Source organism: Rhodanobacter lycopersici, assembly GCF_040812335.1.
Classification (GTDB): Bacteria; Pseudomonadota; Gammaproteobacteria; order Xanthomonadales; family Rhodanobacteraceae; genus Rhodanobacter_A; species Rhodanobacter_A lycopersici.
In genome coordinates this window covers 1-55,178 of sequence record NZ_JBFOHK010000006.1, presented here as the reverse complement: position 1 = coordinate 55,178, position 55,178 = coordinate 1, and the positions used below count along the sequence as shown (strand labels likewise).

Here is a 55,178-nt window from a genome sequence, read left to right as displayed (position 1 = left end):
GACCTGCTCGCCGCCGTGGTGGGCACCAGCCAGCTCGGCCACGGCCATGGCGATGCCGACGCGGAAGCACCCATCGTCCAGCGCGCCGACGGCAGCTGGCTGGTCGACGGCAGCCTGGCCACCGACGATCTGCGCGAGCTCCTGCAACTCGACCATCTGCCCGGCGAGAGCGAGCATGACTTCCGCACCGCGGCCGGCATGGTGATGGCCGCGCTGGGCCACATCCCGCAGACCGGCGAGGTGTTCGCCTGGCAGGGCATCCGCTTCGAAGTGGTGGACCTGGACGGCGCGCGCATCGACAAGCTGCTGGTCACCCGCACGCCGAAGCAGGACAACGCGGACGATGCGGAAGGCTGACCTCCGCACGGCCGTAGGAGCGGCTTCAGCCGCGATTGCTGCATGATTATCGCAATGCCGGTCGCGGCTGAAGCCGCTCCTACCGCTTGCCGCCCGCCAGCTGCGCCATCCGTTGCGCATCGGCCAGTATCCCATGCAACACGCGCAGCTCGCGCTGGTCGGGCTGCGCGCGCTGGAACAGCCTGCGCAGCCTCAGCATGATCGTGGTCGGCTCGCGGCCCTTGTGGAAATCGATGTCATCCAGCGTCTGCGCCAGATGCGCATAGAAGCGCTCCATCTGCGCCGCATCGGCCGGCGGCTCGTCGTGTTCCGGCGGCGGCGCGGGCAATTCGTCGCCGAGCAGGGCCAGGCGCAACTCGTAGGCCATCACCTGCACCGCCTGCGCCAGGTTCAGCGAGCTGAAGTCGTCCACGCTGGGGATGCGCACCATCGCGTGGCAGCGCGCCAGCTCCTCGTTCTCCAGCCCGGTGCGCTCGTTGCCGAACACCAGCGCCACCTGCCCGCCGCGCGCGGCGGCGGCCAGCGCCTGCGCCACGCCTTCGCGCGGAGTCAGCTCCGGCAGGTTCACCCCGCGCCGGCGTGCCGACAGGCCCAACGCGAAACTGCAGCCGGCGAGGCTGTCCACCAGTTCCGCATGCACGCCCGCAGCCGCCAGCACATCGTCCGCACCTGCCGCCAGCGCGTTTGCTTCGCGATCGGGAAAGTGGTGCGGCGCCACCAGTTCCATCCGCGTGAGGCCCATCGTGCGGATCGCCCGCGCCGCGCTGCCGATGTTGCCGGGATGCGAGGTGCGCACCAGCACGAAGCGGAAAAGCGGGGCGAGTTCGAGCGGATTCATGGGCACGGCCGGATGCGGGCAGACCGCCTAGGATACGGCAACACCCGCAGTGCACGATCCGCCTCTGCTAGAATCGCCGGCCGCAACCCGTTCTTTCGACAGCCGAAGCCATGACCCGACCCGCCATCACCATCGCGGTGCGCGCCGCGCGCGCCGCCGGCAACGTGATCCTGCGCTACATGAACCGCATCGACGGCCTCACCGTCGTCGAGAAGCAGCGCATGGACTTCGCCTCCGAGGTCGACAAGCTGGCCGAGGCCGAGATCGTCAAGGAACTGCGCCGCGCCTACCCCGACCACGGCATCCTCGCCGAGGAAAGCGGCGCCATCGGCAAGAAGGGGCCGCTCACCTGGGTGATCGACCCGCTGGACGGTACCCACAACTACCTGCGCGGCATCCCGCATTTCAGCGTGTCCATTGCCATGCTCGACAAGGGCGTGCCGGTCTACGGCGTGGTGTTCGACCCGCTGCGCGGCGAGCTGTTCACCGCCAGCAAGGGCGACGGCGCCTACCTCAACGACCGCCGCATCCGCGTCAGCAAGCGCGAGAACCTGGGCGGCGCGATGATCGCCACCGGCTTCCCGTATCGTCAGCGCGCACATCTGGACGCACAGCTGGCGATGACCCGCGCCCTGCTCGGCCAGGCCGAGGACATCCGCCGCTCCGGCTCCGCCGCGCTGGACCTCGCCTATACCGCTGCCGGCCGCTACGACGGCTACTTCGAGATCGGCCTCAAGCCCTGGGACATGGCCGCGGGCGTGCTGCTGGTGCACGAGGCGGGCGGCCGCTACGGCGACTTCGCCGGCCGCGACGGCATCCCCGCAAGCGGCAACCTCATCGCCGGCAACCTCAACGTGGCGAAGGCGATGACCGATGCGATCGGCGCGCATGCCACGCCGGACTTGCTGAAGGCCTGACTCAACGCATGTCCTGCGGGACTGCCCTCGCCCGGCACGCGACACGTCCCAACGCGAACAGTACGGGCATTGCCACCAGCAAGCCGACGACTACCAGCGGTCCTGCCCAGCGGAACATCCGAGGTTCGATGGCGTGCTCCGCCAGCGCCTGCTGCAAGTACAACAGCCCAAGCGGCAGGTTCAGCAGCAGCGCCGTGGCGGTGCCTGGCATATAGCGGCGCAAAGCGACAGTGGCAAGCGCGTGCGGCATCAGGACGTTCAGCAGCATGGCCAACGCATAGCCCGCCATCAGATACGCCGCCACGCCACCCGGCTGCGACATCGTGGCCGACAGGGTCAGAACAACGAAAGCTAGCGACAGCGCACCCGCGGCGAAGCGGAACACCGGCGCCGGCACCCGCACCGGACGATACCAGCGCATCGCCCGCATCGACCACGTCGGCAGCCAGAGCGCCTCTTCGAGGTTGTGCAGCAGTACGCGGCCGGTGAACAACCAAGCCAGCGTGTTCAGTGTCACGGTCAGGACTCAGCGCGACCGGATTCACGCAGCAAGCCGCGCAGGAACGGAATCGTCACCCGCCGCTGTGCCGCCAGCGATGCCTGGTCGAGCTTGTCGAGCAGGTCCAGCAGCGCGCCGAGGTCGCGGGTGTGGCGGGCAAACAGCCAGTCCAGCACGGAGTCGTCCAGCTCGATGCCGCGCAGGCCGGCCTGCGCCTTGAGCACCTCGCGGCGCTCGGCATCGTCCAGCGGCTTCAGCGCGAACTGGGTACAGGCGCCGAGGCGCGAGCGCAGGTCGGGCAGGACCAGGCCAAGCTGCTGGGGCACGGCTTCGGCGGCGAACAGCAGGGCGGTCCCTTCGGCCTTGGCGCGGTTGTAGAGGTCGAACAGCGCGTGTTCGGCCCCGCGCTCGCCAGCGATGGCACCGAGGTCGTCCAGCGCCAGCAGCGCGCCACCGGCCACGCCGCGGATCGCGGCGCCGCAGTCGGCGATCCGCGCCAGCGGCAGGTACTGCACGCCGCGGCCGGCTTCGCCGGCGGCCTGGCAGGCCGCCATCAGCAGGTGGCTCTTGCCGCTGCCCGCGGGACCGTGCAGGTACAGCCACGGCGCGCCGGGCGCACGCGCCAGCGCCTCGACGGCAGCGAGCGCGGCGGCGTTGGCGCCGGCGTGGAAATGTTCGAAGCGCTGGCGCCGTGGCCAACGCAGGGTGAGCGGCAGTTGCGGAATCATGGCTTCGCGGGCGGTTCGTGCGGCGGCGGTTCGATCACCGTCTCGGTCTCCACCGTGCCGGCAGTGGTACTCACCGCGACATCGATTTCGGTGACCGCTTCATGGATGGCGGGATCGGCCTCGCCTTCCTCGGTGTACAGCTCACTGTGACGGTAACGTTCCATCAGGTAGCGCAGCAGCACCACCGCCACCGAAGCGGCCGGCAGCGCCAGCAGCACGCCGATGAAGCCGAACAGCTCGCCGCCGGCCAGCACCGCGAAGATCACCGCCACCGGGTGCAGGCCGATCTTCTCGCCCACCAGCTTGGGCACCAGCACGTAGCCTTCCAGCAGCTGGCCCACCACGAACACGCCGCAGACGGTCAGCGCGTGCTTCCAGTCGCCGTACTGCACCAGCGCGGCGATGATCGCGGCGCCGAAGCCGGTGATGAAACCCAGGTACGGCACGAAGCTCAGCAGGCCCGCGATCATGCCGATCAGCGCGCCCACCGACAGCCCCGCGACCAGCGACAACGTGCCGCCGTAGTACACGCCCAGCGCCAGCATCACCAGCAGCTGGCCGCGCACGAAGGCGCCGAGCACCGCATCCGACTCACGCGCGAGGTGGGCGATGGTGGGTTCGACCGAGCGCGGCAGCATGCGGTCGATCGCCGCCACCAGCCGGCCCCAGTCGCGCAGCAGGTAGAACGCCACCACCGGGATCAGCACCAGGTTGGTGAGCCACAACACCACGCCCAGACCCGAGCGCGAGACCTTGCCCAGCACCTGGCCGGCGATGCCGCCGACCGAGCCGATGTGTTCCTTGAGCGTGGCGATCAACCGGTCGCTGTCGAAGGTGCGCGGATCGAGGTGCAATTTCGCCTGCAGCCACGGCCAGGCGGTGTGCTCGGCCCAGTCCACGTAGCGCGGCACGTTCTGGATCAGGTTCTCGATCTGGTGCGAGATCAGCGGGATCAGCAGCAGCAAGGCGCCGCCCAATGCCAGCATCAGCACCAGGAACACGATGCTCACCGCCAGCGTGCGGCCCATGTGCAGGCGTTCCAGCCGGTCGGCCAGCGGGTCGCCGAGGTAGGCCAGCATCGCGGCCACCACGAACGGCATCAGCATCGGTCCCAGCCGCCACAGCATGAAGGCGATGACCGCGACGATCGCCAGCATCTGCCAGCGACGATGGTTCTCCTGCGTCATCATGGCGACACCCAGTGGAAAGCCGGCTCTTTATGGCAAGTCCGCACACGGATGTGCGGGGTTTTGCGAGGGATTCGCACATGTCCGCACACGGATGTGCGGTCTTGCGCGAGGGGCTCGCATACAGAATACAGATCAGTGCAGCCAGCGCAGGCTCGCATCGGTGCCCGGGTGCGCAGGTGCGCGGATCAACCGCCCGCTGGCGGCGAGGTTCGCGGCCAGCGCATCGGCCGGCATCGCCGACTTGACCTCGAACAGCATGCCGTCGTTCTCCGCGCCCAGCGTGGCGACGCTGCGCACCGAGGGATCGGAGCGCAGCACGTTGAGCAGGCTGGCGTAGTCCATCGCGCTGCCCAGCCCGCTCACCCACAGTTTCTCGTCGCTGACCGTGGCGCCGATCACGTTGAGCTGCTGGCCGATGCGGTCGACCGTGCCGTTGCCGGCATCGGCCAGCAGCGCGTCCTCGGTGGCGGCCTTGTCGGTCCAGCGCTGTGCCTTGCCGCCGGAGACCAGGGTCCAGTCGGCGCTGCCATTGTGCAGGCTGCCCAGCAGCACCAGGCCGGTGCGGTACTGCTGGTTGATCGCCACCAGCGTGGCGGGATCGGCGGCATCCACCTTGGCCGGATCCGGCGCGTTCGCGGGATCGACATAGGCCACGTCGTAGCCACGCGCAGCCGCCGCGCCGGCGAGGCTGGCCAGTGCTGCCTTGTCCAGCAGCTGGCCGTCGCTGCCGCGCACCATCAGCAGCACCGGCGGCCTGCCCACCGAGCTGCCCACCACGCCCAGCGTGGACACCAGGTGGCGCACCGCACCGGGCTCGAAGTCCACGGTGAGGCTCATGCCGGTGGCGGCGCGCGCGTACTGGAAGTGGCGCACCAGTGCGGCGGCATTCTTCAGCGCGTCGTCGTAACCCGCGTTGCCGCGCAGGTCCTGTCCACCAGCCACCCGCGCCAGCACCTGGCTGAGCGCGGTGGCGAACGCGTCGCTGCGCTGGGTGTCGCTGGTGTCGGGTACCGGCACCGTCACCGAATACGGCGAGGTGCCCTGCGCGCGCAATGCCGGCAGCGCGGCAAAGCCAAGCAGCAAGGCGACGGAGAGCAGGCGTAGCAGACGCATCGGGGGCAGGCGCATCGGCGGGACACTAGTCGGGGAATACCGTGGAAGTCTGCCCAATCGCCCTCCCGACGTCCATGCCGCGGGCCACGGAATCGGCCGCCGCCGCACCCGTTCGGCCACCGGCGACGCCCCGCATGCAGTAGAATTGCGCGTTTCCCATCGCCGGTTCCCGCCATGTCCGACGCCCTCACCTACCGTGCCGCCGGGGTCGATATCGACGCCGGCAATGCCCTGGTCGAACGCATCAAGCCGCTGGTGAAGCGTACCAGCCGTCCCGAGGTGATGGGTGGGCTGGGCGGCTTCGGCGGCCTGTTCAACCTCGGCGGCAAGTACCGGGAACCAGTGCTGGTCTCCGGCACCGATGGCGTGGGCACCAAGCTCAAGCTCGCCCAGCAGCTGAATCGCCACGACACCATCGGCATCGACCTGGTGGGCATGTGCGTGAACGACGTGCTGGTACAGGGCGCCGAGCCGCTGTTCTTCCTCGACTACTTCGCCACCGGCAAGCTGGACGTGGATACCGCCGCTGCCGTGGTCGGCGGCATCGCCAGAGGCTGTGAACTGGCCGGTTGCGCCCTGATCGGCGGCGAGACCGCCGAGATGCCCGACATGTATCCGCCCGGCGAATACGACCTCGCCGGCTTCACCGTGGGTGCGGTGGAGAAGTCGCAGCTGCTCTCCGGCGACGGCATCGTGGCCGGCGACGTGGTGCTGGGCGTGGCCTCCAGCGGCCCGCACTCCAACGGCTATTCGCTGGTCCGGAAAATCCTCGAGCGCGCCGGCAGCCCGCTGGATCTCGACGTGGGTGGCGTGAAACTGGTCGATGCGCTGATGGCCCCCACCACGATCTACGTGAAGCCGATGCTGGAATTGATCGCCACGCAGGGCCCTGCCGTCCACGGCATGGCCCACATCACCGGCGGCGGCCTCAAGGAAAACATCATCCGCGTGGTACCCGACGGCCTCGGCCTCGCGCTGGACGCCGCCACGCTCACGCTGCCGCCGGTGTTCGACTGGCTGCAGCGCGAAGGCCAGGTGGCGCGCGAGGAAATGTGGCGCACCTTCAACTGCGGCGTGGGCTTCACCGTGATCCTGCCGCAGGGTGCAGTGGCGGTGGCTTCGGCCTTGCTGGCGAAGCACGGCCTCGCCAGCCGCGTGATCGGCGAAGTGATCGAGGCTGCTGGTGACGAGCGCGTCCAGATCGGCTGATGCCTGCCCACCTGACCACTTCCATCCGCTTGCTGCAACGTCATTCCGGGGAAAGCCGGAGGCGCTTTTCAACAGCCGCAGGCTGGTCATCCAGTCCGGGAATGCGTGCGAAGCACACAAAATCCGTTTCGTGTGCTTCGCACGACGTATCTCACTGGATTCCGGCCTTCGCCGGAATGACGAGCCAACTCCATTGCCCATGACCCCTCCCTTGCGCATCGCCGTACTCGCCTCCGGCCGCGGCAGCAACCTCGCCGCGCTGATTGCCGCGCGTGATGCAGGCAAGCTGCCGGTGGAGTTCGTGCTGGTGGGCAGCGACAAGGCCTCCGCCGGTGCGCTGCGCCTGGCCGAAGAAGCAGGCATTCCCACCCTGGCGCTGAATCCGAAGAGCTATCCCGACCGCACGGCGTTCGACCGCGAACTGTTCGCCCGCATCGCCGCCAGCGGCGCCGAGCTGCTGGTGCTGGCTGGCTTCATGCGCGTGATCGACGGCGCCGTGGTGGCCGGGTGGGAAGGCCGCGCCATCAACATCCATCCCTCGCTGCTGCCCAGGTATCCCGGCCTGCACACGCATCGCCGCTGCCTCGAAGCCGGCGACGCCGAACACGGCGCCAGCGTCCACTACGTCACCGCCGAGCTGGACGGCGGCCCGGTGGTGGCGCAGGCGCGCATCCCGGTCGGCGCAAACGACACCGAAACCTCGCTCGCGGAACGCCTGCTGGCGGAAGAGCACAAATTGCTGCCCGCCGTGGTCGGCGCGATCGCCAGCGGTCGCCTGCGCTGGAACGGCGAGGCGGTGTTCGACGGCCGGCCCGTGACGAAGCCCCTCACGCTGGCGCAGCTGCTGTAGGAGTGCACCCTGTGCGCGAATGCTCTGGCACTTCGACCGGAACCAAAGGCATGCGCACACAGGGTGCGCTCCTTACAGCCCCCAAGGTCGCCCGTCATTCAGGCAAGCGGCATATATTTGGCGGGATGAAGACCCTCCTCCTCCGCACCGGCCTCGCCATGGCCCTCGCCCTGTCCGCCGCCGCGGCTTTCGCCGCGAACGTGCCGCAGTCCTTCACCGCCACCTACCACGTGTTGCAGGGCGGCCAGCCGCTGGGGGACGCCACGCTCACGCTGAAGCCCGCAGGCAATGGCCAGTACGAGTACACCGACAAGATCGTCGGCACCTCCGGCCTGGCCGCGGCGCTGGGCGCCAGCACGTCGGAGGTGTCGCGCTTCGCGTGGGTCGGCAAAGTGCCGCAGGCCATTTCGTACAAGTACGCGATGGCCTCCGCGTTCAAGCCGAAGAACCGCGAACTCGCCGTGCAGGGAAACACCGTCCAGGTGGACGACAACGGCAAGCACCACAGCTATCCCGCGCAGGCAGGCATGGTGGAACGCAACACCTTGCCGCTGGCGCTGGGGGTCGCACTGCGCGACGGCGCGAGGAGCGCCACCTTCCCGGTCGGCGGCAGGCAAAACATCGAAACGCAGACCTTCAAGGTCAGTGCCAACGAAAAGATCAGCGTCCCCGCCGGCTCCTTCGACGCCGTGCGCGTGGACCGCACCGACCAGGATCGCGCATTCAACGCGTGGTACGTGCCCGCGAAGTATCCGGTGCCGGTCAAGATCGCCCAGAAGGACGGCGGCAATCTCACGCTTGAGCTGGTGAGCTATACCCAGCCGTAGGAGCCTGTTCCATGTCTCCACGCAGCCCGCGCCGGGAGCTGTTTGCGCGCAGGCCAAGGAAGAACGAGGGTACGCGGGGAGAGTCCATGGATAGATTCGGCCTTGAGGAGCGGAGGAGTGGACGTGTCCGCCCACGACCGAGTGATGACGCCGGCGTCGGGCAAACAGACCCGGCCCTTCGGGTTGCCTTGCCGTGGCCGCCATCGGCAGGGCGCGGCTTGACCCCTGCCTTCGCGGGGGCAGGCTCTGTCAGCCAGGCAGGTCTGCGCCCTACCACCTGACGACCGCGGCAAGGCAACGCGGGCCATGTGGAGACATGGAACAGGCTCTGAGCATCAAGCCGGCATGTAGCGATCCAGTTCGTGCGCATGCTCGCGCAGCCAGCGGCGTGTGGCGGGCTGCCTGATCCATGCGTCCGATACAAATCCGACCACAGCCACCACCGCCACCCACAAGGACGGGATCGTCGGCAGCAACAACGCGCGGACGCTGTCAAGCAACAGTACGGCGACAAAAACCAGCGCCATCGGACCCAGCATGTGGCGCGGCGTAGTGCTGCGCGTCACCGCCTCGCGCCATAACCTCCGGCCACGGGGATCCCGTACGTCGCGCAGTTCGGGGATGTCCTTGAGCTGCCAGCAGTACGCCATGCGCTGCCCTCCGTTGCACAACGGGGGGCAGTCTGCGGCGAGCCGCTCAGTTGGGCAAGCGCCGGATCCGCGCGCCCAGCGTGCCGAGCTTTTCCTCGATGTTCTCGTAGCCGCGGTCGATGTGGTAGACGCGGTCCACCGTGGTGTCGCCCTGCGCCACCAGGCCGGCCAGCACCAGGCAGGCCGAGGCGCGCAGGTCGGTGGCCATGATCGGCGCGCCGCTCATATGGTCCACGCCCTTGATCACCGCGGTGTTGCCTTCGAGCTGGATGTCGGCACCGAGGCGCTGCAGCTCGTGGGCGTGCATGAAGCGGTTCTCGAACACGGTTTCGGTAATCACGCCGGTGCCCTCGGCCACGCAATTGAGCGCGGTGAACTGGGCCTGCATGTCGGTGGGGAACGCGGGGTACGGCGCGGTGGTGATGTTGACCGCCTTCGGCCGGCGCCCATCCATGTCCAGCTCGATCCAGTCGTCGCCGCTGGAGATCCGCGCACCGGCCTCCTCCAGCTTGGCCAGCACCGCGTCCAGCGTGCTGGCACGGGCGCCGCGGGCACGCACCTTGCCACCGGTCATCGCCGCGCCGACCAGGAAGGTGCCGGTCTCGATGCGGTCGGGCAGCACCTTGTAGTCGGTGCCGTGCAGGCGGTCCACGCCGTGGATCACCAGGGTCGAGGTGCCCGCGCCCTCGATCCGCGCGCCCATCGCGATCAGGCAGTGCGCCAGGTCCACCACCTCGGGTTCCTGCGCGGCATTCTCGATCACCGTGGTGCCCTCGGCGAGGGTGGCCGCCATCATGATGTTCTCGGTGCCGGTGACGGTGACCATGTCCATCACGATGCGCGCGCCCTTGAGCCGCTTGGCGCGCGCCTTGATGTAGCCGTTCTCCACCGTGATCTCGGCGCCCAGCGCCTGCAGGCCGCGGATGTGCTGGTCCACCGGGCGCGAACCGATCGCGCAGCCGCCGGGCAGCGACACCTCGGCCTGGCCGAAGCGCGCCACCAGCGGGCCCAGCACCAGGATCGAGGCACGCATGGTGCGCACCAGGTCGTACGGGGCGATGCAGGTGCTGGTGGTGCGCGGGTCGACGTGGATCTTCATGCGGTCGTCGAGCACCAGCTGAACGCCCATCTGGCCGAGCAGCTCGATGAAGGTGGTGACGTCGTGCAGGTGCGGCACGTTGCCGATGCTCACCGGCGCATCGGCCAGCAGGCAGGCGGCGAGGATCGGCAGCACGGCGTTCTTGGCGCCGGAAATGCCCACCTCGCCCTGGAGCGGCACGCCGCCATTGATCAGGATCTTGGCCATCGATGTTCCTAAACTTGTGCGCTCCGCCATTGAGCGCAAGAAAAAGCCGGCATGGATGCCGGAAATGTCATGGCATCACCCTCGGCGCACCGCGGCTTCCTCGGGGGTCAGCGTCTTCAATGCCAGCGCGTGGATCGCACCGCCCATCAGTTCGCCCAGCGTGGCGTAGACCAGCCGGTGCCGCGCCAGTGGCAGCTTGCCGGCGAACTGGCCGGCGACCACGGTGGCCTCGAAATGCACGCCATCGTCGCCGCTGACCTCGACCTGCGCTCCGGGCAGGCCGGTTTCGATCAGGGTCTGGATGCGTGCTGGGTCCATCGGGTTTCCACGAAAAGGGGGCAGCGGGCGCGGCCGGAATCGGCACCGCGTCGGCTTGTGACGTTAAAATGCGAATATGCCATGGTAATGGAAATCCCCTGTCGCAGAAACGACAGTGCTCCGCAACCTGGCCGCCAGCGCCCCTGCCACGGGCATCCCGACGTCCCGCATCGAGCCGACATGAACCCACGCCCCACTCCGCACGCCGCCATCGAACCGCAGCCCGAAGCCATCGTGCGCAGCGCCCGCGCAGTGATCGCCACCGAGGCAGCCGCGATCGCCGGGCTGGAGCCACGCATCGACGCCGCGTTCGTCGAGGCCTGCCGGCTGATCCTGGCCTGCCGCGGCCGCGTGGTGGTCACCGGCATGGGCAAGTCCGGCCACGTGGCGCACAAGATCGCCGCCACCCTGGCCTCCACCGGCACCCCTGCCTTCTTCGTGCATCCCGGCGAAGCCAGCCATGGCGACCTGGGCATGATCCAGCCCGACGACGTGGTGCTGGCGCTGTCCTACTCCGGCGAAACCGACGAGCTGCTGTTCATCCTGCCGATGATCAAGCGCCAGGGCATCCCGCTGATCGCGCTCACCGGCAGGCCCGGCTCCTCGCTGGCCAGCCAGGCCGACGTGCACCTGGACGGCAGCATCAGCAATGAGGCCTGCCCGCTCGGCCTGGCTCCCACCACCAGCACCACCGCGGCGCTGGTGCTGGGCGATGCGCTGGCGATCGCCCTGCTGGAGGCGCGCGGCTTCACCTCGGACGACTTCGCCCGCTCGCACCCGGCCGGCAGCCTGGGGCGCCGCCTGCTGCTGCGGATCAGCGACGTGATGCACGGCGGCGACAACGTGCCGCGCGTGCCGCCCGAGGCCAGCCTCACCGCCGCACTGGTGGAGATGACCCGCAAGCACCTGGGCATGACCGCGGTGGTCGACGCCGAGGACCGCCTGCTGGGCGTGTTCACCGACGGCGACCTGCGCCGCGCGCTGGACGACGAGGGCGTGAACCTGCGCGGCGCCACCGTGGCCGAACTGATGACCCGCGGCCCCAAGACCATCGGTCCCGACAAGCTGGCCTCCGAAGCGGCCCAGTTGATGGAGAAGCACCAGATCCACGCCCTGCTGGTGGTCGACGCCGAACGCCACGTGATCGGCGCGCTGAACATTCACGATCTGCTCCGTGCACGCGTGGTCTGATCGCGCGTTGCATCTCCCACTCCGACCATCGTCACGAACCGAACCATGAACCCGGCCGACCTGCCCGCTGCACTGCTTGCCCGCGCTGCGAAGATCCGCGTTGCCGCATTCGACGTGGACGGCACGCTCACCGACGGTCGCCTCTGGTACGGCGAAGACGGCCACGAGGCCAAGGTGTTCCATGTGCATGACGGCCTGGGCCTGAAGCGCCTGCAGGCGAATGGCGTGCAGGTGGCCTTCATCACCGCGCGGATCAGCCACCCGGTGGCCCTGCGCGCCGAGGAACTGGACATCGCCCACGTCTACCAGGGCCAGAGCGACAAGCGCGCCTGCCTCGAGGCGCTGCTGGAGGCGCTGAACCTCGCGCCCGAACAGGCCGCCTTCACCGGCGACGACCTGCCCGACCTGCCCCCGATGCACATCGCCGGCCTCGCCGTGGCGGTGGCCAACGCCCACCCCTGGGTGGCCGAGGCCGCGCACTGGCAGACCCGCCTGTCCGGTGGCATGGGCGCGGCGCGCGAGGTCTGCGACCTGATCCTGCACGCGCAGGGCCGGGACGCCGCGGAACGGGAGCGCTGGAAGTGATCCTGCGCCTGCGCCGCTGGTTCCGCGACCGCAAGCTGGCCAGCGCGATCGTGCTGGTCGCGCTGGCCGCCGGCGTCGCCCAGCTGTTGCTGTGGTGGACCGGACCGGCGGCGAAACCGAACGACTTCGTTGGCCCGCCGCGCTCGGGCTATGTCCTCTACAACTCCAGGATGTGGTCCTACAACCCCGAGGGCCAGCTGGCCTTCCGCATGCAGGCACCGCACCTGGACCGCCGCGACGGCGACGAAACGCTGTACATCAACTCGCCGGTGTTCGATATCTCCGCCAGGAAGCCCGACGTACCGGACTGGCACGGCCATTCGCTGTACGGCTGGGTGGACAAGAGCGGCACCCTCATCAAGCTGCAGGGCCCGGTGCACATGCAGCGCCCCGCGTTCACCGACGCCAAGGGCCAGCCGCAGGCCGAGGTGACCATCGACACCTCCGAAGTCACCGCCTGGCCGAAGGAAAACCGCATGGTGACGGCGGAAGCGGCGCACGCCGTGCAGGGCGCACGTACACTGGACGGCATCGGCATGCGAGCCAACCTCAACGACAACCATCTGGAGCTGTTCGATGCAAGCCATGGCACCTTCCCGCCACGCCCGCGTCCGCAACGCAAATCGTGAGGCGCTCGGCGTAGCCTGCGCGGCGGCTCTGCTCGCCCTGGTTCCGCTGGCGGCCAACGCCAAGAAGTCGGATCGACAGCAGCTGATGAACACCTGGTCCGTCAAGACCGACGCCTACAACGCGCCGAACACGGTCACCACGCTCACCGGCAACGTCAAGATCACCCAGGGCACCATGCTGGTCACCGGCAACATCGCCAAGATCTACCTGGACGGCGACCAGCAGGTATCGCGTATCGTGGTCACCGGCACACCCGGCCATCCGGCGCACATCCAGGAACTGGACGAGAACAACAACCTGGTGACCGGCGATGCCGCCACCCTGGATTACGACAACGTCAACAGCATCGCCGTGCTCACCGGCAATGCGGTGGTGGTGCAGCAGTGCCGCGGCGAATTCCATGGCGACAAGCTCACCTACAACCAGAACACCGACTACATCACCGGCGACACCGCCAGCAACGGCCTGGTGCACGGCGTGATCCTGCCCAAGAACACCACGGGCGCGCCGATCGTGTGCGCCAAGCCGCCCACCGCCCTGCCGGTACCCGACAACGAGCCGGTGGCCGGCAAGCTGCCCGCCAAGGCCGTTGCGCCCGCGAAGCCCGCCGCGCCCGCACCGGCAAAACCCGCCGCACCGGCAAAGGGCAACTGATCGATGCTGTCCGCCGAAGGTTTGCAAAAGAGTTTCAAGGCGCGCCAAGTGGTGCGCGATTTCGCCTTCTCCATCCGCGAAGGCGAGGTGGTGGGCCTGCTCGGCCCCAACGGGGCCGGCAAGACCACCTGCTTCTACATGGTGGTGGGCCTGATCGAGGCCGACGCCGGCACGATCAAGCTGGACAAGCAGGACATCACCGGCCTGCCGATGCACCTGCGCGCGCGCCTGGGCATCGGCTACCTGCCGCAGGAGGCCTCGGTGTTCCGCCGGCTCAGCGTGGCGGACAACATCATGGCCGTGCTGGAACTGCGCGAGGGCCTCGGCGCGCAGCAGCGCGATACCGAGCTGGAAAGCCTGCTGGACGAGCTGAAGATCGCCCATATCGCCGGCCAGAAGGGCATCAGCCTGTCCGGCGGCGAACGCCGCCGCGTGGAAATCGCCCGCGCACTGGCCGCCAACCCACGCTACATGCTGCTGGACGAACCCTTCGCCGGCGTCGATCCGATCTCGGTGGGCGAGATCCAGCGCATCGTGCGCCACCTCAAGGAGCGCGGCATCGGCGTGCTGATCACCGACCACAACGTGCGCGAGACACTGGGCATCTGCGACCGCGCCTACATCCTCAGCGACGGCGAGGTGCTGTCGCGCGGCACGCCCGCCCACATCCTCGCCGACGAGAAGGTGCGCGAGGTCTACCTGGGTCGCGAATTCAGGCTGTAATGGCGGCGCAGGCGGCTATGGCCGCCCCCGCCGGCTGCGGTAGGATGGAGCCCAGTCCATCCAACAGGCCGGCATGAAACCCGCACTGCAATTCCGCCTCCATCAACAGCTCACCCTGACGCCGCAGCTGCAACTGGCCATCCGCCTGCTGCAGCTGTCGCAACTGGAGCTGGAGGCCGAGTTGCGGCAGCTTGCCGAAGGCAACCCGCTGCTGGAATTCGCCGACGAGAACGAGGACGAGGCCGCCACCGACGAAGCCGCGCCGGAAGCCGACTACTTGCAGGCGCCCGGCCCCGCCGAGGCCGCCGCCGATCATGCTGTCGACGGCGACGATGTCGCCGAATGGGCCGACGACGGTGGTGGCAGCGTCGAGACCCCGATCGACTTTTCCAACGGTACCGGCAGCAGCGGCGCCACGCGCGGCGACGAGGATTTCGAACCGCAGAATGTCGCCCCCGAGACCCTGCAGCAACACCTGTTGTGGCAGCTCAACCTCGCCGGCTTCAACCCGCGCCAGACCGCGATCGCCACCGTGCTGATCGATGCGCTGAACGCCGACGGCTACCTCGCCGACGGCATCGAGGCGGTGCGCACGGCACTGCCGGCAAACCTGGCTGCCGACCTCGACGAGATCGAAGCCGTACGCCGCCGCCTGCAGGGCTTCGACCCGCTGGGCGTGGCCAGCCTGGACCTGCGCGACTGCCTGCGCAGCCAGCTGGAACAGTTCGACGCCACCACCCCGCAGCGCGAGCTGGCGCTCGCCATCGTCGACAGCGAACTGGAACTGCTCGCGCGCAACGACATCGCGAAGCTGGCGCGTAAGCTGCACGCCGGCGAGGACGAGGTGGCCGTCGCCGCCACCCTGATCCGCAGCCTCGACCCGCGCCCCGGGGCGGCGCTGGACACCACCCCGGTGGAATACGTGGCGCCGGATGTCTACGCCGTGCGCGACGGCAGCCGCTGGCAGGTGCGCCTGAACCCCGAGGCCCAGCCGCGGCTGGGCCTGAACCAGCACTATTGCAACCTGATCGCCCGCGCCCGCGGCGAGGACGCCAGCTGGATGAAGGGGCAGCTGCAGGAAGCGCGCTGGCTGCTGAAGAGCCTGGAGTCGCGTGCCGAAACCCTGCTCAAGGTGGCCGGCGCGATCGTGCGGCGGCAGAGCGCCTTCCTCGACTACGGCCCCGAGGCTATGCACCCGCTGGTGCTGCGGGAAGTGGCCGAGGAGGTGGGCATGCACGAATCCACCATCTCGCGCGTCACCACGCGCAAGTACCTGCACACGCCCCGCGGCACCTTCGAGTTGAAGTACTTCTTCTCCAGCGGCGTGTCGACCGAGGATGGCGGCAGCGCCTCGGCCACCGCGATCCAGGCCATGCTGCGCAAGCTGATCGAGGCGGAAGACCCGCGCAAGCCGCTTTCCGACCAGGCGCTGGCCGAGGAGCTGAAGGGCAAGGGCATCCAGGTCGCCCGTCGCACCGTGGCCAAATACCGGGAGGGTTTGCGCATCCCCAGTTCCAGCGAGCGCCAGCGCATCGGTTGAGCGGGGAACTTGCCAGCCGGAAAAACGCTCCCATGTCTGAAAGCGAAGGATGATCGACGACGCGCCGCGAGTCACGCCCGCAGCGCGTCCATCCCGCCGCGAAACGCGGCACTGCACCACCAGAGGAGGCGTACCATGCAATTCCAACTCAGCGGCCAGCAGATCGAAGTCACCCCCGCGCTGCGCAACCACGTCGAATCCAGGCTCGACCGCCTCCATCGCCTCGATGACAAACTGATCAGCCTTGCCGTGGTGCTCTCGGTGGACAAGCTGCAGCACCGTGCGGAGGCCACGCTCGGCGTCACCGGCGCCACCCTGCACGCGCAGGCCGCCGAGGCCGACATGTACGCCTCCATCGACATGCTGTTCGACAAGCTGGTCAACCAGTTGCGTCGCCATCGCGAGAAGATCGCCGACAAGCACCAGCGCGCCGTGCGCGAGGAGCGCCAGTACGGCTGATCACCTGCCGCAGGCCGCCCGCCCACGGGCGGCCTGCGCCTTCCGGAAGACATTCCCCCCGCCCAAGCTGGCACAATGGTCCCGTTGCCGCGAGCCCCACGAGCGGCGCGCGACGCAAAGGACCGAAGGCTTGGACCGGCTCACCGCACGACAACTCTACGATGGCGTCAACGAGCGCATGGCGCTGCGTTGGCTGGCCGGCATGCGCGGCGAATCGCGCGTGCTGGAGCCCGGCGCCGCGCAGGCGCGCCGCCCTTCGCTGATCGGCTACCTCAACGTCATCTACCCGAACAAGGTGCAGATCGTCGGTTCGGAGGAGTTGAACTTCCTCGACGGGCTGGATTCGCGCCAGCGCTGGGAGGTGATCCACAAGATCGCGGCCAGCCGGCCGGTGGCGTTGATCGTCACCAAGGACCAGCCGGTCCCCTCCGACCTGCGCGAGGTGGCCGAGGAAACCGACACCCCGCTGTGGGTCAGCGCCAAGCGCGGCCACGAGCTGCTGACCTTCCTGCAATACCACCTGGCACGCCAGCTGGCGGCGAAGACCACCCTGCACGGCGTGTTCCTGGAAGTGTTCTCGATCGGCGTGCTGATCACCGGCGAGGCCGGCTCCGGCAAGAGCGAGCTGGCGCTGGAACTGATCAGCCGCGGCCATCGCCTGGTCGCCGACGACGCCACCGAATTCACCCTGATCGCGCCGGACGTGATCGACGGCAGCTGTCCCGAGCTGCTGCAGGACCTGCTGGAAGTGCGCGGCCTCGGCGTGCTCAACGTGCGCGAGATGTTCGGCCACATGTCGGTGAAGCCATCCAAATACCTGCGCCTGGTGATCCACCTGAAGCCGCTGCGCGAGGGCGAGGACATCGACGCGCTGACCCGCCTCACCGGCGACATCGGCCATCGCGAGGTGTTCGACGTCAAGGTGCCGATGATCACGATCCCGGTGGCGCCGGGCCGCAACATCGCCGTGCTGGTCGAGGCCGCGGTGCGCAGCCACGCGCTGAAGAGCAAGGGCATCGACCCCGCGCAGACCTTCATCGACCGCCAGGCGCACCAGTTGCGCCGACTGCCGCCCTGGTGAACACCATGAACGACGAAAACCCCGCGCCCGGCAACCTGTTCACCAACCCGCACGAGACCCACCTGATCGTGCTCACCGGCATGTCCGGCGGTGGCAAGACGGTGGCATTGCGCGCGCTGGAGGACCTGGAGTTCTACTGCGTCGACAACCTGCCCCCCTCCCTGCTGCCGCAGCTGGTGGAAGCGGTGAGCCGTGGCGCCGGCCGGCGCCGGCGCATCGCGGTGGGGGCGGACGTGCGCAACCGCGGCACCGATTTCGAACACCTGCCCACGGTGCTCTCCGCACTGGCCACCGCCGGCGTGCAGTTGCACCTGATCTTCCTCGATTGCCGCGACGAGGTGCTGATCAAGCGCTATTCGGAAACCCGCCGCCGCCACCCACTCGCCAAGCGCGGCATGTCGCTGGCCGACGCGATCGCCGAGGAACGCCGCCTGCTGCGTCCACTCGCGGCGATCGCCGAGAAGGTGATCGATTCCAGCGAACTCAACGTGCACCAGCTGCGTCGACTGGTCGCCACCGGCTATGCGCAGGCCACCGAAGGCATGACCTTGATGTTCCAGTCCTTCGCGTTCAAGCGCGGGCTGCCGCTGGACTCGGATTTCGTGTTCGACGCGCGCTGCCTGCCCAACCCGCACTGGCAACCGCGGTTGCGACCGCTGTCCGGCAAGGACAGTCCCGTACGCGAGTACCTGGAAGGCGAGCCGATGGTCGCGGAATACCTCGCCGACACCACGCGCTGGCTGGACACCTGGCTGCCGCGCTTCGAGCAGGACGACCGCAGCTACGTCACCGTCGCGATCGGCTGCACCGGCGGCCGGCACCGTTCGGTGTACTTGGTCGAGCAGCTCGCCGCACACTATCGCGAAACGCGCGAGGGCGTGCTTACCTTCCACCGCGAGCTGGACTGAGCCATGACGCCGCGATACATGCAGCCGGATGCACGACCATGAGTGTGGGTGTGCTGCTGATGACGCACGAAGCGGTCGGCCAGGCGCTGATCTCCGCCGCGTACCACGTGATGCCGAAGCTGCCGCTGCAGGTGGAGGCGGTGGAAGTGCCGCCGCAAGCCGATCCGGACGTGATGCGCACGCTCACCGCCCGCCATGCGCGGGCGCTCGACCAGGGCGAAGGCGTGCTGGTGCTGGCCGACCTCTACGGCGCCACGCCGTGCAACATCGGCCTCTCGCTGAGCTCGCTGGGCGTGCGCCTGCGCTGCGTCTCCGGCCTCAACCTGCCGATGCTGCTGCGCGTGCTCAACTATGCGGAAAAACCACTGGACGAACTGGCCGAGATCGCGGCGAGCGGCGGCCGCGGGGGAATCTTCATCGACCATGCCTGACTCTGAACATGCTTGAACAAGAAATCGTCGTTTCCAACAAGCTTGGCTTGCACGCCCGCGCCTCGGCCAAGCTGGTGCAACTGGTGCAGGGATTCAAATCCACCGTGCTGCTGGCCAGCAAGGGGCGCGAGGTGAATGCGCAGAGCATCATGGGCGTGATGATGCTCGCCGCCGGCATCGGCACGCCGCTGACGATCCGTGCTGCCGGACCGGACGAACAGGCCGCACTGGACGCGGTGGTGGCGCTGTTCGAGCACAAGTTCGACGAGGGAGCATGAGGGTATATGGGAACCAGGCATAGGGAATCGGGAGTGGTGAAGGGTGGAGCGCGCACGAGTGCGATGCTTGCCTCGCGCCCGCCGCCGGCGTTTCCTGTTTCCAGCCCCCTGCCCTCCATGTCTTCGGCGGGAGCTTGCCCATGAGGCACGTCCTGCCCGGCACCCTGGCATCACGCGGCATGGCGCTTGGACGTGCGCGACTGGTGCAGCCCAGCCGCTACACGGTGGATACCCGCCCGCTGGCCGAAGACGAAATCGAGGGCGAGCTCGAACATCTGCACTACGCGCTGGACACCGCGCGCCAGGAGCTGCGCGAGCTGCGCGGCAAGCTGCACGGCGCGCTGGCGCGCGAGGTCAACGAGTTCATCGACGCGCACAGCCTGCTGCTGGACGACGCCGAGCTGCTGCGCGGCCTCGACGACCTGGTGAAGATCGGCCACTACCGCGCCGGCGCCGCGCTGAAGAAACAGCGCGACAAGCTGGCCGCGGTGTTCGAGGCGATGGACGATCCGTACCTGCGCAGCCGCAAGGAGGATATCGACCAGGTGATCGCCCGCGTGATCTCCGCGCTGCAGCGCCAGACCAGCGTCGAGGAGCGCAAGCTGGCCGCACGCGTGGGAGAGATCCTGGTCGCCGACACCATCGCGCCGGCCGACATGGCCCAGCTCGCCGGCAACGGCCTGCTTGGCGTGGTCACCAGCTCCGGCAGTGCGTACTCGCACAGCGCGATCCTCGCCCGCAGCCTCGGCCTGCCGATGCTGGTGGGCGCGCGCGACGCGCTGGCGCTGCTGCACGACGACGACCTGATCCTGCTCGACGCCGAACATGGCGAGGCGATCGTGCACCCCACCGCGCAGGACCTCGCCCGCTATCGCGCCTGGCAGCGCGAGGCCGCCGCCGAAGGGCGGCGCCTCGCCATGCTGGCGAACGCGCCGACCCGCACCCGCGACGGCGTGGAGATCCGCCTGCTGGCGAATGCGGAGACCCCCGCCGACGTGGCGCTGGCGCGTACCCGCGGCGCCGACGGCGTGGGCCTGTACCGCACCGAATTCCTGTTCCTGCGCCACAAGGGCCTGCCCTCGGAAGACGAACAGTTCATCGCCTACCGCGACCTGGTGCTGGGCATGGGCGGCCTGCCGGTCACCATCCGCACGCTCGATCTCGGCGCCGACAAGGCCGACGCCGCGGGCCTGGTGCTGCGCGGCGAGGACAACCCCGCGCTGGGCGTTCGCGGCGTGCGGCTGTCGCTGCGCTACCCGGCGGTGTTCACCACGCAGATCCGCGCGATCCTGCGCGCCGCCTGCTACGGCCCGGTGCGCGTGCTGGTGCCGATGGTGACCCAGCCCGACGAGCTGATCGCGGTGCGCACGCTGTTCAAGCTGGCGCGGCAGGACCTGAAGCGCGAGAGCATCGACCTCCCCGAGAAACTGCCGCTGGGCGCGATGATCGAGGTGCCCGCCGCCGCGATCAACGTGCGCGCCTTGCTCGAGCACGCCGACTTCCTCGCCATCGGCACCAACGACCTCGCCCAGTACGTGCTCGCCGCCGACCGCGGCAACGACGCGCTGGACAACATCTACACCCCGCTGCAGCCAGCCATGCTGCGCCTGCTCTCGCACGTGATCGGCGCGGGCCGCCGGGCGAAGAAGCCGGTGAGCCTGTGTGGCGAGATCGGCGGCGACGTGAACTTCACCGCGCTGCTGCTCGCGCTCGGCCTCAACGAGTTCAGCATGCATCCCAGCCAGCTGCTGCAGGTACGCGACCGCCTCGCCGCGCTCGATCACGCCGCGCTGCGCGGTCACGCCACCCGCCTGCTGCGCGCCATCACCCACGAACAGGTCGCGGAGCTGCTGACGCAACTCGCGGATTGAATCACCTCAGCGGCCGAGGCCGGCCTGTTCGATGAAGGCATCCAGCAGTGCGCCGCGGTATTTCTGGCGATGGATCAGCATCGACAGCTTGCGGCGGAGGTCGAGGAAAGGCGTCTTCAACGCCTTCAACCGGCCGGTCGCGAGTGCATCGGTGACTGCCACCTGCGGCAGGCAGGCGATGCCGAGACCCGCGATCACCGCCTGCTTGATCGCCTCGATCTGGTCCAGCTCCAGTACCGTCTCGCCGGGCGGCAGCTGCGACAGCACGCGCTCGCTGGTGGCGCGGGTGGCCGAGCCCGGCTCGCGCATCACCCAGCGCGCTCCGGCGAAGTCGGCGGGCCTCAGGCCGCGCTTGCGCGCCAGCGGATGGTCTGGCGGTGCGCACACCACCAGCGTGTCGTCACGCCACGGCCGCACTTCGAGCTGCGGGTGGGTCACCGGCCCCTCCACGCAGCCGAGATCGAGGCTGTGGTCGAGCATCGCCGCGGCAATCGCGTCGGTGTTCGCCACGCGCAGGCGGATCGCCACCTGCGGCTGCGCCCGCACGAATGCGCCCAGCAACTCGCCCACGCGATAGTTGCCTACCGTGTTGCTGGCGCCGATGCGCAATTCGCCCACAAGCGCCGCACCGTCCTCACGGCCGCGCCGGCCGAATTCGGCGTGGCGCTCCAGCAGCTCCTGCGCCAGCGGCAGCAGTTCGCGGCCACGCGGGTTGAGCCGCAGCCGGCCGCGTTCGCGGGCGAACAACGGCGCGTCGAGCTGACGCTCCAGCTCGGCCAGCGCCATGCTGGCCGCCGGCTGGGTCAGGTACAGGCGCTCGGCGGCGGCACGCACGCTGCCCAGCAGCGCGATCTGCACGAACACCTCGAGCTGGCGCGGGCTGATGTTGTTCATCACTCGATCTTATACAAACGATCAGATTTTCCAAGTTTTTCTGATCGGACAGGGCGAGGACAATGGCGCGTATTCCCGCACCGCGTCGCCGCATGAACACGCCACTCGCCACCACCCTTGCCCGCCCCACCCTGCGCAGCCGCGCACCAGGCCTGCTGCTGGCCATCGCCATCGCGCTGCTCGCGTGGTGGCTGGGCCGGCTGATGCCGCTGATCGGCGGCCCGGTGATCGGCATCCTGCTCGGCATCGCCGTACGCAACCTGTGCTCGCCCGACACGCGTTTCACGCCCGGCATCGCCTTCGCCGGCAAGCAGGTGCTGCAGTGGTCGATCATCGCGCTGGGCTTCGGCCTCAGCCTCACCCAGGTGGCGAAGACCGGACTGGAATCGCTGTCGGTGACCCTGGTGACGCTGACCGTGGCCTTCACCACCGCGTGGGCGCTGGGCCGCTGGCTGGGCGTGCACGACAAGCTGAAGATCCTGATCGGCGTGGGCACCGCGATCTGCGGCGGTTCGGCGATCGCCGCGGTCACGCCCATCATCAGGCCCGACGAGCACGACACCGCCTTCGCGATCTCCACGATCTTCCTGTTCAACGTGGTGGCAGTGCTGCTGTTCCCGCTGCTGGGCCACCTGCTGCACCTGAGCGACCTCGGCTTCGGCCTGTGGGCCGGCACCGCGATCAACGACACTTCCTCGGTGGTGGCGGCCGGCTACAGCTACAGCAGCGCGGCGGGCGACTACGCCACCATCGTCAAGCTCACCCGCGCCACCCTGATCATCCCGATCTGCCTGATCCTGGCCTTCGCGGTGGCCGCGCGCGAGAAGAAGAACGGCGCCGCCGACTTCAGCCTGCGCCGCATCTTCCCGTGGTTCATCCTGTGGTTCCTGGTGGCCTCGGCCGTCCGCACCGCTGGCCTGCTCCCCGCCGCCGTGCTGCCCGCGCTGCACGACCTCGCCGAGTTCCTGATCATCGTGGCGCTTACCGCGATCGGCCTCTCCGCCAACCTGCGCAAGATGATCGCCAGCGGCCCGCGGCCGATCCTGCTGGGCCTGGGCGTGTGGGCGGCTGTGTCGCTCAGCAGCCTGGCGGTGCAATTGCTGATCGGACGGCTGTGACATCGTGACCCGGTCATCCAACAGGGCTCAAACGCAAACCTGTTGAGCCTGGACCGCGATCCCCGCGCATCGGCAAGGCACAGCCTCCCGCCATTTCGCAAAGGCACATGCGAAACCGTGCCCGCAAAGAAGCGGAAACCACCAGGAGCAGGATGTGCATTCCAACTCCGCGGAAAGGCGCAGCGTCAAACGCTCGCGTCGAGGTGTTCGATCACCGGGCAGCTCGCCCCGCCCGCATTGGCGTCACAGTCCGCAATCCATCCCGCGAGCTCTCCGCGCAATTGCCGAAGTTCATCGATGCGTGCGTCGATCTTTTCCAGCTTGGCCACAGCCAGGGTACGCGTCACGCTGCAGCACACCCGCTCGCGCAACTTCAGCAACGTGGCGACTTCGGCCAAGGTGAAGCCCACCCTCTGCGCCCGCTTCACGAAACGCAGCCGGTCCAGGTCTTCAGGACCATAACGCCTGATCGAACCGTAGATGCGCGGCGATTCCGGCACCAGGCCACACCGCTGGTAGTAACGGATGGTCTCGACATTGATGCCCGCGCTCTTGGCGAGCGTGCCGATCGTGTACGAGGTGGGCATGCTTGACTCCGTACCGCACTACGGACCCTAGACTAGCGCACAAGCTCTCGCCGGGACTGAATCCGGAGCGAGCGCGGCTTTCGCTTGCGAGGACCAGTCGATGGGGGAAAGACGAAGAGCACTCGGCACCGCTGGCGGCGCGCTCGGTCTGGGCACGATGGCTGCGGCACTCGGCACGTGCTGTGGCGCGCCGTGGGCGGTGGGTTTGCTGGGCGTCAGCGGCGCGGTCGCGCTGGCGCGTCTTGCCCCGCTGCAGCCGTTTCTGCTTGCCGGTTCGATCATTCTGCTCGCGGCGGTATTTTGGCTGGCCTACCGGCGACCCAAGGCATGTGCCGATGACAGCTGCAACGTGGCGAACCGGCGCGGTTTGCGCTGGATCGCCTGGATCGCAGCCGTACTGGTGGCCGCGCTGGCAGTAGTCGCGCTGGTGCCGGCCATTGCAGCGTGGTCTTAGGAGGCCGACATGCGTACTTTCGTGACCGGACTTGTGCTCGCGTTGACGTTGATCGGCATCGCGGGCTGCTCGGAGCGAAGCGAAGGCAGGCCAGCCCCCGCATCGCCGGCCAGCTACACGATGCTGGACGACGGCGGCCAACAGCTTCGACTGGCGTTCAACCGGTCCATGGGCAGCGTGCGCCTGGTGCTGCTGGTCGACCCGACCTGCGCGGTATGCCTGCGCGGCCTGGCGGACGTCAATGCGGACCTGCTTGCCACCACCGCCGATCCCCGCTTGCAAACCTTCATCGTCTTCGAACCCGTGATCGGCGGCAAGGCGAGCGACATCGCGCCGGCGGCAAGCCTGTTGCGCAACGCGCATCTTCATCTTTTCTGGAACGCCGGCGGCGGCTTTGGCCATCTGTACGCGACGGCGGTGGATCTGCGGCGACATGGCAAGCTCGTCAATGCCTGGGACGTGTGGACCATCTACGGCCCCGGTGCAACCTGGGGAGATGCCGCCCCGCCGCGGCCGGCGTTGCTGATGCATCAGTTGCCCACGCTGGACAATCCAGGCTACCGGTACCTGGACGGGAAAGTGTTTGCACAGGCGGCGCGTGCGATGCTCGCGAAGCTGCCCGCACGGAGTGCGGCGCCACGATCCGGATCAGCCGCACATGAATAGTGGTGTCAACCTTGTCAGTCAGATCACCTGCCCCGCGTGCGGGCACAGTGCGATCGAAAACATGCCGACCAATGCATGCATCTTCTTCTACGAGTGCACGGGCTGCGGCGCATTGCTGAAGCCCAAGCCCGGGGATTGCTGCGTGTTCTGTTCGTACGGATTGGTACCATGTCCGCCAGTGCAGGTGGCCGGCGCGTGCTGCACGATCTCGCCAAATTCCTCAACATCGTGACGCTCGCCGCGAAAAGTGATCCCGGGGGAACATGGCCGGAGACCGTGCGAGCCCGTCACGTAACCAGGGTTTCACGCATGGGGCGCGATATTTTTACGCGGTGATCTGTCGATCGTTCCACGGAAGCGTGTCATGCCCAGAACCATCCACCTCAAGGTAAATGGCAAGCAGCACGCGATCGAGGCCGAGCCCGACACGATGCTGCTGTATGTGTTGCGCGACCAGCTGGGCTTGCATGGACCCAAGTTCGGTTGCGGTCTTTCGCAATGCGGCGCCTGCACCATCCACCTGGACGGTGCGGCCGTGCGTTCGTGCGTGCTTCCGGCCACCGCCGCCGAGGGTCGCGAGATCACCACGCTCGAAGGGCTCGGCAGCGTGGACAAGCCGGGTCCGCTGCAGCAGGCCTTCATCGACGAACAGGCCGTCCAGTGCGGCTACTGCATCAACGGCATGATCATGACCGCGCAGGCATTCCTCGATTCGCATCCGGACCCGAGCCGGGACGACATCAAGCAGGCGCTGGACAACAACCTGTGCCGTTGCGGCACGCACATGCGCATCGTCCGCGCCGTCGAACGCGCCGCGAAGAACTGGAGGCCGGCATCATGAATGCGCGTCCTGAATCCGCCTCCGCAGCTTCCGACATCTCCGACTTCGGCGCCAGCCGTCGCCAGTTCCTCAAGACCTCGGGCGGCCTCGTGCTGGGCTTCAGCCTGTTCGGGCCGCTGGCCGCGGTCGCCCAGCAGCCCGCCACGCGCCTTCCGGCCAGCGCCAGCGGTGGGGCGCAGACGTTCCCGGCGGTGGATCCGGCCAGACTCGATGCGTGGCTGGCGATCCACCCCGACAACACCGCCACGCTCTTCACGGGCAAGGTCGAGCAAGGCAACGGCTCGCCCAATGCGCTGGCGCAGATCGCGGCCGAGGAACTCGATTTCCCGTTCGACCGGCTGTTCGTGGTGATGGGCACCACGACCAGCACGGTCGACCAAGGGCCGACTTACGGCAGCATGGCGGTCCGTTACGCCGGCCCGCAAATCCGCCATGCTGCGGCCGCGGGACGCCAGGTTCTGTTGTCGATGGCGGGCAAACGCCTGCGCGTGCCGGTAGAGCAGCTCGCCGTGCGCGACGGTGTCGTCTCCGTCGTGGGTGCGCCGGGCCTCAGTGTTACAAGCCGCAGCATCACCTACGGCGAGCTGGTGGACGGCAAACGCCTCGACGTGACGATCGGAGCGACCGGCAAGACGTTCGGCATGAAGGTGGCGCCGGATGCCAGGCTCAAGGACCCTTCGAAGTACACGATCGTCGGCACGTCGGTTCCGCGCAAGGATATTCCGGGCAAGGTCACGGGCGAGTTCACCTACGTGCACGACGTCAAGGTGCCGAACATGCTGCACGGGCGCGTCGTGCGGCCATACGGCATCGGGTCCGACCTGCTGAGCGTGGACGAGAGCGGCCTGCGGGACATCCCGGGATTCGTTGCGGTGGTGCGCCAGCGCAATTTCCTTGGCGTCGTTGCGGAAACCGAATGGAGCGCCATCAAGGCCGCCGAGAAACTGGGCTCGAAGCGGGTCCGCAAGGGCCCCACGGATGGCCAGGCCAAGTGGTCGGACTGGCAGGGCCTGCCGGCGATGGACGACCTCTGGGAAACATTGCGGCATGCATCGGGCAAGGACACCAGCGTGGCCAGGCGCGGCGACGTCGATGCAGCCCTGCGCGGTGCCGCGAAGACGCTGAAGGCGACCTATAGCACGCCGTTCGAGACCCACGGATCGATCGGCCCGGAACTCGCGATTGCCGATGTCGGCAACGGTTACGCGAAATTCTGGGCCGGCACCCAGATGCCGCACCAGGCGCGGCGCGACATGGCCGAACTGCTGGACCTGCCGGTCGAGAACGTCGAGGTGAACTGGGTCGAGGCTTCCGGCCAGTATGGCCGCAACGGCCTCGAACCCGTGATGGCGGACGCCGCGATCATGTCGCGGGCTGTCGGACGCCCGGTCCGCGTGCAGTGGATGCGTTGGGATTCGCACGGCTGGGATCCCAAGGAACCGCCCATCGTGCAGGACCTCGAGGGCGCGCTGGACCATACCGGCAACGTCATTGCGTGGCGCCATCACATGTGGGTTCCGACGTTCAGCGATACGCGCCTGCTGGCCTCCGAACTGATCGGCAAGCCGGTCGGCCAGATCCACCTGGGTGACGCTGCGATCCAATATGAGTACCAGTTCGACCATGCGGATGTCGTCGCACATGGCGAAGGCCGGGTCGGCCTGATCACCGCGTGGATGCGCGCGCCCGGGCAGTTCGAAACCACCTTCGCGATGGAGGCCTTCGTCGATGAACTGGCCGCGGCGGCGCAGCAGGATCCATTGGCGTTCCGGCTGAAGTACCTCAAGGAGCCACGTGCGATTGCGGTCTTGAAGGCAGCCGCCCGACAGTACGGCTGGAAGAGCCGGCCGGCGTTCCAGGGCAAACAGCCGGGCGGCAAGGCCACGGGCCGCGGTATCGCCTGGGTCAACCGCGACGGGAGCCGGGTCGCCACCATCGCGGACGTCGTGGTCGATCGCGACACCGGCGAAATCCGGGTCAAGCGCGTCGTGGTGGCGCACGACTGCGGGCTGGTGATCAGTCCCGACGGCATGCGCAACCAGATCGAGGGCAACGTGATCCAGTCGATAAGCCGGACGCTGCACGAGGAAATCGCCTTCGACCGCGCGCATGTCACCAGCCGCGACTGGGCGAGTTATCCGATCCTGCGCTTCAACGAGATCCCCGACAGCATCGAGATGGTGTTCGTCAACAACAGCGCCCAATACCCATCGAATGGCGGCGGCGAACCTTCGACCTGCCCCACTGCGGCGGTCATCAGCAACGCGGTCTACGACGCGACCGGCATACGCCTGCGCCAGAAGCCGTTCCGGCCCGAGCGCGTCAAGGCGGCGCTGGCCCGGGCATGACGTTCCCATGATCCATCGCCCATGAGCAGCGCAGCAGAGTGGCGGACATTGATCGACGCGGTCAACGGCCTGCCCGAAGGCGCACCGGCCGCCGCGCTGGCCACGCTGATCCGCACGCGTGGTTCGACCTTCCGCCGCGCCGGCACGCGGATGCTGGTCCATGCCGATGGGCGCGTGGTCTGCGAACTTTCCGGCGGCTGCCCGCAGCGTGACATCGTCGAGCGCGCCCGCGCAGTCATTCGCGATGGCAGACCCTTGCAGGTAACCTACAACGCCGAATCTGGCCTGGACGTGCTGATGGAGATGGGCTGCGGCGGTGAGCTCGAAGTGTTGATCGAACCGATCGAACGAACCAGCGCGATGCCGTGGCTGGCGCCGCTTGATGCCTGTCTGCGCGAACGACGGCCGGCCACGCTGGCGACATGGTTCGCGCACGATGGCGTGACCATGGCACCACGGCGCGCGCTCGCCGATGGCACGCAGGTGGACACGCCCGCGTGCGATGCGCTGCGCACTGCGCTCGCCAGGCCACGACCGGACCGCGCCACGGTGGTCGCTGTCCCGGGCACGGATGGCCGCGACGAAGTGCTGCTCGAACCGGTGCAGCCGCCCCACGCGCTGGTGGTGATCGGCAGCAACGCGACTTCGCGTGCATTGCTGCGGCTGGCCGGTGCGCTCGGCTGGCAGACCACCCTGGTCGACAACGATCCGCGCCGGCTCGACGTTTCCGACCTGCCAGCCAGGCCCGCAACCTGTTGCGCCGAACCGGCCCGTCTATGCGAGACCGTCGCATTCGATCTGCAGACCTCGGTGATGGTGGTGACCCACAGCCTGGCGCGGGACACGGCGTACCTGCGCGCGCTGGAAGACGTACCGCTCGCGTATGTCGGCGCACTGAGTTCGCGCGAGCGGGCAGCGCGCCTGCTCGACGAACTGGAAGCGCCCGAATGGGCGCTGCACGCGCCGGCCGGGCTGGATATCGGCGCGAACACGCCCGAGGAAATCGCGCTGGCGATCGTCGCGGAGATCCTTGCGGTGCAACGCGCCCGCGCGGGCGGCCCGCTGCGGGTGAAGGCCGGCACCATCCACGCATGAACGCCACACCGCCCCGCAGCAAAGAAACGGTCGTGGTGTTGCTGGCGGCCGGCGAAGGGCGCCGCTTCGGCGCGCTCAAGCAGTTGGCGCAAATCGATGGCGAGCCCATGGTCCGGCGCGTGGCGCGGACGCTGCTGCGCCTGCACCGTCCGCTGCTGGTGATGACCGGTGCCGGCGCCGACGCCGTGGCCGCTGCGCTGGCCGGATTGCCCGCGACCTGCGTACCGAATCCCGATTGGCGCGATGGCCTGGGCGCATCGCTGGGCGCCGGCATCCGCGCCGTGCGCGACCGTTTTCCCGATGCCACGGCGGCACTCGTGTGCCTGGCCGATCACCCATTGCTCGATGCGCGCGCGCTGGAAATGATGTTCGAACGCCACGCGCAAGACCCCACCCGCGTCTTCGCCGCCGATCACGCCGGCGAGCCCGGTCCGCCGGTGCTGTTTCCCGCCGATTGCTTCCCCGAACTCGCCGCATGGCGCGGAGCGGAAGGCGCGCAAGCCTGGCTCCGCCGCCAGGATTTGCGCGTCGAACGCATGTCGCTTGACGTGACCGACGTGGACACGCCGGCCGATCTTGATCGCGTGCAGCAGCAGCTCGCGTACCCGCTACCGAAGCAGAAGCAGGCCCACTCCTGATCAGCCACGCCCCGGCAGGGGTGGGCGAGGGTCAGCCCCAACACCAGGCGTATCGGTTGCGGCGGCGCTCACAGCGTGGCGGCACAGTTGCTGACTGGGCGGCTTCGATGTTTTCCGCATTCACGCGAACAGCGACAGGCCGGTTCACCCGCCTCGGGTCGGGAGCCGACATTTCCCGCAAGTGAAAACGGCATCCGTCATGGCGCACTCATCACGGCGATACTTTGCGCGTATGCCCCGAAGAGCTTGGGCGTACGCTCCGAAAACGCGATCCACTTCCCGTCCGGCGAAAAGACCGGATGCTGGGTGTTCCGGTCGAACGGGGTGAGTTGCCTGAGTCCACTGCCGTCGACGTTCGCCATGAAGATGGCGTAGAACGCCGGACGGGGACTGCCCTGGCTGCTCTCGAAAACGATCCTGGTCCCGTCTGGCGACCAGGCGGGCGCCCGGCCCTGATGTGGATCGGCAAGCAACGGATGCGCATGCCCGTCGCCGCCGATGAGCCAGATCCGGTTCGCCCGCTGATCGTAAGGGCGCCCTTCGCGAGGTTGCGCCGCGGCGGCAATCCATTTCCCATCGGGAGACACCGAGGCCATGCCAACCATCAAGGCGGGCGTCGTGTCGATTGCGACCACGGCCCCCGTGCGGAGGTCGACCGAGCGCAGCGTGTTGTCATCGTAGACCGTCTCCAGAATATGCCGGCCGTCCGGATACCAGCTCGGATAAAAGGCGCTGCCTGACTTTGGCGACGGTGCGCGGCGTATATGGGAACCGTCTCTGTCCATCAGCCAGGTGGCTGCCACACCACCTGGCCCGATCCCGGTGAAGGCGATGAGATCGCCCCGCGGTGACCAACGAGTGCGGGTTTGTTGCACAGGGACCGCGTCTGCGGACAGTGGTTTTGGGGTGCCGCCTTCAAAAGGAACGATGTAAGTCGTCCAGCGGCGGCCGCCGATCAGCGCCGTGCGGTCGAAGATCAGGAACCGGCCATCCGGCGAGAAGTGCGGGCCGTAGTCGACCCCGGTGGGATCGTCCGTGACGTTCCGGATCCGGGCTTGGGGCGGATGCGGGGGTGGCGCACAGGCCTGCAGCAGAAGCAGCGCCGGACCGAGCATGGCGACTCTTTTGGAAAACGGTCGCCGAAGCGCCGCAGGACATTTCACGGGGTTCCCTCCTTGAAATGCGGGGTCATCCTCGCCAGGGAAGCTGCGAAGACTGCCTCTCGCCGCTTCGGGGCCCGCAGAGGACCGGAAGCAGCCGGATGCTTCAAGCCTTCCCCTGCTCCACCAGCGTCAATGCCACCTTGTCGCGCAGGTACACCGGCAGCGCCTGCTCGGGCGGCAGCGCCCGGCCGGCCATGAATTCGCGGGCGGCGAGTTCGGCCACGTGCACAGCTTGCGGGTAGCGGGCACCATCGGCGAAGCGTGGCTCGCAACCAAGGCGCTCGCGCAGAACGGCTTCGTAGGTGGCCCAGCCGCTGCCCACTACTTGCCAGGCACGGGCATCGGGCAGCCCCAGCGCGTCGGCGGTGCAGACGCGTTCGTGGTCGAGCGCGATCAGACCACCGTCGCCATCGTGGCGATAGCAGGCGGCGTAGATCTCGCCCATGCGGGCGTCGATCACGGCGAGGATGGCGGTGTCGGCCTCGCCGTCGTCCGGCGCTTCCAGCGCCAGTGCGGCCAGCGAGGAGACGGTGACCACGGGCAGGTCCAGCGCCAGCGCCATGCCCTGCGCCAGCGACACCGCGAGGCGCACGCCGGTGAACGCGCCGGGGCCGCGTCCTACCGCGATCCCATCCAGCGCGTGGCGGCCAAGGCCCGCTTCGGCCAGCAGTTCATCCGCCATCGGCAGCACGCGCTCGGCGTGGCGGCGCGGCGCCAGTTCGCTGCGTGCGATGACGGTGTCACCGTGGACCAGGGCAACGGAGCAGGCTTCGGTGGCGGTTTCGATCGCGAGCAGGTTCATGGCCGCGCCATGATAACGGCTGGCGGCACGGGCGACGCCCTGGTCCCGGCTGCCGTGCCCCGGCCTCTTGCCACCATCCACCCGCATGCCGGAAAGATCATCTGCGTTCGCCTGGCCAGGGAGTGCCCATCCCATCATCGCGACGGGCGTTGCCGGAGGCGGCAGCGGCCCATCCCGGGCCGCCGCGGTGGCATTGCCAGGGAAACAGCGGTCAGGGCACGCCTTGCGCGGCCAAGCTGTCCCGCGTGATTTCCGCAATCGACTTCGCCCCGGTCAGCGTCATCGCCACACGCATCTCGGCGGCGATGAGGTCGAGCAGGTGCGCCACGCCCTGCCCGCCGGCCGCCGCCAGCGCGTAGACGAAGGGGCGGCCCAGCAGCACGCCGTCGGCGCCCAGCGCCAGCATGCGCACCACGTCGAGGCCGGAGCGCACGCCGGAGTCGGCGAGGATGGTGAGTTTGCCTTTCACCGCATCGGCGATGGCGGGCAACGCGCGCGCGGAGGACAGCACGCCGTCGAGCTGGCGCCCGCCATGGTTGGAAACCACGATGCCGTCGGCGCCAAAGCGCGCAGCCTCAAGGGCGTCCGCGGGATCGAGGATGCCCTTGAGCACCATCGCGCCCTTCCAGTAGTCGCGGATCCACTGCAGGTCCCGCCAGCCGATCGCGGGATCGAAGTTGTTGCCCAGCCAGCCGATGTAATCCTCCAGCCCGATGCGGTGGCCGAGGTAGGCCGACACATTGCCGAGGTCGTGCGGACGGCCGCAGACCCCCACGTGCCAGGCCCAGTGCGGATGCAGGCAGGCTTGCCACACGCGGCGCAGCGCCGCATGCGGGCCGGACATGCCCGAATGCCTGTCGCGATAGCGCGCGCCCGGCACCGGCATGTCCACGGTGAACACCAGGGTGCGCACGCCGGCAGCCCATGCGCGCTCCAGCGCGTTCTTCATGAAACCGCGATCCTTGAGCACGTAGAGCTGGAACCAGATCGGCCGCGACAGCTGGCTCTGCACTTCCTCGATGGGGCACACCGACACCGTGGACAGGGTGAGCGGCACGCCCTTTTCCGCCGCCGCGCGCGCCGCCTGCACCTCGCCGCGCCGGGCGTACATGCCGGTGAGCCCCACCGGCGCCAATGCCAGCGGCAGGCTCAGCTTTTCGCCGAAGAGCTGCGTGGAGAGGTCGACTTCGCCGACTTCCCTCAGCACGCGCTGGCGCAGGGCGAGGCCGCGCAGGTCCTCGACGTTGCGACGCATGGTCTGCTCGTCGTAGGCGCCGCCGTCGATGTAGTGGAACAGGAAGGGGGGCAAGCGGCGCCGGGCAGCCGCGCGGTAGTCCATCGTCGAGGAGATGATCATGCGCGGCACTGTGCTACGCGCCGGTGCCCCGCGCAATGTCCACGACTCACCCCGCAGCGGCGGCGATGGCCCGGCGCAGCTGCCGGTAACCCTCCACCAGCCGCGGCCCGGGGCGACCGAGGAAGGCCTCGCTGATCGCGTGGATGCGGCCCGCGACGACCGCGGGTACCTCGCCCCACCCCTCGCGGCGGCGTACCACTTCGGCGCGGTAGTTCTCCACCTTCACCCCGCACCAGCTCATCGCCACGATATCGGGTGCGGCCGCGGCCGCCGCGTCGTGGGTCAGCGGCACGCTCCTGGCATCCGCCTCGCCCCACGGGTTGCGTCCGCCCGCGCGCACGATGAGGTCGTTGACCCAGGAGCGTTTCGCCGCGGCGATCACCGGCTTCGGCCACCACTCGACCAGCACGGCGGGGCGCGGTCCATGCGGCTCGACACGCGGCATCGCTGCCTCCATCTGCGCCACCAGCGCCTCGCCACGCCCAGGCACACCCAGCGCGGCGGCGATGCGGCAGATGTCGTCGTACACGTCGTCCAGCGATTGCGGATCGCACACCAGGGTCTGCAGCCCTGCCGCCCGCAGTGCCGCCACCACGTGCTCATGGCCAGGCACGGTCAGCGAGGTCAGCACCAGGTCGGGTTCGAGCCCGAGCACCGCGTCCACGTCGAGATCGAGGTCGCGCCCCGTCTTCGGCAGGCCGGCAACGACGTCGGGCGGGTAATCGGAATCCGCATCCACGCCGACCAGCATCTGCGCGCAACCCAGCGCGCAGACGATCTCGGTGTTGGAACAGGTATGGGAGAAGATGCGCATGAGGGGTTCCGGAAGCCGCGCCGCTCAGGCTTCCGCCACCAGGGTGCCCTGGTGGAACACGATCTTCCAGCCGTCCGCATCGCGCTGCCAGATCGTGGCACGGCGCGTCACCCGTTCGCCCTGGCGCAAGGTGTAGGTGAGCAGATAGACCGCGTCGGCGAGCTGGCGGCAATGGAATTCGCTGGTCTCCCACGGATCCGGCTGCGGATTCCGTTGACGCTCGTCCAGCACGTCGAGCACGTAGTCACGGCTGTAGCGACGGCCGGAAGCGCCCACTTCCCAGAAATCCTCCACTGTCATCGCAAGACGGTCGGCGCGTGCGGCGCCGAATTCCGGGCGGTGGAAGATCGGCTCGCGCCCGCGCAATTCGTCCAGCACGGGCAGCAACGCCGGATCGGTGCGCAGTTCGGGTTCGGCGCTCATGCGGCTGACTCCTCGCGGTCATCGGCGGGCGGCGCGAAAAACGCCCGCACGTCGGCCAGCGCACGGGTGCGCGGCATCGGCGGCAGGCTGGCGAGGAACAGCCTGCCATAACCCTTGGCGGAGATGCGCGGGTCGCACAGCACCAGCACGCCGCGGTCGGTGACGCTGCGGATCAGCCGGCCCGCGCCCTGTTTCAGCGCAATCGCCGCGGCCGGCACCTGCCAGCCCATGAAAGGATTGATGCCCTGCTGTTCCAGCGCCTCCAGCCGCGCCACCAGCACCGGGTCGTCAGGTGCCGCGAACGGCAGCTTGTCGATCACCACCACGCTGAGCGCGTCGCCCACCACGTCCACGCCTTCCCAGAAACTGGCCGCACCCAGCAGCACGCCGTGGCCGGAATGACGGAATTCCTCCAGCAACTGGTGGCGCGGCGCCGTGCCCTGCACGAACAGCGGCCAGGGCGCGCGCGCTGCCAGCAGCTCGGCGGCGCGACGCAGCGCGCGGTGCGAGGTGAACAGCAGGAAGGCGCGTCCGTTCGACGCCTGCAGTACCGGCAGCACGGCATCGAGCACGCGTTCGGTGTAGTCGCGCGCAGCTGGATCGGGCAGGCCTTCCGGCAGATAGCACAACGCCTGTTGCGCGTAGTCGAACGGGCTTTCCAGCGCCAGCGTCTGCGGTTCGTCGAGACCCAGCTGGCGCGCGAAGTGGTCGAACTGCCCGGCCACCGACAGCGTGGCCGAGGTGAACACCCACGCGGCCTCGCTGCGCTCGCGCATCGCGCGCAGCGGCGCGGCGAGGTCGAGTGGCGTGGCGTGCAGCGCGAAACCGCGCGGAAACAGCTCGTACCAGCGCACGTCGCGCTCGGAGCCCTGGTCGACGACGCGCTCCAGCCGCTCGGCCAGCAATGCGGCGCGCTCGTGCGCACTGGCCAGTCCGCGCGAACGCTCGGCCTGCGAAGCCAGCAGGTCGGCGAGCGTGGCCAGCAGCTCGCCGACTTCGTGCAGACCTTCGCGCACGGTGGTCGCGGCTTCGAGTGCACCGAACGCCCCGCGCGGCGGCAATGGGTCCATCGCCAGGCGCAGGCGGCGCAGCGCATCCTGCAGCGCCTCCACCGGCTCCAGCAGCAGGCCGATTGCGCCGGTGACGCCGCTGCATTCGCGCAAGGCGTCCTGCGCCAGTTCCGAAAGCTGGCGCGCGCTCACGGTCTGCGAGAAGAACTGCCCGGCCAGTTCGGGCACCTGGTGCGCCTCGTCGAGGACGAAGGCCGCCGCACCGGGCAGGATCTCGCCGAAGCCTTCCTGCTTCAGTGCGAGGTCGGCGAACAGCAAGTGGTGGTTCACCACCACCAGCTGCGCCTCCTGCGCCTCGCGGCGCGCCTTGACCACGTGGCAGTCGTCGTAGAACGGACATTCCACGCCGAGGCAGTTCTCCGGCGTGGAGGTGACGCGCGGCCACAGCGGCGACTCCTCCGGCACTTCGGCCAGTTCCATGCGGTCGCCGCGGCGCGTGCGTGCGGACCAGGCACGGATCGTCGCCAGCTGCGCCGCCTGAGCCTTGTCGAACGTCGCACCCTCGCGCACGGTCTGGTCGAGGCGGTACAGGCAGAGGTAATTCGCACGCCCCTTCAGCAGTGCCGTCTTCAGCCGCACGCCGAGCACGGAAACCACTTTCGGCAGGTCGCGGAAATACAGCTGGTCCTGCAGCGCCTTGGTGCCGGTGGAGACGATCACCCGCTCGCCCGAAAGCAGTGCGGGCACCAGGTAGGCATAGGTCTTGCCGGTGCCGGTGCCGGCCTCGGCGATCAGCGTCTCGCGACCGGCGATGGCCTGCGCCACCGCCGTCGCCATCGCCTCCTGCGCGGCGCGCGGCGCGAAGTTCGGCAGCTCGCGCGCGAACGGGCCGGCGGGGCCGAGCAGCGCGGCGGCGTCGATGTCGTCGTGGTCAATCATCCTTGCCAGTATCGCCGCAGCAGCCGCGCCTGCAAATGTGCGGCGCGCGCAGGCGAGAGCGTCTGCCTGTCCATACCGGCCGTCGCACCCCTGGCGTCCCGCGCGACGCATGCAGGAGCCCGCAGGCCCCGGCGAAACCCGCCACATCTCGGAAGGTCCCGGTTTCGTCGTGCTGCAGGAAACCGCACCGGGATGCTGACAGGTGATTGGCGAAGCGGCGCGGCGCCCCGGCCTCACCGCGCGGATGGCGCGCATGCGGGCGGTGCAGGACGCCACCGGCGGACGTTCCGGCGATGGCGGCCCGCCTGCCACCGTGCTGCGCAGCGAGTGGCGGATCGCGGCGCAGTTCCGAAGCACAGCGCAACGGCAAGCCGGGAGTCTCGAAGCGGCGGAAGTCCTCCGGCAACCCGGCGGCGCGGGGGCACGGCCGGGTTGCCGGAAAAGCGCCCTCCCGACGCAGACCCGCATGCTTGCAGTGCAAGGCATGCATGCCACTCCAAGCCGTCGGGTCGGCGGCGTGTCCCGCGGGCACCCCGCTGCGGGCACCATGGACGGCAGCGACGGCCCCGGGATACCTGGACCATCGGCAGCCGCAGCCACGCACTCCGACCCGTCTCAGGGAGTTAGACGTCCGAGGGGCAGAAAATTGAAATGGCGGCCGTCACGCGGGAAGAACGGCCATCGCCATGGCCTGCAATGGCTCCGCAACCGGCCCCTGGCTCAGAATCGGTTGATGCCCTGCACGTGGCACTTCGCCACCCAGTTCTGCGCGGTAGTGGCACCGGCGGCGTCGCCCGCTTCCTGGCGCAGCTGGGCAATGGTTTCCCAGTTGCGCGCACACAGCGGGCCGAGCTTGGGACCCAGCGTCCACGACTGCTGGGCCAGCTTCTGCGCCTGCGCGTAGTCGTGCTGGTACACCGCCACCTCGGCGCGATCCTGCAGCAGGTCGGGCGAGTCGGGACTGCGCTTGAGCGCCTGGTCGAGCTTGGCCGCGGCGGCATCGTAATGGCCGGCCTGCACGTCGGCCTCGGCGGCCGCCTGCCATGCGTTGATACCGGGATCGGCCAGCGGCTGCACCGCGATCACGGATTGCTCGCGCTCGCCCGCGGCGCGGATCGCCGCGACCATGGCAGCAGGCGTCAGCGCGGGGTGCCTCGGTGTCTCGACCGGAGCCGGCGTGGTGCAGGCTGTCAGCAAGATCGCCGCCAACGGCAAGGGCCACGCGTACAGGGATCGACGAACGAAGGACATGCTCAGTTTCCGCTGGAAATGGGTTGTGCAACGGCGGGAGCCGTGCCCGGATTGGCCGCGTCGCCGGCAGGCGGGGTTGCCGGGTTGCCGCCACCGAACAGGCTCTGCCAGAAACCGCAGCCTTCGACGTCGCTGGACAGCGAACCGGCCACCACCGGCACCTGCTTCGCGCCCGAGCACTGCGGCTCGGTGGGCTTGCCGTCGGCAGGATTGATCCAGGCCATCTGCAGGCCATCGCCCAGCGTGGTGGGCAGCGGCCTGGTGGGCAGCTTGGCAAACAGGTTGCGCCAGATGCGCAGCGCACCGGTGGCGCCGAACAGGTGGGCGGGCTTGTTGTCGTCGCGGCCGATCCAGAACACCGCGAGGTGCTCGCCGGTGAAGCCGGCGAACCAGCTGTCGCGCAGGTCGTTGCTGGTGCCGGTCTTGCCGGCGGCGTGCAGCGAGGCCAGGCTGGATTCGCCTAGCGAATGCGCGGTGCCGTACAGCGCCACCTGCTGCATCGCCCACGTCACCAGGCGCACCGCCTCCTGGTATTCACCCTTGCCGGTCTGCACCTCGTAGCGCTTGATGGTGCGGCCGTTGCCGTCCACCACGCCGCGCACGGCCAGGAGCGGCAGCGCATGGCCGTCGGAGGCGATGTATTCGTACATCTGCGCCACCTGCAGCGGCGCCAGGTCCAGCGCGCCGATCAGCAGCGAGGGACCGGAGTTGACGTCGGTGAGCCCGAAGGACTGCAGGAACCCGCGGATGCGCGGCAGGCCCACCGCAAGGCCGAGGCGGATGCTGGCGAGGTTCCAGGAATGCGCCAGCGCGTCCACCATCGGCACCATGCCGTGGCTCTGGTTGTCGTCGTTGTGCGGCTCCCACAGCGTACCGTTCTGCATGCGCATGCTGATCGGGCTGTCATCCAGCGCGGTGGCGAGGTTCCAGCGCGAGGGATTGGCCAGCGCCACCAGGTAGACGAAGGGCTTGATGGTGGAACCGATCGGCCGCTGCGAATCCAGCGCACGGTTGAAACCCTGGTCACCGGGAATCTTGCTGCCCACCACGGCCAGCACGCTGCCGTCGTGGGCATCGGTGACCACGCCGGCCGCCTGCGCCGGGTCGGCGCGCTTGCCCAGCTCCTTCATCGTGGTGGTGATGGCCTGCTCGGTGTAGAGCTGCGCGGCCGGGTCCAGCGTGGTGAAGATCGACAGATTGCCCGCGCGCAGCGTGTCCTCGTCGAAATCGCTGGTGATCTGCTGGCGCACCAGCTGCATGAAGGCGGGGAAGCGGTCATGCGGCAGCTGGCCGTTCTTGATCACGTCCAGCGACGTGGCCTGCGCTGCCTTGGCCTGTTCGGGCGAGAGCAGGCCGGTATCGGCGAATTCCTGCAGCACCAGGTTGCGGCGCGCCAGCGCGCGGTCGGGATTGCGGCGCGGATCGTAGTAACTCGGCCCCTTCACCAGGCCCACCAGCATCGCGATCTCCTGCGGGCGCAGGTCGCGCAGCGGACGGCCGTAGTAGAACTCCGAAGCCGCCGCGAAACCGTGCACCGCCTGGCCGCCCTGCTGGCCGAGGAACACCTCGTTGACGTAGGCCTCGAGGATGCGGTCCTTGCTGTAGTGCAGCTCCAGCAGCAACGACATCAGCGCCTCGTTGATCTTGCGCGTGAAAGTCTGCTGGCGGCTGAGGTAGAGGTTGCGCACCAGCTGCTGGGTCAGCGTGGAGGCGCCCTGCACGGTGTGGCCGGCGCGCAGGTTGGCGAACGCCGCGCGCAGGATCCCACCGAAATCGATGCCGATGTTGTGCTTGAAAGTGCGGTCTTCCACCGCCTGCAGGCCGCTCACCAGCAGCGGCGGCAGGTCGGCCAGGCGCACGATGCGCCGGTCCACCTGATCGGCGCCGTACACGGTGGCGATGCGCGCCGGATCGAGATGGGTGAGGTCGATCGTCTTGCCGGTGGCGAGATCGCGCACCGACGCAACCGCACCATTGCCCAGGGTCACCTCGATGCGCTTGGGCAGTTCGCCACCCTCCGGCCCGGCGTAGCCGCGCGAGGAGATCGTGTAGCTGGCCCCGCGCTTCGTCCAGCTGCCCGGCACCTGGCCATGGCCGTCGTCGCTGTAGCCGGCGAAGGTGAGCTCGAGCTGCAGCGCCGCCGGCGTCATCGGCTCGCCCGCGGCCAGCGGCAGCGGCCGCGCGAACACCCGTGTGGGCACCGCGAACACCAGGTCGTTGAAGCGTTCCTGCACACGCTTGTTCAGCACCAGCGTGTACGGCAGCACGAAGCCGACCAGCAGGCCCAGGCCGATCCAGAACGGGATGCGCAGCCACGGCCAGCAGGCCTGGAAGATCAAGCGGAGGCGAGTCAGCAACGCGGGAGATCCAGTGGACGGAGGCTTGGATGATAGGGCCTGCCACCCGGCGCGGATATGAACAGGGTGGGCGCGCAACGGGGCCGAATCATGGCCTTGCCCACGCCGTGCCCCGTAGGAGCGGCTTCAGCCGCGATTCCTACCACCTCACCATGAGGCAATCGCGGCTGAAGCCGCTCCTACAGCCGCTCCAACACGGGGCACGCACGGCTTCAGCCCGCCATGTCCCCCGCCTTGTGCGCGATCCACGCGCCGACCACGGCCGAGACGTAGGGGATAGCCTGCGCGGCGAGGATGAACATCCACAGCATGCCCTCGATGTAGTGGGTGCCGTAGCTCAGTGCCATGCCCACGACGCACAGCATCAGGGCGATCGCCATCAGCAGCTCCTCGCGTACCGGCGCGAAGGCGGCGAAGCTGCTGCCGCCCATGCGCCGGCTCTTGGCCGTCACCACGAACGAGGTCTTCTGGCGGGTGAGGCCGTGCAGGATGCCGCGTGCGATCGCGTGCGAGAGGCCCATGCTGGCCAGCGAGGCCATCAGGGTGTCGTACCAGCTGCAGGGCACGCGGGCGCGGTACAGCACGATGCCGAAGATCGCCTTGGCGAAGAAGAAACCGATCACCGGGATCAGGAACAGCTGCATCGGCAGGCTGAAGTACTGCGGGAGCGCCACCATGCCCGCGGTCCAGAACAGCGCCATCAGGGTGAAGATCAGGTGCAGCGCGTCGGCGAACCAGCTGAACCAGCCGGTGAGGAAATGGAAGCGCTGGCCGGCCGAGAGCGGGCCCTTCTGCGTCATCCAGTGCCATCGGCCCTTGAGGATCTGCATCGCGCCGAACGCCCAGCGGTAGCGCTGGCTCTTGTACGCCTTGAAGTCCGCCGGGGTGAGGCCCTTGCCCATCAGCTCGTCGACGTAGACCAGCTCGTAGCCGGCATGCATCAGGCGCAGGCCGAGTTCCGCGTCCTCGCAGATCGTCCACTCCGACCAGCCGCCGGTACCTTCCAGTGCCGAGCGGCGCACCATGGTCATGGTGCCGTGCTGGATGATCGCGTTGCGCTCGTTCCTGTGGTGCATGCCGATGCGGAAGAAACCGTCGTACTCCCATGCGGTCATGCGGCGGAAGCGGTTGTGCTCGAAGTCGCGGTGCGCCTGCGGGCACTGCACCACGGCCACCTTCGGGTCGTGGAAGTGGCCGGTGAGCGTGGCCAGCCAGTCCGGCCGCACCACGTAGTCGGCATCGATCACCGCCACCACGTCGGCCTCCGGCGCGGTCTCCTTCAGGCCGAAGTTCAGCGCGCCGGCCTTGAAGCCGGGCCACGGTTCCAGGTGGAAGAAGCGGAAGCGCTTGCCCAGCTTCTCGCAGTATTCCTGCACCGGCTTCCACACCGCCGGGTCCTTGGTGTTGTTGTCGATCACCAGCACCTCGTAGTTCTGGTAGTCGAGCTCGGCCAGCGAGTCCAGCGTGACGATCACCATCTCCGGCGGCTCGTTGTAGCAGGCCAGGTGGATCGACACGAACGGCTGCTTCTCGGGGATGTCCGGCCGCAGCATGCCGGCGTGGCGCACCCAGCTGCGCCGCCACAGCACCTCGGTGAACTCGAAGCCGTTGATCAGCAGGATGGCAAGGATCGCGAGCTGCGCCGGGAACAGCAGCACCAGCATCGTCCAGTCCACCCAGCTCAGGTAGAACTGGAACGGCAGTGTGGCCGACCACACGATCAGCCCGCAGGCCAGCTGGATCAGCGCGCAGAAGAAGAAGCGCCCGGTGAGCCTGAAGCGCGCAAAGCGCCGCGCGAACCAGATCATCGGCAGCAGGGCCAGCAGGCTCGCCGCCAGCGCCTTCCACGGCCAGGCGGTGTCCTCGGTCACCGGGCCGGTGAACGGGAACTTCAGCTGGCGGTCGGCGTTGAACATGCCCCAGTACGCCTCGGTGCGGCCCGAGAGCTGCTCCTTCCACGGCTGGTCGAACGCCTCCATCACGTAGTAGTCCAGATGCAGCTGCTTGGCCACGTTGAACCACTGGCGCAGGAAGATCGCCTCGTCGGACACCGACGGATAGGCGTATTCGTGGCGGTCGCCGTTGGACGGCCAGCCGATCTCGCCGATCACGATGTGCTTGTCCGGGAACAGCTTCTGCAGCGTCTCGTAGCTGCCCAGCGCCGCGCCGATGGCGTCCTTGCGCGGAATCCCGTTCCAGTACGGGAACAGGTGCACGGTGATGAAATCCACGTGCTGCGCCAGCTCGGGATACTTCTCCCAGATGTAGTCCGGCTCGGCCGTCGATACCGGCTGGTGCAGCGCAGCGCGCACCCGGTCCAGGTAGGCCATCAGCTGCTCGGGCGGGACGTTGTTGCGGAACAGCACCTCGTTGCCCACCAGCACGCGGGTGATCGTGCCGGGATAGCGCCGCGCCTGCGCGATCAGCGCGTCGATCTCCTTGTCGTTGTTGTCCAGCCGCGTGTCGATCCACGCACCGGCCAGCACCTTCAGTCCCTCGCGCTCCGCCAGGCGCGGAACCTGCGGAGTCTGCAGCATCGAGTAAGTGCGGATGTTGGGGCTGTACTGGTGCACCAGCTTCAGGTCGCCGTCGATCTGCTCGTCGCTGGGGAACTTGTCCTTCAACGGATCCTGATAGCGCTGGTATGGCTCCAGCGCGAAACCGCCGATCGGGCCATGCCAGTCCTCGGGGCCGTGCGGGCGGTTGCTCCACCACCACAGGCCGATGTTCAGCGCGGCCACCATCAGGGCCAGCACGACGGCGGCAAACAGCGAAGGACGGCGGTGGAGGTTGGAAGGATCGGCGCTCAAGAAAATCCCCGTGGGCGCCGCTCCGGGCGCGGGCCAAGCCGCGTGAGCTTAACCAATGCACGGCGGCAGTCTCAATAAATGCCGGTCAAGGCGGTCAGCGCAAGCTCAGGCCGGACCGGGGCGACCGGCCTCCCCGGCCGCACGATCAGGGAAAATCCCGCCAGGGATCAGCTGCGCACGGCCGAAATGCGCAGCGTCCACGCCGGCGAAGCCGCCAGTTGCCGGCGTACTGCTTCCGGCAATTCGACGTGGATGCCGTCGTCGCGCTGCCGCCACGCCAGCTCGCCGCCCGCGCCCAGCACTTGCAACTTCGCGCCCTGCACCGGCTTGAACGAGCGCAACGTGACGCTGGCCGGCGGCTCCTGCTCGCCCTCGTCGACAAGATAAATCGCGTTGACGCTGCCGTCCCTCCCCCGCGTGAAGCGGAACTTGTCTTCGCCGTAGGGCGCGATGGCCCGGCTGCCGTGGATCGCCGGACCGTTGACCCGCATCCATGCACCGATGGCCTGCAGCCGGTCCAGCGCCCCCGCCGGCAACTCGCCGTCGGGCTGCGGGCCGACGCCCAGCAGCAGGTTGCCGCCCTTGGCGACGATGCCAACCAGGGTATGCACCAGTTCGCGCGGGGACTTGTACTTGTCGTGCGGGTTCCACGACCACGAGCCGCCCATCGTCATGCAGGTTTCCCACGGATACGGCAGCGGCTGGTCGGGCACGGCCTGCTCGGGCGTGCGGTAATTCTCATAAGGCCCGCTGACGTCGCGGTCGACCAGCACGATGCCCGGCTGGTTGCGGCGTGCGATGGCGGCCAGCCCCGGCATGTCGATGTCCTGCGCCCACGGCACGTCCGAACTGTAGGCCTTGGCGTCGGGGTGCCCGTTCGCGTTCACCCAGCCGGCGTCCAGCCACATCAGGTCGAGGCCGCCGTACTGCGTGGTGAGTTCGTTGATCTGCGCGTGCGTGAAATCGACGAAGCGCTTCCACATCTCCGGGTACTTGCCCACGTCGTAATTGTTGTTGCGCGTGGGCATGGCCCACAGCGGCGACCAGTAGTCCGGGTGGTGCCAGTCGGCCTTGGAGAAATACGCGCCGATGCCGAAATCGCGCCGGCGGAACGCGTCGAACACCGCCTTGGCGATGTTGGCACGCGGGCTGGCGTGGTACGGCACGTCGGGCGCGGTGACGCGGTAGCCGGTCTGCGCCGTGTCGAACATGCAGAAGCCGTCGTGGTGCTTGGTGGTGAACACCAGGTAGCGCATGCCGGCAGCGTGCGCGGCCTGCGCCCACTTCGCCGGATCGAACTTCACCGGATTGAACTTCGTGCGCAACTGCTCGTAGCGCTGCTTCCACTCGACGTAGCCGACGCCGCCCGGGCGCTTGATCCAGTCCCCCGAGCACAGCGTCCACGACTCGACGATGCCCAGCACGCTGTAGATGCCCCAGTGCAGGATGATGCCGAACTTCCAGTCCGACCACTGCGCCAGCTTCTGCTTCACCAGCGGATCGGTGACCGGAACGTAATCGTCACCCGTGGGCTTGGCATGTTCCTGCTGCGCGACCTGCGCCACGTTCTGGGGAGTCTCGTTGCCAAAGCCCTTGGCGAAGGGCGCCAGCAGGGCCAGCGTCCCAGCACCCTGCAACATGCGGCGGCGGGTCACCATGGGCAATTCCTCGTCCGGCAAAGGCCCAAGTCTCGCACAGGCCCCGCATGGGCGACGACGCCCTGCCGCAGGTCATGCTTGACTCCGGCCCATGTGTATTGTTGTATTGATACACATGGATGCCTCCCTGCTCACCATTCAACCGAACGCCCCCGAGCCGATCTACCGGCAGATCGTGGAGCAGTTGCGCCGGCTGATCGCCAGTGGCCAGCTCGGCACGGGCGACCTGCTGCCCTCCGTGCGCGACGTGGCCGGCTTCCACGCCATCAACCCGATGACGGTATCGCGCGCCTACGGTCTGGCCGAGGCGGAAGGCCTGCTGGAGCGCCTGCGCGGCAAGGGCATGGCCGTGGCCGCCACGCGCCGCGCCAGCCAGACCGAGAACCAACGCCTCGCACTGCTGGAACCGCAGCTGCTGGAACTGGCCCGCCATGCACGCGAGCTGGAACTGCCTGCCGAACCGGTGCTGCGCCGGCTCACCAGGTTGCTGGACGACTGACATTCAACGCATCACCACGGATCGAACTGGGGAAAGACCATGAATGCCGTACTGAAGGAAACCGCATACGCCGCCGCGCCGCTTGCCGTGCACGGCCTCACGCACAGCTACGAGGGCAGCAGCGTGCTGCGCGGCGTGGATCTCGCGCTGGAACCGGGCAGCGTGCTGGGCCTGATCGGGCGCAACGGCGCGGGCAAATCCACGCTGATCCGCGCCATGCTGGGCCTGCTGCAGCCGCTGTCCGGCAGCGCCTTCGTGTTCGGCGAGCCGGCGCTGAAGCTTGGCGACGACGCCAAGGCCCGCCTCGCCTACGTGCCACAGCAACCCGAGGCGCTGGCCTGGCTCACCGCGCAGCAGATGCTGGATTACGTGGGCCGCTTCTATCCGCGCTGGGACACCGAGTTTGCGAACAGGACGCTGGAACGCTGGAACATCCAGCCGAACAAGCTGCTGGCCAAGCTCTCGCCCGGCGAGCGCCAGCGTGTGGACCTGATCCGCGCGCTCGCCTCACAGCCGGAACTGCTGGTGCTGGACGAACCCGCCGCCGCGCTCGATCCGGTCGCCCGCCGCGAGCTGCTGCGCGAAGTGGCGCTGCGCGCGGGCGAGAGCGGCACCACGGTGCTGTTCTCCACCCACATCGTTTCCGACCTCGAACGCGTGGCTTCCGAGATCGCCTTCCTGCACGAAGGCCGCCTGCTGCTGCGCTGCGGCGTGGACGAAACCAAGGAGCGCTATGCGCGCCTGTGGCTGCCCGCCGCGAAGAGCGCCGCCGCGCCCGCGCAGGCACTGAGCCGTCGCCGCCACGAGGACGGCAGCCTCAGCCTGGTGGTGGAGCGCGACGCCCATGAGCAGTGGCCGGAAGCGGCGAAGCTCGCCGGCGCCCGCCTCGACGCGCTGGGACTGGAAGATCTGTTCGTGGAAATCGCCGAATGAAGTGCCGCGAGACAAACAGCACGGGAGACAAGACATGCGCCTGAATGACGTGTTGCTGGTGCCGTGGCGCTCGACCCACCGCCCGCTGCGCTGGCTGTCGCTGGCGATCGTGACCGCCTGCATGCTGGGCGCGATCGCGGTCGGCCATTTCATGCCCGGCCCCCGCTGGTGGCTGGGCAGCACGATCGCGTACTGCTTCGGCGTGGCCTACGCGTGGGCATTCTGGCTCTGCACCGCGCTGCTGCTGGCGATCGACGCGCGCAAGCTGCGACTGCCCGGCATGCAGCGCGCGGCGACCTGCAGCGTGTTGCTGTACGGCCTGCTCATGCTCGCCCTGCCGGTGTTCGTCCTGGGCGCGCTGGGCGCGAACGCGCCGGTCGTGGCCCTGCTGGTGGCGCTGGCGATGGCCGGCAGCCTCGCCTTCGTGCTGCTGCCGCGCTGGTGCGCGATGGTGATGGGCTTCCTGCCCGCGCTGAGCGTCGGCCTGCGTTACGCCGCCCACCTGCCGCCGTGGTCCGACCCGCGCTGGCCGGCCTGGGGCACGTTGGCTCTGATCGTGCTGCTGGTCGCGAACGTGCTGCGCTGGCGTCATCTGCTGCGCAGCGATACGGACAACGAGCTGGGTTTCGGCAGCGCGATAGTGACGCAGTTCCGCCGCCAAGGTGCGATGGGCAACTGGAACGGCCTGCAGCAGCTCGACAGTGGACAGCTGATCCGCCAGCGCCCGGACTGGATGCAGCCGCGCGCGAATCTGCGCCGCACCGGACCGCAATCGCCGATGCACACGCTACGGGTCGCGCTGGGCGGCTGGTACCTGCCCAAGACGCTGACCGGCCATCTGCGCGCGCTGGCGCCAATACTGTTGCCGATACTGCTGGCGATCCCGGTGATGGCGATCATGCATGCGGGCGAGCATCGCGACCACACCGCGCATATCGCGATGATATCCGCCGGACTCGGCCTGCTGGGCTGGCTGAGCCTGTTCGGCGGCCTGATGCTCGCCACCATGACCACGCTGCTGGTACGTCAGCGCTGGCAGCGCACGAACGCGGAGCTGCCGCTGCTGGCCCTGCTGCCGGGCCTGGGCGATGCGCAGGGCATGCGGCGCGACCTGTTGCGCTCGATATTCGCCATTCCGTTTGCGCTGCAGGCCGTGCTGCTCATCGTCATGCTGATCGCCGCCCTCGCCATGCATCTGAAAGGCCTCGCCGTGCTGCTGGTAGCGCTGCCCCAGCTCGCCGCCGCCGGCGCGATGGTGGCGCAGGTGCTATGCGCGCTTGGCGGGCGCAAGCTGCCGAGCTGGGGCGAGTGGCTGGTCCATGTCCCGTTCGTGCTGCTGTTCTTCCTCAGCACCTTCATTCCGATGGCCACGCTGGGCAGGCACCCGTGGCGGGGCGCTACCCTCGTCGAGCCGTGGTTGCTGGCCGCCTGGGTGGCGCTGGCACTGGTAGTGGCATGGCTCGGCCGCCGTGGCTGGCGGGGCTTGCTGGCGCGACCGCACCCTTTCCTCGCGGATTGAAATAAGTGCTCCAATTCATGACCACCGCACGACTGCAACGCGACTCAAGCTGCCGTTCATCACCACCGCGGCAATCATCCGCGAACAGACCGCACTCGCGCAGCGGCATTTACCTACGCCACCATGCCTGCCGGCTGGCGGAGCGCTTTCGATCCAAACCCCGGGACGCGAGGTCCGCGTCCGCCTTCGCAAACGACACAAGGACTGAACGATGAAGATGCGAGCACTGCGACTGGCCGCGGCGATCGGCCTGTCCCTGGCGGCGGGTGGCGCGATGGCCGCCACGCGCGACGCCGACGTCACCCGCGCCACCCTCGACAACGGCCTGCGCGTGGTGATCGTGCGCGACACGCTGGCGCCGGTGGTGACCACGGAAATGAACTACCTCGCCGGTTCCGACGAGGTCCCTGCGGGCTTCCCTGGTACGGCGCACGCGGTGGAGCACATGATGTTCCGCGGCAGCCCGGGCCTCAGCAAGGACCAGCTCGCAGCGATCGCGGCGAACATGGGCGGCGCGTTCGACGCCGACACCACGCAGGGCGTGACACAGTACTACTTCGTGGCGCCCGCGCAGGATCTCGACGTGGCGCTGCACGTGCAGAGCCTGCGCATGCGTGGCGTGGACATGGACCCGAAGGAGTGGGACAAGGAGCGCGGCGCGATCGAGCAGGAAGTCTCGCGCGACCTCTCCAGCCCCGACTTCAAGTTCTACACGCAGTTGCTGGAGCAGATGTTCTCCGGCACGCCCTACGCGCACACGCCGCTGGGCACGCGCCCCTCGTTCGACAAGACCACGGCGGCGATGCTGAAGAATTTCCATGACACCTGGTACGCGCCGAACAACGCGATCCTGGTGATCGCGGGCGACGTCGACCCCGCCGCCACGCTGGCCAGGGTGAAGGCCGAGTTCGGCGGCATCGCGCGCAAGCCGCTGCCCGCACGGCCGGCGTTCGCGTTCAGGCCGGTCGAGGCGAAGACGGTGCAGCTGCCCACCGACAGCCCCTACGGCTCGGTCTACCTGGGCTACCGCATGCCGGGGCTCACCTCTAAGGATTACGCCACCGCGCTGGTGCTGAGCCAGGCGCTGGGCTCGCAGCGCGCCGCGCTGGCCGGCATGCGCTTCGACGGCACCGCGCTGTTCGGCGGCTTCTTCGACGAGTCGATGCCGCAGGCCGGCGTGGGCATGGCGGTGGGCATCTTCCCCAAGGGCGGCAACCCGCAACCCATCCTCGCGAAGATGCAGTCCATCCTCGCCGAGGCGGCGGCCAAGGGCGTCGATCCGGCCCTGGTGGACGCGGCCAAGCGCAAGGCGATCGCGGACCTCGAATTCAAGAAGAACTCGGTGGACGGCCTCGCCAACGCGTGGTCGCATGCACTGGCCTTCCAGGGCGCCGCATCGCCGGACGCGATCAAGGCGGCGGTCGAAGCGGTGACGCCGGCGGCGGTGAACGCGCTGGCGAAACGGACCTTCGACCCCGCCCATGCGATCACCGCGATCCTCACCCCCGAGAGCTCGGGCAAGCCGGTGGCGGGCAAGGGCTTCGGCGGCGCCGAGAGCTTCGCGTCCAGCCCCGACAAGCCGGTGCAGCTGCCGGCCTGGGCCGAGCAGGCGTTCGCGAAGCTCGACGTTCCGAAGTCCTCGCTCCAGCCCGTGTCGTACATCTTGCCGAACGGCCTCAGGCTGATCGTGCAACCCGAATCGATCAGCGACACGGTGGAGCTCTACGGCCGCATCAAGACCAACGAGGACCTGCAGTCGCCCAAGGGCGAGGAAGGCGTGGCCAACGTGCTGGACGGCCTGTTCCCGTTCGGCACCGAGCACATGAACCGCCTGCAGTTCCAGCAGGCGCTGGATGCGATCAGCGCGCACGAGGACGCCGGCAGCAGCTTCTCGCTGGCGGTGCCGTCCGCGCACTTCGCCGAAGGCGTGAACCTGCTCGCCGACAACGAGCTGCACCCGGCACTGCCGCCGCAGGCCTTCGCGGTGGTGCAACAGCAGACCGCCGGCATGGTGGCCGGCGAGCTGCAATCGCCCGATTTCCTGTTCGAGCTGGGCCTGAGCAAGGCGCTGCTGCCCGCCGGCGATCCGCAGCTGCGCCATGCCACGCCGCAGGACGTGATGGCGCTGACGCTGGACAAGGCGAAGCAGTACTACGCGCAGACCTTCCGTCCCGACATGACCACGATCGTGGTCGTGGGCAAGGTCGACCCCGCACAGGCGAAGCAGGTGATCGAACAGGCCTTTGGCGGCTGGAAGGCCGCTGGACCGAAGCCCGACACCGACTACGCCGCCACGCCCGCGAACCAGCCCGGCAAGCTGCACGTGCCCGATGCCAGCGCGGTGCAGGACAGCGTGGACATGGCGCAGACCATAGCCGTCACCTACGACGACCCGGCGCGTTTCGCGATCAACCTGGGCAACCAGGTGCTGGGCGGCGGCTTCTATGCCTCGCGGCTCACCCGCGACCTGCGCGAGAAACACGGCCTGGTCTATACCGTGGGCGTGGGCCTGGACGCCGACAGGCATCGCAGCACCTACAAGGTGTTCTTCGGCTGCGATCCGGACAAGGTGGGCGCAGCCAGCGCGCTGGTCGTGCAGGACCTCAAGCAGATGCAGCAGCAGCCGGTGACCGACACCGAACTCATGCAGGCCAAGGGCATCCTGCTGCGCCGCATCCCGCTGGGCGAATCCAGCTTCGGCGCGATCGGCGGCCAGCTGCTCACGCTGGCGCAGCAGGGCAAGCCGCTGGATGCGATGACCATCGCCGGCCAGCACTACCTGGAACTGACCGCGCCCGAGGTGCAACAGGCCTTCGCGAAGTATGTGCGGCCGGATGGCCTGGTCACCGCGGTAAAGGGGCCTGCGCCCAAGAATTGAGCGCCCCCCTGTAGGAGCGGCTTCAGCCGCGACTGACCGAGCAAATCGCGGCTGAAGCCGCTCCTACGGGTTTATTTCAGCAGCGAGCGCAGCATCCACGCCGTCTTTTCGTGCGCCTTCAGGCGGCCGGTGAGCATGTCGGCGGTGCCTTCGTCGCCAGCCTTGCCGGCTACCTTGATCGCAGCGCGCGCGGTATGTGCAGCGATCTCGTGGCCTTCCATCAGCTGGCCCACCATCACCTTCCACTCCGGCACACCGGACTCTTCCTTGATCGAACTGAGCCTGGCGAACTGGCTGTAGGAGCCGGGCGCGAACATGTCCAGCGTGCGGATGCGTTCGGCCACCTCGTCCACGGCCAGCCACAGCTCGTTGTACTGGGTCTCGAACATCCCGTGCAGGCTGTTGAATTGCGGGCCGGTGACGTTCCAGTGGAAGCTGTGGGTCTTGAGGTACAGCGAATAGGTGTCGGCCAGCAGCTTCGACAGCTGCCTGGCGATGGCTTCGCGATCCTTGCGGGCGATACCGATGTTCGTGGGCATGGCAGATTCCTCGTTGCGTCTGGGGATGGAACGACAGTAACGACCCTGCGCATGACAGTGAAATGAATCCTCGCGATGCCCGCGATAGCGACAGGCTATCGGGTGATGGGAGCGCCTGCCGCTATCATGTGCGGTCCCATGAACGATACGAACCGCCCTCGCCCTGCGCCCGCCGCCGACCACTCCCTGCGCGAACTGCGCCGGACGCTGGACGGTGTTTGCAGCCGCGACTTCGGCCGCCTGCTGGGGCGCTGGCGTGGACTGTCCCAACGACCCGACGAGAAGAAGCTCACCGCGCTGGCCGTGGATATCGAGGTCTCCGCGGCGAAGCGCCGCGCGCGTATCGAGTCCAAGCCAGCGATCCGCCTGGACGAATCGCTGCCGATCGCCGCGCGCGCGGATGAAATCGTCAAGCTGATCCGCGGGCACCAGGTGGTGGTGATCGCCGGCGAAACCGGCTCGGGCAAGACCACGCAGCTTCCCAAGCTCTGCCTCGCGGCCGGTCGCGGCGAGGCAGGATTGATCGGCTGTACCCAGCCGCGCCGTCTCGCCGCGCGCTCGGTGGCGCGCCGAGTGGCGGAGGAACTGGGCACGCAACTGGGCGACCAGGTGGGCTTCCAGGTGCGCTTCACCGACCAGGTGAGCGAGCGCACGCTGGTGAAGTTCATGACTGACGGCATCCTGCTCGCCGAGACCCAGGGCGATCCGTGGCTGTCGGCCTACGACACCCTGATCATCGACGAGGCGCACGAGCGCAGCCTCAACATCGACTTCCTGCTCGGCTACCTCAGGCGGCTCGCCGCGAAACGGCCCGAGCTGAAGATCATCGTCACCTCCGCCACCATCGACACGGCGCGCTTCGCCGAGCACTTCGGCGGCGCGCCGGTGGTGTCGGTGGAAGGCCGCGCGTACCCGGTGGAATTGCGCTGGCGACCGGTCGACATGCCCGTAGGAGCGCACCCTGTGCGCGATGCTTCTCCTGCCATAGCGGCAAAAAGCGATCGCGCACAGGGTGCGCTCCTACGCTCGAACATCCAACAGGGCAGTGCCGAACACATCGCCGTCGTGCTCGACGAGATCATGGCCGACCGCAGCCTCGGCGGCGGCCCGGGCGACGTGCTGGTATTCCTGCCCGGCGAGCGCGAGATCCGCGACGCGCACCTGCTGCTGTCGCGCCGCCAGTACCGCGAGACCGAGATCCTCCCGCTGTACGCACGACTCTCCGCCACCGACCAGGACCGCGTGTTCAAGCCCGGCCCGAAACGTCGCGTGGTGCTGGCGACCAACGTGGCGGAAACCTCGCTCACCGTGCCGCGCATCCGCTACGTGGTCGATACCGGCAGCGCGCGCGTGAAGCGCTACAGCCAGCGCAGCCAGCTCGAACGCCTGCACGTCGAACCCGTCTCGCAGGCCGCCGCCGACCAGCGCAAGGGCCGCTGCGGCCGCGTGGGCCCGGGCATCTGCTACCGCCTGTACGACGAGGCGGATTTCGCCGCGCGCCATGCCTTCACCGACCCCGAACTGCTGCGCTCCTCGCTGGCCAACGTGATCCTGCGCATGCTGGCGCTGAAGCTGGGCGAGGTGGGCGACTTCCCCTTCCTCGACGCGCCCGACCCGCGCGTGGTGGCCGATGGCTATCGTCGCCTTGCCGAGATCGGCGCCATCGACGACGCGCGCGCGCTCACTGCCATCGGCCGCACGCTGGCGAAGCTGCCGATCGACGTGCAGCTGGCGCGCATGCTGGTCGAGGGCGACAGGCTCGGTGCGCTGCGCGAACTGCTGACGGTGGTGTCCTTCCTCAGCATCCAGGATCCGCGCGAGCGCCCCGCCGACGCGCGCCAGCAGGCCGACGCCGCGCATGCGGCCTTCGCCGATCCCAAGTCCGATTTCATCGGCGTGCTGAACCTGTGGCGCGAATACCACACGGCGCACGAGGAACTCACCCAATCGAAACTGCGCGACTGGTGCTCGCGGCACTTCCTCAGCTTCATGCGTATGCGCGAGTGGCGCGAGTTGCACCGGCAGTTGCTGCTGGTGGTGCAGGAGCTGGGGTGGACAATGACTTCTCCCTCTCCCCTCCGGGGAGAGGGTTGGGGTGTGGGGCCCAGCTCGCGTGAGGTTGGGTAGAACAAGCGCACATCGCACGAACGCGCACGCAAGCCCCACCCCCTCACCCCAACCCTCTCTCCGCAGGGAAGAGGGAGTGAAAACGAAGCTGCTCGCCAATTCGAAAACGTTCACCGCTCCCTCCTCACTGGCCTACCCACGCAAGTAGGCCGCAAGGACGAACGCGGCATCTTCCAGGGCACCCGCGAGCGCAAGTTCCAGGTGTTCCCTGGCTCCGCGCTGGCGAAGGTGCCGCCGAACTGGGTGTTCGCCGCGCAGATCCTCGACGTGGGCGGCAAGGTGTGGGCGATGATGTGCGCGCGCATCGAACCGGCATGGATCGAGCAGCAGGCCGCGCACCTGCTGAAATCCAGTTGCCGCGACGCGCACTGGTCGAAGAAGCGCGGCTGCGTGGTGGCCTACGAGCAGGTGAGCCTGTTCGGCCTGAACCTGGTCGAGCGCCGCGCGGTGACGTTCGAGAAACAGGACCCCGCGCTGGCGCACGAGATCTTCCTGCGCGAAGCGCTGGCCCGTGGCGACATCGAGGCGCGCGCCGACTTCGTGCGCGCCAACCAGCGCGTGCTGGAAGACGCCCAGGGCATCGAGGCGAAGCAGCGCCGCGAAGGCCTGATCCGCCACGAGGACGAATTGGTTGATTTCTTCCGCGGCAAGCTGCCGGTGGACATCTCGTCCAGCCGCGCGCTGGATGCGTGGTATCGCCATGCGCGCCCCGCCGAGCAGGCGGCCTTGCGCTGGTCGCTGGACGACGTGATGGTGGGTGGCGCAGGGCTCGATCCCAAGGCCTTCCCTGCCGCGCTTGAGATCGTACCGGTGGCCGCCATCGGGGCGCCGGCGGCGGGCGCGCAACGTTACCGCCTCGAATACCGCTTTGTGCCCGGCGACGAGGCCGACGGCGTGACCCTGCATCTGCCGCTGGCGATGCTCAACGCCCTGCCCGCCGCGCGCTGCGAGTGGCTGGTGCCCGGCCTGCTCGCCGACAAGGCCGCCGAACTGATCCGCGGCCTGCCCAAGGCGCTGCGCCGCAACTTCGTGCCCGCGCCGGACTTCGCGCGCGCCTTCGCCGAAGCCGAGGCGCCGCGCGACGAGCCGCTGGCGCAGGCACTGGCCGCCTTCCTCAAGCGCGCCACCGGCGTAGACATCGACGCCGCCGAGTTCGCTGCCGTGGAACTGGCGCCGCATTTCCTGATGCGCTATCGCCTGCACGACGACAGCGGCCGCACCCTGGCCGCCGGTCGCGACCTCACTGCACTGCGCGCCGAGTGGGAGGGCCGTGCACGCGAAGCATTTTCGCGCAAGACCGACGTGGAACTTACCCGCGAGGACGTCACCGCATGGGACTTCGAGGAGATTCCCCACGAAGTGCGCTCCAAGGGCAATCTGCTGGCGTTTCCCGCGTTGGTCGACCTGGGCGACGCGGTGGCACTGCGCGTGTTCGAACGCCGCGACGAAGCCGCCGCCGCCCACCTCGACGGTGTGCGACGCCTGCTGCGCAACACGCTCGCCAGCGACCTGAAGCAGGCGCGCCGCCGCCTGCCGATCGCCAACCCGCTGGCACTGAAATACGCCTCGTTGGGTGGCGTCGATGGCTTGCGCGAGGATCTGGTCGAAGGCGGCTTCGACGATCTCATCGCCCGCCTCGACCTCGACGCGCGCAGTGCTGGCGCGTTCGAGGCGCTGCGCACGCAGGCCGCACGCGAACTGTTCGCCTGCGCCGTCGAACGACTGAAGCTGGCCGAACCGGTCATCGAGGCGCAGGCCGAACTCAGGCCATGGCTACAGCCGCCCCTGCTGGGCTTCGCGCGCGCCAGCTACGACGACCTGCGCGAACAGCTCGATGCCCTGCTCGCCCCCGGCTTTCTGCGCGAACTGCCGCCGGCGCGGCTCGCGCACTATCCGCGCTACCTCAAGGCCATGCGCCTGCGCGGCGAACGCCTACGGCAGGACCCGGCGAAGGACCAGCAACGCATGCTGCAGGTGCTGCCCTACTGGCGCGAATACCTGAAACACCGCGCCGCCGGCGACGGCAACCTCGACGAACTGCGCTGGCTGATCGAGGAATGGCGGGTGTCACTGTTCGCGCAGGAGCTGAAGACGGCGGAGCCGGTGTCGGCCAAGCGCCTGGCGAAGGCGCTGGAGACAGCCTGAGGTTCAGTCGGGCAGGCACCCGCCCTGATGTAGGAGCGGCTTCAGCCGCGATGCTCTTCAGATTTTCGAACACCCTGCCAAAAGCATCGCGGCCGAAGCCGCTCCTACCTCCTACCCACCGGCAAGATGGGCCATGCGAGCACGGCGGGTTTTTGAACGG

The 55,178-nt window shown here is 68.5% G+C and carries 53 protein-coding genes (1 of these 53 running past the window's edge); 32 read left to right on the top strand and 21 right to left on the bottom strand.

The features are described from left to right. On the top strand, nt 1-357 hold the 3' portion of the coding sequence (locus tag ABQJ54_RS18115; RefSeq protein WP_367855731.1) for a hemolysin family protein. It extends 975 nt beyond the left edge of the window; the window shows 357 of its 1,332 coding nt (coding positions 976-1,332); its start codon lies beyond the left edge, outside the window; it ends in the stop codon at nt 355-357. A 79-nt stretch (nt 358-436) separates the two neighbouring features. Here ABQJ54_RS18115 and ABQJ54_RS18110 read toward each other — a convergent pair whose 3' ends face one another. Further along, nucleotides 437-1,195, bottom strand: a complete 759-nt coding sequence (locus ABQJ54_RS18110; RefSeq protein ID WP_367855730.1) for an RNA methyltransferase — start codon at nt 1,193-1,195, stop codon at nt 437-439. A gap of 110 nt (nt 1,196-1,305) precedes the next feature. On the opposite strand from ABQJ54_RS18110, the gene ABQJ54_RS18105 reads away from it, so the two are divergent. Continuing rightward, entirely contained in the window at nt 1,306-2,112 is an 807-nt protein-coding gene (locus ABQJ54_RS18105) for an inositol monophosphatase family protein (RefSeq protein ID WP_367855729.1), read from the top strand. A 1-nt stretch (nt 2,113) separates the two neighbouring features. Here ABQJ54_RS18105 and ABQJ54_RS18100 read toward each other — a convergent pair whose 3' ends face one another. The 4 genes from ABQJ54_RS18100 to ABQJ54_RS18085 form a co-directional block, all read right to left on the bottom strand. Then, nucleotides 2,114-2,629, bottom strand: coding sequence for an HXXEE domain-containing protein (locus tag ABQJ54_RS18100; RefSeq protein WP_367855728.1), 516 nt, complete (start codon nt 2,627-2,629; stop codon nt 2,114-2,116). A 2-nt stretch (nt 2,630-2,631) separates the two neighbouring features. Next, nucleotides 2,632-3,339 (bottom strand): DnaA regulatory inactivator Hda, encoded by a 708-nt coding sequence (hda, locus tag ABQJ54_RS18095; RefSeq protein WP_367855727.1) that lies wholly within the window; start codon nt 3,337-3,339, stop codon nt 2,632-2,634. Next, nucleotides 3,336-4,526 carry an AI-2E family transporter gene (locus ABQJ54_RS18090; protein ID WP_367855880.1) on the bottom strand — a complete coding sequence of 397 codons (1,191 nt, stop codon included), beginning with the start codon at nt 4,524-4,526 and terminating at the stop codon, nt 3,336-3,338. The genes hda and ABQJ54_RS18090 overlap by 4 nt, the downstream gene beginning before the upstream one ends. 135 nt (nt 4,527-4,661) lie before the next feature. Further along, on the bottom strand, nt 4,662-5,642 hold the full coding sequence (locus ABQJ54_RS18085) for a DUF8605 domain-containing protein (protein WP_367855726.1): 981 nt from the start codon (nt 5,640-5,642) through the stop codon (nt 4,662-4,664). 174 nt (nt 5,643-5,816) lie between these two features. Here ABQJ54_RS18085 and purM point away from each other — a divergent pair, with 174 nt between their 5' ends. From purM to ABQJ54_RS18070, 3 genes are all read left to right on the top strand, one after another. Then, nucleotides 5,817-6,851, top strand: a complete 1,035-nt coding sequence (gene purM / locus ABQJ54_RS18080) for a phosphoribosylformylglycinamidine cyclo-ligase (protein ID WP_367855725.1) — start codon at nt 5,817-5,819, stop codon at nt 6,849-6,851. 199 nt (nt 6,852-7,050) lie between these two features. Further along, nucleotides 7,051-7,701, top strand: a complete 651-nt coding sequence (purN, locus tag ABQJ54_RS18075; RefSeq protein WP_367855724.1) for a phosphoribosylglycinamide formyltransferase — start codon at nt 7,051-7,053, stop codon at nt 7,699-7,701. A 125-nt stretch (nt 7,702-7,826) separates the two neighbouring features. Then, on the top strand, nt 7,827-8,528 hold the full coding sequence (locus tag ABQJ54_RS18070; RefSeq protein ID WP_367855723.1) for a DUF3108 domain-containing protein: 702 nt from the start codon (nt 7,827-7,829) through the stop codon (nt 8,526-8,528). A 335-nt stretch (nt 8,529-8,863) separates the two neighbouring features. Here ABQJ54_RS18070 and ABQJ54_RS18065 read toward each other — a convergent pair whose 3' ends face one another. From ABQJ54_RS18065 to ABQJ54_RS18055, 3 genes are all read right to left on the bottom strand, one after another. Then, nucleotides 8,864-9,178 carry a hypothetical protein gene (locus ABQJ54_RS18065; protein ID WP_367855722.1) on the bottom strand — a complete coding sequence of 105 codons (315 nt, stop codon included), beginning with the start codon at nt 9,176-9,178 and terminating at the stop codon, nt 8,864-8,866. Between the two features lie 46 nt (nt 9,179-9,224). Then, nucleotides 9,225-10,484, bottom strand: a complete 1,260-nt coding sequence (gene murA, locus ABQJ54_RS18060) for a UDP-N-acetylglucosamine 1-carboxyvinyltransferase (protein ID WP_367855721.1) — start codon at nt 10,482-10,484, stop codon at nt 9,225-9,227. Between the two features lie 75 nt (nt 10,485-10,559). Then, nucleotides 10,560-10,802 (bottom strand): BolA family protein, encoded by a 243-nt coding sequence (locus ABQJ54_RS18055; RefSeq protein ID WP_367855720.1) that lies wholly within the window; start codon nt 10,800-10,802, stop codon nt 10,560-10,562. A gap of 180 nt (nt 10,803-10,982) precedes the next feature. Between ABQJ54_RS18055 and ABQJ54_RS18050 the strand changes: the two genes are divergently transcribed. The 12 genes from ABQJ54_RS18050 (at nt 10,983) to ptsP (ending at nt 21,153) form a co-directional block, all read left to right on the top strand. Then, entirely contained in the window at nt 10,983-11,993 is a 1,011-nt protein-coding gene (locus ABQJ54_RS18050; RefSeq protein WP_367855719.1) for a KpsF/GutQ family sugar-phosphate isomerase, read from the top strand. A gap of 45 nt (nt 11,994-12,038) precedes the next feature. After that, nucleotides 12,039-12,578, top strand: a complete 540-nt coding sequence (locus ABQJ54_RS18045) for a KdsC family phosphatase (RefSeq protein ID WP_367855718.1) — start codon at nt 12,039-12,041, stop codon at nt 12,576-12,578. Continuing rightward, complete coding sequence (lptC, locus tag ABQJ54_RS18040) at nt 12,575-13,207, top strand: LPS export ABC transporter periplasmic protein LptC (RefSeq protein WP_367855717.1); 633 nt, start codon at nt 12,575-12,577, stop codon at nt 13,205-13,207. The genes ABQJ54_RS18045 and lptC overlap by 4 nt, the downstream gene beginning before the upstream one ends. Further along, nucleotides 13,164-13,862 (top strand): lipopolysaccharide transport periplasmic protein LptA, encoded by a 699-nt coding sequence (lptA, locus tag ABQJ54_RS18035; protein ID WP_367855716.1) that lies wholly within the window; start codon nt 13,164-13,166, stop codon nt 13,860-13,862. The genes lptC and lptA overlap by 44 nt, the downstream gene beginning before the upstream one ends. A 3-nt stretch (nt 13,863-13,865) precedes the next feature. Next, nucleotides 13,866-14,585: an LPS export ABC transporter ATP-binding protein gene (gene lptB / locus ABQJ54_RS18030; protein ID WP_367855715.1), complete on the top strand. Its 720-nt coding sequence runs from the start codon at nt 13,866-13,868 to the stop codon at nt 14,583-14,585. Nucleotides 14,586-14,658: 73 nt separating this feature from the next. Then, complete coding sequence (locus ABQJ54_RS18025) at nt 14,659-16,125, top strand: RNA polymerase factor sigma-54 (protein ID WP_367855714.1); 1,467 nt, start codon at nt 14,659-14,661, stop codon at nt 16,123-16,125. Nucleotides 16,126-16,260: 135 nt separating this feature from the next. Continuing rightward, a complete protein-coding gene (hpf, locus tag ABQJ54_RS18020) occupies nt 16,261-16,584 on the top strand; it encodes a ribosome hibernation-promoting factor, HPF/YfiA family (protein ID WP_367855713.1) in 324 nt (107 codons plus the stop codon). A 130-nt stretch (nt 16,585-16,714) separates the two neighbouring features. Next, entirely contained in the window at nt 16,715-17,665 is a 951-nt protein-coding gene (gene hprK, locus ABQJ54_RS18015; RefSeq protein WP_367855712.1) for an HPr(Ser) kinase/phosphatase, read from the top strand. Nucleotides 17,666-17,670: 5 nt separating this feature from the next. Continuing rightward, nucleotides 17,671-18,573: an RNase adapter RapZ gene (rapZ, locus tag ABQJ54_RS18010; protein ID WP_367855711.1), complete on the top strand. Its 903-nt coding sequence runs from the start codon at nt 17,671-17,673 to the stop codon at nt 18,571-18,573. A gap of 38 nt (nt 18,574-18,611) precedes the next feature. Further along, the gene (locus tag ABQJ54_RS18005) at nt 18,612-19,004 is read left to right on the top strand and encodes a PTS sugar transporter subunit IIA (RefSeq protein ID WP_367855710.1); all 393 of its coding nucleotides are present in this window, start codon (nt 18,612-18,614) and stop codon (nt 19,002-19,004) included. A gap of 8 nt (nt 19,005-19,012) precedes the next feature. Further along, nucleotides 19,013-19,282 (top strand): HPr family phosphocarrier protein, encoded by a 270-nt coding sequence (locus ABQJ54_RS18000; protein WP_367855709.1) that lies wholly within the window; start codon nt 19,013-19,015, stop codon nt 19,280-19,282. A 140-nt stretch (nt 19,283-19,422) separates the two neighbouring features. Then, nucleotides 19,423-21,153, top strand: a complete 1,731-nt coding sequence (gene ptsP, locus ABQJ54_RS17995) for a phosphoenolpyruvate--protein phosphotransferase (protein ID WP_367855708.1) — start codon at nt 19,423-19,425, stop codon at nt 21,151-21,153. 6 nt (nt 21,154-21,159) lie between these two features. Here ptsP and ABQJ54_RS17990 read toward each other — a convergent pair whose 3' ends face one another. Beyond that, the gene (locus tag ABQJ54_RS17990; protein ID WP_367855707.1) at nt 21,160-22,047 is read right to left on the bottom strand and encodes a LysR family transcriptional regulator; all 888 of its coding nucleotides are present in this window, start codon (nt 22,045-22,047) and stop codon (nt 21,160-21,162) included. A gap of 92 nt (nt 22,048-22,139) precedes the next feature. Here ABQJ54_RS17990 and ABQJ54_RS17985 point away from each other — a divergent pair, with 92 nt between their 5' ends. Next, the gene (locus ABQJ54_RS17985) at nt 22,140-23,165 is read left to right on the top strand and encodes a YeiH family protein (protein ID WP_367855706.1); all 1,026 of its coding nucleotides are present in this window, start codon (nt 22,140-22,142) and stop codon (nt 23,163-23,165) included. A gap of 185 nt (nt 23,166-23,350) precedes the next feature. Here the strand turns inward: ABQJ54_RS17985 and ABQJ54_RS17980 are convergent, their stop codons facing one another. Further along, nucleotides 23,351-23,752 carry a MerR family transcriptional regulator gene (locus ABQJ54_RS17980; RefSeq protein ID WP_367855705.1) on the bottom strand — a complete coding sequence of 134 codons (402 nt, stop codon included), beginning with the start codon at nt 23,750-23,752 and terminating at the stop codon, nt 23,351-23,353. Between the two features lie 157 nt (nt 23,753-23,909). Here ABQJ54_RS17980 and ABQJ54_RS17975 point away from each other — a divergent pair, with 157 nt between their 5' ends. Genes ABQJ54_RS17975 through ABQJ54_RS17940 form a run of 8 tightly spaced genes read left to right on the top strand, consistent with a single transcriptional unit; the run spans nt 23,910 to nt 29,794 of the window. Beyond that, complete coding sequence (locus ABQJ54_RS17975; RefSeq protein ID WP_367855704.1) at nt 23,910-24,206, top strand: hypothetical protein; 297 nt, start codon at nt 23,910-23,912, stop codon at nt 24,204-24,206. Between the two features lie 9 nt (nt 24,207-24,215). Beyond that, a complete protein-coding gene (locus ABQJ54_RS17970; RefSeq protein WP_367855703.1) occupies nt 24,216-24,872 on the top strand; it encodes a hypothetical protein in 657 nt (218 codons plus the stop codon). Beyond that, entirely contained in the window at nt 24,865-25,104 is a 240-nt protein-coding gene (locus ABQJ54_RS17965) for a GDCCVxC domain-containing (seleno)protein (RefSeq protein WP_367855702.1), read from the top strand. Before ABQJ54_RS17970 ends, ABQJ54_RS17965 begins: the two co-directional genes overlap by 8 nt. Continuing rightward, the gene (locus ABQJ54_RS17960) at nt 25,041-25,208 is read left to right on the top strand and encodes a hypothetical protein (RefSeq protein ID WP_367855884.1); all 168 of its coding nucleotides are present in this window, start codon (nt 25,041-25,043) and stop codon (nt 25,206-25,208) included. The genes ABQJ54_RS17965 and ABQJ54_RS17960 overlap by 64 nt, the downstream gene beginning before the upstream one ends. A 28-nt stretch (nt 25,209-25,236) precedes the next feature. Continuing rightward, nucleotides 25,237-25,713 (top strand): (2Fe-2S)-binding protein, encoded by a 477-nt coding sequence (locus ABQJ54_RS17955; RefSeq protein ID WP_367855701.1) that lies wholly within the window; start codon nt 25,237-25,239, stop codon nt 25,711-25,713. Next, nucleotides 25,710-28,061 carry a xanthine dehydrogenase family protein molybdopterin-binding subunit gene (locus tag ABQJ54_RS17950; RefSeq protein WP_367855700.1) on the top strand — a complete coding sequence of 784 codons (2,352 nt, stop codon included), beginning with the start codon at nt 25,710-25,712 and terminating at the stop codon, nt 28,059-28,061. The genes ABQJ54_RS17955 and ABQJ54_RS17950 overlap by 4 nt, the downstream gene beginning before the upstream one ends. Before the next feature lie 21 nt (nt 28,062-28,082). After that, complete coding sequence (locus ABQJ54_RS17945; RefSeq protein ID WP_367855699.1) at nt 28,083-29,156, top strand: XdhC family protein; 1,074 nt, start codon at nt 28,083-28,085, stop codon at nt 29,154-29,156. After that, nucleotides 29,153-29,794 (top strand): nucleotidyltransferase family protein, encoded by a 642-nt coding sequence (locus ABQJ54_RS17940; protein WP_367855698.1) that lies wholly within the window; start codon nt 29,153-29,155, stop codon nt 29,792-29,794. Before ABQJ54_RS17945 ends, ABQJ54_RS17940 begins: the two co-directional genes overlap by 4 nt. A gap of 197 nt (nt 29,795-29,991) precedes the next feature. On the opposite strand, the gene ABQJ54_RS17935 is transcribed toward ABQJ54_RS17940, so the two are convergent. The 10 genes from ABQJ54_RS17935 to ABQJ54_RS17890 all read right to left on the bottom strand — a co-directional run bounded on the left by ABQJ54_RS17935 (nt 29,992) and on the right by ABQJ54_RS17890 (nt 44,378). Further along, on the bottom strand, nt 29,992-30,909 hold the full coding sequence (locus tag ABQJ54_RS17935; RefSeq protein ID WP_367855697.1) for a TolB family protein: 918 nt from the start codon (nt 30,907-30,909) through the stop codon (nt 29,992-29,994). A gap of 151 nt (nt 30,910-31,060) precedes the next feature. Further along, nucleotides 31,061-31,759 carry a tRNA (adenosine(37)-N6)-threonylcarbamoyltransferase complex dimerization subunit type 1 TsaB gene (gene tsaB, locus ABQJ54_RS17930; protein WP_367855696.1) on the bottom strand — a complete coding sequence of 233 codons (699 nt, stop codon included), beginning with the start codon at nt 31,757-31,759 and terminating at the stop codon, nt 31,061-31,063. 211 nt (nt 31,760-31,970) lie between these two features. After that, complete coding sequence (gene lldD / locus ABQJ54_RS17925) at nt 31,971-33,116, bottom strand: FMN-dependent L-lactate dehydrogenase LldD (protein ID WP_367855695.1); 1,146 nt, start codon at nt 33,114-33,116, stop codon at nt 31,971-31,973. A gap of 46 nt (nt 33,117-33,162) precedes the next feature. Then, on the bottom strand, nt 33,163-33,930 hold the full coding sequence (locus ABQJ54_RS17920) for an ABC transporter substrate-binding protein (protein ID WP_367855694.1): 768 nt from the start codon (nt 33,928-33,930) through the stop codon (nt 33,163-33,165). Between the two features lie 24 nt (nt 33,931-33,954). Then, nucleotides 33,955-34,353, bottom strand: a complete 399-nt coding sequence (locus tag ABQJ54_RS17915; protein ID WP_367855693.1) for a nuclear transport factor 2 family protein — start codon at nt 34,351-34,353, stop codon at nt 33,955-33,957. Continuing rightward, on the bottom strand, nt 34,350-36,302 hold the full coding sequence (gene yoaA / locus ABQJ54_RS17910) for a DNA repair helicase YoaA (protein WP_367855692.1): 1,953 nt from the start codon (nt 36,300-36,302) through the stop codon (nt 34,350-34,352). The genes ABQJ54_RS17915 and yoaA overlap by 4 nt, the downstream gene beginning before the upstream one ends. 720 nt (nt 36,303-37,022) lie before the next feature. Then, entirely contained in the window at nt 37,023-37,553 is a 531-nt protein-coding gene (locus tag ABQJ54_RS17905; RefSeq protein ID WP_367855691.1) for a tetratricopeptide repeat protein, read from the bottom strand. Nucleotides 37,554-37,555: 2 nt separating this feature from the next. Further along, nucleotides 37,556-39,910, bottom strand: coding sequence for a penicillin-binding protein 1B (mrcB, locus tag ABQJ54_RS17900; RefSeq protein WP_367855690.1), 2,355 nt, complete (start codon nt 39,908-39,910; stop codon nt 37,556-37,558). A gap of 212 nt (nt 39,911-40,122) precedes the next feature. Continuing rightward, a complete protein-coding gene (locus tag ABQJ54_RS17895; protein WP_437343376.1) occupies nt 40,123-42,654 on the bottom strand; it encodes a glycosyltransferase family 2 protein in 2,532 nt (843 codons plus the stop codon). Nucleotides 42,655-42,887: 233 nt separating this feature from the next. Continuing rightward, nucleotides 42,888-44,378, bottom strand: a complete 1,491-nt coding sequence (locus tag ABQJ54_RS17890) for an alpha-L-fucosidase (RefSeq protein WP_367855688.1) — start codon at nt 44,376-44,378, stop codon at nt 42,888-42,890. A gap of 115 nt (nt 44,379-44,493) precedes the next feature. Between ABQJ54_RS17890 and ABQJ54_RS17885 the strand changes: the two genes are divergently transcribed. From ABQJ54_RS17885 to ABQJ54_RS17870, 4 genes are all read left to right on the top strand, one after another. Next, the gene (locus ABQJ54_RS17885) at nt 44,494-44,877 is read left to right on the top strand and encodes a GntR family transcriptional regulator (protein ID WP_367855687.1); all 384 of its coding nucleotides are present in this window, start codon (nt 44,494-44,496) and stop codon (nt 44,875-44,877) included. Between the two features lie 39 nt (nt 44,878-44,916). Continuing rightward, nucleotides 44,917-45,810, top strand: a complete 894-nt coding sequence (locus ABQJ54_RS17880) for an ABC transporter ATP-binding protein (RefSeq protein ID WP_367855686.1) — start codon at nt 44,917-44,919, stop codon at nt 45,808-45,810. Nucleotides 45,811-45,844: 34 nt separating this feature from the next. After that, nucleotides 45,845-47,329, top strand: a complete 1,485-nt coding sequence (locus ABQJ54_RS17875; protein ID WP_367855685.1) for a hypothetical protein — start codon at nt 45,845-45,847, stop codon at nt 47,327-47,329. Nucleotides 47,330-47,540: 211 nt separating this feature from the next. Then, a complete protein-coding gene (locus ABQJ54_RS17870) occupies nt 47,541-50,207 on the top strand; it encodes a M16 family metallopeptidase (protein WP_367855684.1) in 2,667 nt (888 codons plus the stop codon). 71 nt (nt 50,208-50,278) lie between these two features. Here ABQJ54_RS17870 and ABQJ54_RS17865 read toward each other — a convergent pair whose 3' ends face one another. Next, a complete protein-coding gene (locus ABQJ54_RS17865) occupies nt 50,279-50,746 on the bottom strand; it encodes a Dps family protein (protein WP_367855683.1) in 468 nt (155 codons plus the stop codon). A 138-nt stretch (nt 50,747-50,884) separates the two neighbouring features. Between ABQJ54_RS17865 and hrpA the strand changes: the two genes are divergently transcribed. Together hrpA and ABQJ54_RS19160 are read left to right on the top strand one after the other, a co-directional pair. Beyond that, complete coding sequence (hrpA, locus tag ABQJ54_RS19165; RefSeq protein WP_437343373.1) at nt 50,885-52,873, top strand: ATP-dependent RNA helicase HrpA; 1,989 nt, start codon at nt 50,885-50,887, stop codon at nt 52,871-52,873. Nucleotides 52,874-53,041: 168 nt separating this feature from the next. After that, nucleotides 53,042-55,018, top strand: coding sequence for a DUF3418 domain-containing protein (locus ABQJ54_RS19160; protein WP_437343375.1), 1,977 nt, complete (start codon nt 53,042-53,044; stop codon nt 55,016-55,018). The last annotated feature ends 160 nt before the right edge of the window (nt 55,019-55,178 follow it).

Excerpts from the sequence above, each read along its gene's own strand:
- ABQJ54_RS17975 (WP_367855704.1), top strand. The coding sequence starts at position 23,910 with ATGGCTGCGGCACTCGGCACGTGCTGTGGCGCGCCGTGGGCGGTGGGT.
- hrpA (WP_437343373.1), top strand. The coding sequence starts at position 50,885 with ATGAACGATACGAACCGCCCTCGCCCTGCGCCCGCCGCCGACCACTCC.
- ptsP (WP_367855708.1), top strand. The coding sequence starts at position 19,423 with ATGAGGCACGTCCTGCCCGGCACCCTGGCATCACGCGGCATGGCGCTT.
- ABQJ54_RS17875 (WP_367855685.1), top strand. The coding sequence starts at position 45,845 with ATGCGCCTGAATGACGTGTTGCTGGTGCCGTGGCGCTCGACCCACCGC.
- ABQJ54_RS17950 (WP_367855700.1), top strand. The coding sequence starts at position 25,710 with ATGAATGCGCGTCCTGAATCCGCCTCCGCAGCTTCCGACATCTCCGAC.
- ABQJ54_RS17945 (WP_367855699.1), top strand. The coding sequence starts at position 28,083 with ATGAGCAGCGCAGCAGAGTGGCGGACATTGATCGACGCGGTCAACGGC.
- ABQJ54_RS18090 (WP_367855880.1), bottom strand. The coding sequence starts at position 4,526 with ATGACGCAGGAGAACCATCGTCGCTGGCAGATGCTGGCGATCGTCGCG.
- ABQJ54_RS18055 (WP_367855720.1), bottom strand. The coding sequence starts at position 10,802 with ATGGACCCAGCACGCATCCAGACCCTGATCGAAACCGGCCTGCCCGGA.
- ABQJ54_RS17870 (WP_367855684.1), top strand. The coding sequence starts at position 47,541 with ATGAAGATGCGAGCACTGCGACTGGCCGCGGCGATCGGCCTGTCCCTG.
- lptA (WP_367855716.1), top strand. The coding sequence starts at position 13,164 with ATGGCACCTTCCCGCCACGCCCGCGTCCGCAACGCAAATCGTGAGGCG.
- ABQJ54_RS17935 (WP_367855697.1), bottom strand. The coding sequence starts at position 30,909 with ATGCTCGGTCCGGCGCTGCTTCTGCTGCAGGCCTGTGCGCCACCCCCG.
- ABQJ54_RS18050 (WP_367855719.1), top strand. The coding sequence starts at position 10,983 with ATGAACCCACGCCCCACTCCGCACGCCGCCATCGAACCGCAGCCCGAA.
- murA (WP_367855721.1), bottom strand. The coding sequence starts at position 10,484 with ATGGCCAAGATCCTGATCAATGGCGGCGTGCCGCTCCAGGGCGAGGTG.
- lldD (WP_367855695.1), bottom strand. The coding sequence starts at position 33,116 with ATGATCATCTCCTCGACGATGGACTACCGCGCGGCTGCCCGGCGCCGC.
- purN (WP_367855724.1), top strand. The coding sequence starts at position 7,051 with ATGACCCCTCCCTTGCGCATCGCCGTACTCGCCTCCGGCCGCGGCAGC.
- purM (WP_367855725.1), top strand. The coding sequence starts at position 5,817 with ATGTCCGACGCCCTCACCTACCGTGCCGCCGGGGTCGATATCGACGCC.
- ABQJ54_RS17980 (WP_367855705.1), bottom strand. The coding sequence starts at position 23,752 with ATGCCCACCTCGTACACGATCGGCACGCTCGCCAAGAGCGCGGGCATC.
- ABQJ54_RS18110 (WP_367855730.1), bottom strand. The coding sequence starts at position 1,195 with ATGAATCCGCTCGAACTCGCCCCGCTTTTCCGCTTCGTGCTGGTGCGC.
- ABQJ54_RS18025 (WP_367855714.1), top strand. The coding sequence starts at position 14,659 with ATGAAACCCGCACTGCAATTCCGCCTCCATCAACAGCTCACCCTGACG.
- ABQJ54_RS17915 (WP_367855693.1), bottom strand. The coding sequence starts at position 34,353 with ATGAGCGCCGAACCCGAACTGCGCACCGATCCGGCGTTGCTGCCCGTG.
- ABQJ54_RS17940 (WP_367855698.1), top strand. The coding sequence starts at position 29,153 with ATGAACGCCACACCGCCCCGCAGCAAAGAAACGGTCGTGGTGTTGCTG.
- ABQJ54_RS17890 (WP_367855688.1), bottom strand. The coding sequence starts at position 44,378 with ATGGTGACCCGCCGCCGCATGTTGCAGGGTGCTGGGACGCTGGCCCTG.
- ABQJ54_RS17865 (WP_367855683.1), bottom strand. The coding sequence starts at position 50,746 with ATGCCCACGAACATCGGTATCGCCCGCAAGGATCGCGAAGCCATCGCC.
- ABQJ54_RS17960 (WP_367855884.1), top strand. The coding sequence starts at position 25,041 with ATGTCCGCCAGTGCAGGTGGCCGGCGCGTGCTGCACGATCTCGCCAAA.
- ABQJ54_RS17905 (WP_367855691.1), bottom strand. The coding sequence starts at position 37,553 with ATGTCCTTCGTTCGTCGATCCCTGTACGCGTGGCCCTTGCCGTTGGCG.
- ABQJ54_RS17920 (WP_367855694.1), bottom strand. The coding sequence starts at position 33,930 with ATGCGCATCTTCTCCCATACCTGTTCCAACACCGAGATCGTCTGCGCG.
- yoaA (WP_367855692.1), bottom strand. The coding sequence starts at position 36,302 with ATGATTGACCACGACGACATCGACGCCGCCGCGCTGCTCGGCCCCGCC.
- ABQJ54_RS17895 (WP_437343376.1), bottom strand. The coding sequence starts at position 42,654 with ATGGTGGCCGCGCTGAACATCGGCCTGTGGTGGTGGAGCAACCGCCCG.
- ABQJ54_RS17970 (WP_367855703.1), top strand. The coding sequence starts at position 24,216 with ATGCGTACTTTCGTGACCGGACTTGTGCTCGCGTTGACGTTGATCGGC.
- ABQJ54_RS17955 (WP_367855701.1), top strand. The coding sequence starts at position 25,237 with ATGCCCAGAACCATCCACCTCAAGGTAAATGGCAAGCAGCACGCGATC.
- ABQJ54_RS18065 (WP_367855722.1), bottom strand. The coding sequence starts at position 9,178 with ATGGCGTACTGCTGGCAGCTCAAGGACATCCCCGAACTGCGCGACGTA.
- hpf (WP_367855713.1), top strand. The coding sequence starts at position 16,261 with ATGCAATTCCAACTCAGCGGCCAGCAGATCGAAGTCACCCCCGCGCTG.
- ABQJ54_RS18005 (WP_367855710.1), top strand. The coding sequence starts at position 18,612 with ATGAGTGTGGGTGTGCTGCTGATGACGCACGAAGCGGTCGGCCAGGCG.
- lptB (WP_367855715.1), top strand. The coding sequence starts at position 13,866 with ATGCTGTCCGCCGAAGGTTTGCAAAAGAGTTTCAAGGCGCGCCAAGTG.
- ABQJ54_RS17885 (WP_367855687.1), top strand. The coding sequence starts at position 44,494 with ATGGATGCCTCCCTGCTCACCATTCAACCGAACGCCCCCGAGCCGATC.
- ABQJ54_RS18105 (WP_367855729.1), top strand. The coding sequence starts at position 1,306 with ATGACCCGACCCGCCATCACCATCGCGGTGCGCGCCGCGCGCGCCGCC.
- ABQJ54_RS17985 (WP_367855706.1), top strand. The coding sequence starts at position 22,140 with ATGAACACGCCACTCGCCACCACCCTTGCCCGCCCCACCCTGCGCAGC.
- hda (WP_367855727.1), bottom strand. The coding sequence starts at position 3,339 with ATGATTCCGCAACTGCCGCTCACCCTGCGTTGGCCACGGCGCCAGCGC.
- ABQJ54_RS18045 (WP_367855718.1), top strand. The coding sequence starts at position 12,039 with ATGAACCCGGCCGACCTGCCCGCTGCACTGCTTGCCCGCGCTGCGAAG.
- ABQJ54_RS17965 (WP_367855702.1), top strand. The coding sequence starts at position 24,865 with ATGAATAGTGGTGTCAACCTTGTCAGTCAGATCACCTGCCCCGCGTGC.
- rapZ (WP_367855711.1), top strand. The coding sequence starts at position 17,671 with ATGAACGACGAAAACCCCGCGCCCGGCAACCTGTTCACCAACCCGCAC.
- ABQJ54_RS18070 (WP_367855723.1), top strand. The coding sequence starts at position 7,827 with ATGAAGACCCTCCTCCTCCGCACCGGCCTCGCCATGGCCCTCGCCCTG.
- ABQJ54_RS17880 (WP_367855686.1), top strand. The coding sequence starts at position 44,917 with ATGAATGCCGTACTGAAGGAAACCGCATACGCCGCCGCGCCGCTTGCC.
- tsaB (WP_367855696.1), bottom strand. The coding sequence starts at position 31,759 with ATGAACCTGCTCGCGATCGAAACCGCCACCGAAGCCTGCTCCGTTGCC.
- ABQJ54_RS18085 (WP_367855726.1), bottom strand. The coding sequence starts at position 5,642 with ATGCGTCTGCTACGCCTGCTCTCCGTCGCCTTGCTGCTTGGCTTTGCC.
- ABQJ54_RS17990 (WP_367855707.1), bottom strand. The coding sequence starts at position 22,047 with ATGAACAACATCAGCCCGCGCCAGCTCGAGGTGTTCGTGCAGATCGCG.
- ABQJ54_RS18000 (WP_367855709.1), top strand. The coding sequence starts at position 19,013 with ATGCTTGAACAAGAAATCGTCGTTTCCAACAAGCTTGGCTTGCACGCC.